Source organism: Leisingera sp. ANG-Vp, from assembly GCF_000813725.1.
Classification (GTDB): domain Bacteria; phylum Pseudomonadota; class Alphaproteobacteria; order Rhodobacterales; family Rhodobacteraceae; genus Leisingera.
This window is the reverse complement of sequence record NZ_JWLD01000086.1, coordinates 1-54809: the sequence shown is the minus strand read 5'-3', so window position 1 is coordinate 54809 and position 54809 is coordinate 1. Positions and strand designations below refer to the sequence as shown.

Below are 54809 nucleotides of genomic sequence, written 5' to 3'. Positions count from 1 at the left end.
CGCCTTGTTCAGCCTTTGCCGGAATTGCTCGGCCCGCACCCGTTTGTCGATATTTTCTATCATGTCGTGATAAATATCACGATTGATGGATTTTGTTAACTGCATTCGGAATTCTGCACGGCTGCTTTGCAAGCTACTCTGGTTTCAAGCACTTATCCAAGAATTTCAGGAGGCAGTATGGAAACGCGCAAGCGCTCCATTGTGAAGGCGGTGATTTGGAACATCATGGGGCTGGTCTCCATGACGCTGGTAGGGCTTGCGGCCACCGGGTCTGTCAAGGCGGGCGGCGTGATGGCGCTGGTCAACACGGGCATCGGGTTCACCATCTACCTGGTCTACGAGCGGGTCTGGGCCCAGATCAACTGGGGGCGGCGTCATGTCTGAGAGCTGCCGTGAATACATGCCCCGCAGCGTTGAATGGGGCACGCTGGCGCTGATCCTGGGCTGCCATGCGGTTTGGCTGGCAGCATTGTGGCTGCTGCCCGGCGTCAGCCTTGTATTGGCGATTGTCGTGATGGGGCTGATGGCGGCGCTGCATTCCTCGCTGACTCATGAGGCGCTGCACGGGCATCCGTTCCGCAGCCGGTTCCTGAATGAAGCGCTGATGTTCTTCCCGCTGACGCTGTTCATTCCTTATGGCCGGTTCCGCGATACCCATCTGGACCATCACCGGGACGAGCTGCTGACCGATCCTTATGACGACCCGGAAGCCAATTTTCAGGACCCGGCGGTCTGGGCGCGGCTGCCTGCCTGGCGCAAGCGGCTCTTGCGGCTCAACAACACCATGCTGGGGCGGGTGCTGATCGGGCCGGTGATGGGGCAGATCTGTTTCATGGCGGGCGATTGGAAGTTGGCCCGTGCCGGCACGCCGGGCATTGTGCGCGACTGGGTGCTGCATGCCATTGGCTTGGTGCCTGTGATCTGGGTGGTGCTGCAATCCCCGGCTCCGCTGTGGGCCGCAGTGCTGGCCGCCTATATCGGGCTGGGGCTGATCAAGGTGCGCACCTTCCTGGAGCACCGCGCGCATGAGGATTGCCGCGGCCGCACTGTGGTGGTCGAGGACAAGGGCTTCTGGGCGCTGCTGTTCCTGAACAATAACTACCATATTGTGCACCATATGCATCCGGGCGTGCCCTGGTACGCGCTGCCGCGGCTCTACCGCGCCCGAAAGCCCGAGTTCGTGGCGGCCAACGACGGCTATGTCTACCGGAACTATCTGCAGATTTTCCGCAACTACCTGTTCCGGGCCAAAGACCCGGTGCCGCATCCGCTCTGGCAGCAGGGGGAATAAAGGCGCATAAGCGGGAGCATGTTAGCCTGGATTCCCGTATCGATTGCCGCTGCCTCCTTCCAGACCGTGCGCTTCATGCTGCAGAAGGTCCTGAGCAGCGTTACCCTGTCGCCGGGCGGAGCCACCTTCGCCCGGTTTGTTTATTCCGCTCCGTTCATTCTGGCCGGGCTGACGGTGTATCTGGCGGTGTCCGGACGTGAGCTGCCCCAGCTGGGTGCGCAGTTCTGGATGTTTGCGGCCATTGGCGGTACGGCGCAGATCCTAGCAACCGTCTGTGTGGTTGCGCTGTTCAAACAGCGCAATTTTGCGGTGGGGATCACCTTCAAGAAGACCGAGGTGATCCAGACCGCGATTGTCGGGCTGACGGTGCTGGGGGATCCTGTCAGTTTTGGCGGCTGGGCGGCGATCCTGATCGGGCTGTCGGCGGTACTGGTCCTGTCCAAGACGCCGGATGCGGACGGGCCCTGGTGGCGGCATCTGACCAACCGGGCCTCGCAGCTGGGGCTGGGCTCAGGCGTGCTTTTTGCCTTTTCGGCCGTGAGCTACCGCGGGGCATCGCTGCAGCTGGGCGATTTGGAGCCGGTGTTCCGTGCAGGCATCACGCTGGCGGCGGTGGTCAGCCTGCAGACACTGTTTATGCTTGTTTGGCTGGGCCTGCGGGACCGGGGCGAGATTGCCCGGGTCTGGGCTGCGCGCCGGGTGGCGGTCTGGGTGGGGCTGACCAGTCTGGGCGGCTCGTTCTGCTGGTTCTGGGCCTTCAGCTTGCAGAATGCGGCCTATGTGAAGGCGGTAGGGCAGGTGGAGCTGCTGCTGTCGCTGCTGGCCTCGGTGCTGTTCTTCAAAGAGAAGGTCACTGCCCGGGAGATTGCAGGCATGGGTTTGCTGGTGGTGTCGATCCTGGCGCTGGTGCTGGCCATTTGAGGCCAGCAGCCAGGCGCGGGGAACACGGCCTCAGCCGTCTGCGGGCATCGGGTAGCCTTTGAGGCGCAGGAACAGGCTGGCCTCGTCATTGTTATGGAAATAGGGCACGCTTTGCGGCGGCTCGGCGTCCTGGACGCGGGCGGTGACTTCGGCCAGAACCACCTCGGTGATGAAGGGCAGATCGAAACTGCGCACTTCGCTGAGCGGAATCCATTGCAGGTGCGAAAGCTCATCCGAGGCTTGCGAGAAATCATCCAGATTGCCGGTCACCTGATCTGCATCCACAAGGAAGAAGCGGGCATCGAACCGGCGCGGACGGCCCGGCGGGGTCAGGGCGCGGAACACAAACTGCATGTCCTTGGCGGACGGCACGTGGCCGGTGGCGGCAAAGCTTTGCCAGTCTTCGGGAACTTCGCCGCTCCAGTTGCCGGGCTCGCCCAGGATCAGGCCGGTTTCTTCCCATAATTCGCGCACGGCAGCGACGCTGAGGGCATGCTGCACGCCGCCGGGCGCCTTGTCGGCAAGCCGCTCCTGGCACAGTTCAGGCAGCGGCGAGGCCAAGGCGATCTGCGCATCCGCCGGGTCAACGGCGCCGCCGGGAAACACAAACTTGTTGGGCATGAAGGCCGCCTTGGCGCCGCGCTGGCCCATCAGCACCTGTGGATCCTCGGACATGCGGCCGCGCATGGCGATGACGGTGGCCGCGTTGCGGATGGCGGTCTTGTCGGTGGTGGTCTCGCCGTGCAGATGCGTCTCGGTCATGTTCTATCCTGCTCGTTGCTTGCTGCCTGAGGGCTTGCCGGGGATGGGGTGTCCTTGCCGAACCCGTGCATCCGCCGCGCCCATTGGTAGGCGATGACGATGCCCTTCATCCGCGGCAGAAGATAGAGGGAAGAGGCCAGGCAGCCAATCGTGAAAACCGTGAACATCACGAGGGGCTCAGGCCGCCAGGAGAAATAGACCACATGCATCAGCGGCGCCATGATGTGGCCGACGATCAGAATCGTGAGATAGGCCGGCCCGTCATCGGCGCGCGCATGGGTCAGGTCGAGGCCGCAACGGCTGCAGCTCTCGTTCACCTTGAGATAGGAATGCAGCAGCTTGCCCTCGCCGCATTGCGGGCATTTGCAGCGCCAGCCCTTGGCCAGGGCAGGCTTGGTCGGACGGTCGGTGTCTGCATCGGGAGCCATCGCGGCGGGGGACTCGGTCATGGGAAATCCTGTGTGCTTGCCGTATCTTTGCGCGCTTCGCGGCAGCGGTGAAAGGGGAAAGCCCGGATTCTGCGCCGGTTTGCCGCAACGTGCCGGCTTCTGAAAAAAAACTTGCGGTTTCTGCGACGGATCTGCCGAGGGGCTGCGTTTTTCCTATGCATCGGGCAGCACAGAGCTGCCGCAGGACAAAGGAAAGATGACATGAAACACGTCAAGTTCATCGCCGTGATTGTTGCCGCAGCCGGCGTAGCCGCAGGCGGAGCGGCACTGGCCAAGGGTTATGGCCATCACGGACCGAAGATGTCCTTTGAGGAAATCGACGCAGACGGCAACGGCGAAGTGACCAAGGCTGAACTGCAGGCGATGAAAGAAGCCCGCTTTGCCAAGGCTGATGCCGATGGCGATGGCAAGCTGACGCTGGAGGAAATGCAGGCGCATGCGCAGGAGCGGGCCAATGAACGGGCCGCGCAGATGCTGGAACGCTTTGACAAAGACGGTGATGGCGCGTTGAGTAAGGATGAGCTGCCGCAACCGCGCCGGGCAGGCAAGATGTTCGACCGGATGGATGCAGACGGCAGCGGCGGGATCTCGAAAGAAGAGTTTGAGGAAGCCCGGATGCATCACCGCGGCAAGCACCGCCACGGAAACGGGCACGGGGATGAAACGGAGCAGAACTGATCGCTGAAGCGTGCTGCATAACGCGGAAATATCGCGGCGCCGGATCCCGGGGCGGGATCCGGCTGCCATGAGCAGGGCGGCGGAGGAAGTCTCCGACGATGCGCTTCTGGTGCTCTATGCCAATGGCGACGGGCGCGCGGCGGCGGACCTGACGGCGCGGCTGAGTCCGCGTGTCTTTGGCGTGGCAATGCGGGTGATGGGAAACCGCGCCGAGGCCGAGGACGTGACACAGGAAGCGATGCTGCGGCTGTGGAAGATGGCGCCGGAGTGGCGGCCGGGGGAGGCGCAGGTCTCTACCTGGCTTTACCGGGTGGCGATGAACCTGTGCATTGACCGCAAGCGGCGGGCCCGCGGCGGCCATGTGGAGCTGGACGCGGTGCCCGAGCCGCCGGATCCGGCACGCTCAGCGGCGGAAGCAATGCAGGAAGGGGCACGGCAGGATGCGCTGCAGTCGGCCCTGATGCAATTGCCGGAGCGGCAGCGGCAGGCAGTGGTGCTGCGCCACTTGGAAGAACTATCGAACCCGGAGATTGCCGGGATCATGGACATTAGCGTCGAGGCGGTGGAAAGTCTGACCGCCCGGGGCAAGCGGGCGCTGGCGGCGGTTTTGGCCGGGCGGCGCGAAGAGTTGGGGTATAGCGATGGCTGAAACGGATAAAGCACTGCAGGAGCTGGAGGATCTCTTTGCCGCTGCGCGCGCTGAGCGCCCGGCGGTGCCGGACCGGCTGACCGCGGCCATCCTGGAAGATGCAGCCCGGGAACGGCTCAGGGCTGAGCCTGTGGCGCCGCGCCGGCCGGCCCGGCGGCCGCTGTGGCGGCAGCTGGCCGAAGCGGTTGGCGGCTGGCCGGCCATGGGCGGTCTGGCAGCGGCCAGCGCCGCAGGGCTGTGGATCGGTCTTGCGCCGCCCTCTTTCGTGCCGGACCCGGTAGCGCTGGCGGGCTATGAGGACAGCAGCACCGCGGTGCCTTATGAGAATTACGATATGGCAGTGATGCTGAGCGAGGACTTGCAATGAGTGCGGAGAGCAAGCCTGGAATGAAGCTGTGGCTGAAACTGCTGCTGGCGGGATCGCTGGCGCTGAACCTGGCAGTGATCGGCCTGGCGGCGGGGGCAGTCTGGCGTTTCTCGGACAAGGACAAGCATTGGAAACGGCCGCCGCCTGTGGGGGCACTGATCTTCAAGGAGCTGGAACCCGGTACCCGCATGGCCCTGCGCCAGGAGGCGGGCGGCACCCACGGCAGCTATGTTAAGCGCCGCCGCGCCGAAAGCGAGGCAGTTCTGAAGACGCTGCGCAGCGAAGAGTTTGATGCCGGTGCGCTGCTGATGCTGCTGCAAGGGCAGTCGGATGCGCGCCATGCCTTCCACACCAAGGTGCAGAAAGCCTGGGTGCAAAAGCTTGAAGGGATGACACCGGCGCAGCGCGCGGAGCTGGCTGACCGCCTGGAGGAGCGGATGCAGCATCGCGGCGGAGGCTGGCGCGGCGGCAAGCACAACTGAGAATAAAGGCTCCCCTGGATGGCAGCCGCGCCCAGCCGCCAAAGGCAGCTGGGAACTGCTGCCTTGTTTCACTGAATCCAGTGCAGGGGAGCCTGTCAGGCGGCCTGAATGCACTCCTGGGCCAGAGTCACCTGATTGCGGCCGGCATCCTTGGCATTGTACAGCGCCTGATCGGCCTTTGCGACCAAAGCGGCAGTGCTGTCCTCATTGCCGCCGCCGCCCATCACGGCGCCGATGCTGATGGTGACTGGAACCGGCTCAGCGGCGGCGGGCACCTGGAACGGAGTGCTGTTGATCGCATCGCATAGGGCAGAAGCGGCAAGGGCGGCTTCTGCCTCGGTGGCGCCGGGCAGCACGGCCATGAATTCTTCGCCGCCGACACGCGCCAGCAGGTCTGCCGGACGCAGCACCGCCTGCATGCGGCGGGCGGCCTCAATCAGCACCGCATCGCCGGCCGGGTGTCCGTAAAGGTCATTGATCCGTTTGAAATGGTCGAGATCGGCCAGCATGACGGCAAACTTCTCGCCGGTCTCGGACGCGGAATGGGCGACCCTGTCCAAGAAGGGCTTGGCATAGCGGCGGTTATAGAGGCCGGTCATCGGATCCAGGTTGGCCGCGCGCAAACCGTTGCGGACACTGTCGCGCATCACGTCCTTGCGGGCCTTTTGCTGCAGCTGGGTGTTCAGGCGCAGGGCCAGTTCCTCGACATCGAAACCGGTTTGCAGCACATCGTGGGCGCCGCGGTCCAGTGCTTCGGCAGCAATGTGCGGATCTGCGGGATTGGGTACCGCAATCACCACAGACCGCCGGGTGGCCGCGCGGGCGCGCAGATCGGCCAGAAGGCGCAGGCCGGGGCCTGCTGAGACCTCGTTAAGTTCTATTATGATGGCGTCCGCCACGGGGGCCTGCATCAGTCCCTGGATGTCGCTGATTGCATGGGTGCGCAGTTCGTAGGGCAGCCGGCCGGCGAGCTCGCTGCGCCAAGCCATGGCGGTGCGGGGGTCCTGGGCCACCAGTGCCACGGACGCGTTGCGCACGTCCTCAGAGCAGCTGCGGTCGCAATGCGGCAGGATGAAACCGTGCGAGGCGTCGCGCTGCAGGTTCAGCTCTTCGGTGGCGCTGCGGGCGCGCAGCAGGCTGCGGATGCGGGCCTGCAGGATTACGTCGTCCACCGGCTGCTGCAGCACATCGTCGATGCCGGCCGCCAGTGCCTCCAGCCGGGCTTTTGCGCCTTCCCAGTCGGAAACCGCAATCACCGGCAGGTCCGCCAGAGCCTCGTCACGGGAGAGTTCGCGTTTCACATCAGCGGCAGAGCCGCCGGGCAGGGACATGGCGGTGAGCACCAGGTCGGGGGAGCATTGGCGTGCCGCTTGCAGCACCTCTTCGACGCCGCTTGCCTGGACCACATCGTAGTAGGCAGCCGCCAACTGCACCTTCAGCATGATGCGGTTGGTGGAGACGCCGTCGATGACCAGGATAGTGCCTTGCACGCGGTATCCTTTCGCCCCTTGCAAATCCTATGCCTTGGAGTTTTGCTGAGACTGGTTAAGAAACCCTTTCGGATTTTTACTAAATTGGCCGCAATGCGGCAGGAAAGTGGGGAACATGCGGATTTCCGCCGATGGCGCCGAGACGCTGGCGCTGAAAGCGCTGGCCTGGCTGGCCGGAAATGATGAGTTATTACCGGTGTTTCTGGGGGCAACCGGCGCCAGCGAGGCAGATTTGCGGGCGCGGGCGGCAGAACCGGAGTTCCTGGGCTCGGTGCTCGATTTCTTAACGATGGACGATGGCTGGGTGATGCAGTTCTGCGATTCCGAGGGGCTGGCCTATGAAATGCCGCTGCAGGCGCGGATGTCGCTTCCAGGCGGTGGACAGGTGCATTGGACCTGATAGGGTCCGCTCGAATCCCGCGTTAGAAGGACCCGCCATGCCCGTTGATGCTTTCCTGTTCGACAAGGACGGTACCCTGTTCGATTTTGCCGCCACCTGGAACGGCTGGGCCGCCAGGATCCTTGAGACACTGTCCCAGGGGGACGAGGCGGCCAAACAGGCGATGGCCGAGGTGATCAGCTATGATCTGGAGCGCGAGGCGTTCAACCCGGACAGTCTGGTGATTGCCGGCTCCAACGACGAAGTGGCAGAAGTGCTGGCGCCTTTTGTGGCGGACATGGGCGTCTCTGAACTGGCCGCCTTTCTGGCGCAAAGCGCCGCTGAAGCCGAGCTGGCGCCGGCAGTGCCGCTGGCGGACTTCCTTGACGGACTGCTGGCACGCGGCAAGGTGCTGGGGGTGATGACCAATGATGCCGAGGTGTCGGCCAAAAGCCAGCTGCAGCGTGCAGGGGTGCTGGACCGGTTTGCTTTTGTAGCAGGCTGCGACAGCGGCCACGGGGCCAAGCCTGATCCGGATCCGCTGCTGGCGTTCTGCAAGACGGCCGGGGTTGCCCCGGGCCGGACCGCGATGGTGGGCGACAGCCTGCATGACCTGGAAGCGGGCGCTGCGGCGGGCATGCAGCGAATCGGGGTGCTGACCGGTATGGCCCTGCGCGAGGAGCTGGCACCGCACGCTGACGTGGTGCTGCCCGACATCGGCCATATCCCAGCCTGGATCGACAGCTGAAACGCCTCTGGTCCGCATATTTTCCAGCCTGAATTTCAGGCAAAGCCGGCGTGCCCTCTTGCACGCCGGTTTTTTGTGCTGCTAACTGGGCATAAGTGTCTAGTGCTACAGCCTTCCGGCGTTTTTTGTTGAGAATGCGACAAAACGGGTCGGGAACGGACATTTAGCGCGGTCCAGGATTGGGCCAACTGGGTGCTCACAGCGGGAATCTTTTTACGGACCCAGGGGAGGTCAAAATGGCGGAAACAGGTGCGCGCAAGCGGCGCGGCGGAGGCAGGGCAGGCGCGGCAGCCCGGCGCGGAAGCGCGGCGCTGGAGCAAATGCCCTGGCAGATCCCGGTCAACATCGACCGGCCGGTGGAGCCCTTGAGCGAAGAGGGCGTGCAGGCGATCCACGAGGGTGCCATGCGTATCCTTGAAGAGATCGGCGTGGTCTTCCTGAACCCGGAAGCGCTCGATATCTTCAAGCAGGCCGGCGTCAAGGTCGAGGGCGAGCTGGTCAAGATGGACCGGGACTTTGTGATGGAGATGGTGGGCAAGGCGCCCCGCGAATTTTCGATCACGCCGCGCAACAAGGACCGGACAATCCCGCTGGGCGGCAACAACATCCTATTCGGCAACGTTTCCTCGCCGCCGAACTACTGGGACATGGAGCTGAACAAGAAGGTGGCAGGCAATCGCGAACAGTGCCGCAACCTGTTGAAGCTGACCCAGTACTTCAACTGCATCCACTTTGCCGGCGGCTATCCGGTGGAACCGGTGGACATCCACGCCTCGGTCCGGCACTTGGACGTGCTCTATGACAAGCTGACCCTGACCGACAAGGCGATGCACGCCTATTCGCTCGGCAAGGAGCGGGTCGAGGACGTGATGGAGATGGTTCGGATCGCAGGCGGGCTCAGCCACGAAGAGTTTGAGTCGCAGCCGCATATGTACACCAACATCAACTCCACCTCGCCGCTGAAGCACGACTTCCCGATGATCGACGGCTGCCTGCGGCTGGCGCGGCGCGGCCAGGCGATTGTGGTGTCGCCGTTCACGCTGGCAGGTGCAATGGCGCCGGTGACCATGGCCGGGGCGGTGGCGCAGTCGATTGCAGAGAGCCTCTGTGCAATTGCGCTGTTCCAGTATGTGCGCCCGGGCACGCCCTGTGTGATCGGCACCTTCACTTCAAACGTGGACATGAAGTCCGGCGCGCCGGCATTCGGTACTCCGGAATACATGCGCTCGACCCAGATGACCGGGCAGATGGCGCGGTTCTACGGGCTGCCGATGCGGTCCTCGGGCGTCTGCGCGGCCAACGTGCCGGACGGGCAGGCGATTTGGGAAACCTCCAACTCGCTGTGGGCCGCGGTGCAGTCAGGCACCAACATGGTCTACCACGCGGCGGGCTGGCTGGAGGGCGGGCTGATCGCCTCTCCTGAGAAGTTCATCATGGATTGTGAAATCCTGCAGCAGATCGAACGCTACATGCAGCCTCAGATCTCGGCCACCGGCCCCGAGGAAATTGCCCTGGATGCGATCAAGGAGGTCGGCAACGACGGCCACTTCTTTGGCATCCAGCACACCCAGGACCGCTATGCCACTGCCTTCTATCAGCCGTTCCTGAGCGATTGGCGCAACTACGAGGCCTGGGAGCAGGCCGGCGCCACCTGGACCGCAGAGCGGGCGCACAAGATGTTCAAGGAGATCATTGCCGATTTCGAGGAGCCGCCGATGGATGCAGGCATCCGCGACGAACTGGCGGATTTTGTTGCCCGCCGCAAGGCAGAAGGCGGCGCGCCGACTGATTTCTGAGCTGCAGGACGGCAAAAGCAATTCAGAAAAGCGGAGGCAGCCCCTCCGCTTTTTTGCATCCCGGCGGCCCTGTTGCATCAATGCAGGAGGGAAACCGCTGGTTTGCCTCTGCCTGGCGGGCCGGGCTTGCCTCTTGCTTCGGGCAGGTCCAGTAGAAAGCTGATCAGATGCGGCGGGTCCCGGGCTGTGCGGGACGGAAATTGTTAGCTGGAATTTGTTTTTCGGAAGTGAGTGGTCAAAGAGCTGGCAGCGGGACTATGATCGCAGTACGCACATTGCCGGTTTCTGCTGTTAAGGATGCAAGGTTCGTGCAGGAGCTAAAAAAAACAGGAGAAATACAAGCGATTAAGCAGGCAAGTTTACTTTGTTGGGCCTTTCTTAACCTGCAGGCGTCAAGACTGGGGCGAAGGCAAAGAGGGGCCATTGCATGCACGGTCTGATCAACAGAGCGATCCAGGCTTTTGTGACCAGTACCTACGGGGCGGAACGCTGGAACGAAATCATGGAAGATGCAGGACTCGGCTTCACCGAGTTCGAGGCCATGCTGTTTTATACCGATGAGCAATCCGGCCGCATGCTGGCGGCGATGGAAAAGGTTCTGGCGCGCCCAATGCCGGAAATGCTCGAGGACATGGGCACGTTTCTGGTTTCCAACCCGCAGGTGGAGGCGCTGCGGCGCCTGTTGCGCTTTGGCGGGGTGAATTATGTCGAATTTCTTCATTCGCTGGACGACCTGCCGGACAGGGCCCGGCTGGCGGTGTCCGACCTGCAGCTGCCAGGGCTGGAACTGCTCGAGCAGGCGCCGGATCAGTTCGAGCTGATCTGCCAGCCAGGGCTGCCGGGTTATGCACATGTTCTGATGGGGGTGTTGCGGGCCATGGCTGATGACTATGGTGATCTGGTCTTTATGGACTACAGCGGCACTCATGACGGGGCCGAGGTGATTTCGATCACCCTGGTCGAGACCAAGTTCGCAGCCGGGCGCGAATTTGATTTGGGGGCGCATTCCTTATGATGACACTCCAGCAGCTGACGGAAATGGCAGGCGTTGTCTGCCCGATGTACGCGGTGGTCGATTCCAAGGGGCGGATTGTCTCGGCAGGGCCGACCTTGAAAAAGCTGCGGCCGCAGCTGGATTGGGAGGGGCGCCGGTTCTTCCGTGTGTTCGATCTGTCGCGCCCGCGCTCGGTGCGCTCGGTTGAGGATCTGCAGCGCACGTCGGGCAGCAAGCTGCACCTTCAGTTCCGGGATGAGCCGCAGACCGGCCTCAAAGGCGTCTGCACGCCGCTGCCGGACGGGCAGGGCGTGTTCATCAACCTGTCGTTTGGTATTTCGGTTCTGGAGGCGGTCAGAGACTACGACCTGACCAGTGCTGATTTCTCACCCACCGACCTGACCATTGAGATGCTCTATCTGGTGGAGGCGAAATCAGCTGCAATGGAAGCGTCACGCCAGCTGAATACCCGCCTGCAGGGGGCCAAGATTGCCGCTGAAGAGCAAGCCTTTACTGACACGCTGACGGGCCTCAAGAACCGCAGGGCGATGGATCACGTGCTGGGGCGGCTGATCAGCAGCGGCCGCGAGTTTGCTCTGATGCATCTGGATCTGGATTTCTTCAAGCAGGTGAATGACACGCTGGGCCATGCTGCGGGTGATGCGGTGCTGCAGCAGGCGGCGCGGATCATGGTGGAATGCACACGCCAGGCTGACACCGTTGCCCGGGTCGGCGGCGATGAATTTGTGATGATCCTCGAGGGCGCCATGGACACTGTCCGGCTGGCCGCCATTGCCAAACGGCTGATTGAACGGCTGGAGGAGCCGATTCCCTTCGGCGCCGAAACCTGCCGGATCTCTGCCAGCGCAGGTACAACCCTGTCGACCTGGCAAAAGGAGCCCGATGCCCAGCAATTGCTGAACCAGGCGGACCTAGCCCTCTATGCAGCCAAGCGCGCCGGACGGGCGCAGCATTTCTTCTATCGCGAAGGCATGGAGAAAGAAGAGGCAGGGGGCGGCGATGCCGCTGCATTCCAAGCTGTGGTGCGCGGCCCGGCCCGCTGACCATAGGGGCGCTTATGCCATCCCAAGTAAAGGTTCAGGCAGTGCTCGCTTGGGCTATCAAAGGCTGGCTGCAAGCAAAGCCGGACACAGTCGCACAGCCAAACTTGCGATCAGCTACATGAAATTATAAGGGAAAGTGGCAGCCCGTAGGGGAATCGAACCCCTCTTTCCAGGTTGAAAACCTGGCGTCCTAACCGATAGACGAACGGGCCACTCTGTCTGTGAGGCGGTGTTTACTGATTGCTCTGGCCGGGCGCAAGAGGGTTTTTGCAGAAATCCGAAGTTTTTCGAAGCCGCCGGAGCAAAGGGTAGTGTGCTGAAAATAAACGCAAAAACACGATCATCATCGGTTGCGTTAGGGTGCGGCTTGTGATGGAGAAAGTGGCAGCCCGTAGGGGAATCGAACCCCTCTTTCCAGGTTGAAAACCTGGCGTCCTAACCGATAGACGAACGGGCCACTCAGTGCGTGAGCGGGTATTTAGTTGTAAGCGCCGGAACTCGCAAGAGAAAAAATACGGTTTTGTGAAGTTTCTTATCCACAGGTCGTAAGCTCTTGAAAAATCAGGCTTCGGCGGCGTCTTCCAGGCGCAGCTGAGGGCTTTGGCGGCCGCCCCAGGTGTTGACCTCCAGCCGCCCTGCAAAGTGGAAGCGGGCGCCGCCGTGCTCCAGCAGCTTCGGCCCCAGCGCAGTGTCGAACGCACCAAAACAGATCGCATCCACGCCGCCGCCCATGCCGTCGCTGAGCGAGAGTTTCAGGTGGCTTTCACCCACTTTTTTGGCAAAGCGCACCTGCAGGTCGGGCAGGGCATAGCGCGGAGCGGCAGCCCCGGCGCCAAAGGGGCCTGCCTGTTCGATCTGTTCAATCAGATCAACGCTGGCCGCCCCCGGCATCAAGGCGCCGTCCAGCTTCAGGTCGGCGGGACCGCCCTGGCCGGCGCCCTGCTTTGCAAGCAGTTCTGTGAGGCGCTCCATTGCGGGTTCCAGCTTGTCCCGCATCACGGTGAGGCCTGCTGCCATTTTGTGGCCGCCGCCTTTGACCAGAAGGCCCTCGGCCGCCAGCCGCTGGATTGAGGCGCCAAGGTCGACGCCGGAGACGGAACGCCCGGAGCCTTTACCCTCATCGCCATCAAATCCAATGACAATCGCGGGCCGGTTGGCGGCTTCCTTCAGGCGGGAGGCGACGATGCCTACCACGCCGGGGTGCCAGCCTTCGCCCGCAGCCCAGACGAGGGGAGCATCCAGGCCGCGTTCTTCTGCCTGCTCCAAGGCTGCTGCGCGCACGGCGTTTTCGATATCGCGGCGCTCGGTGTTCAGCTCGTCCAGCCGCTCGGCCAGCGCAGCTGCCTCATGCGGGTTGTCCGTGGACAGCAGGCGGGCGCCCAGATCCGCCTTCCCGATCCGCCCGCCCGCATTCACCCGCGGCCCGAGAAGAAAGCCAAGGTGATACGTCGAAGGCGCCGAATCCATGCGGCTGACATCGGATAAGGCCACAAGCCCGGGGCGCTTGCGGGCACCCATCACCTTCAGCCCCTGGCGCACCAGCGCCCGGTTGGCACCGATCAAAGGTGCCACGTCCGCAACGGTGGCCAGCGCCACCAGATCCAGCAGCGCCATCAGGTCGGGCCCTTTGGCTCCCGCTTCCCGCATCTGGCGGCCGGCCTCGACCAGCATCAGGAACACCACGCCTGCGGCACAGAAATAGCCCAGATCGCCGCTCTCGTCCTGCCGGTTGGGGTTCACCACCGCCACGCAATCCGGCAGCGTCTCGCCGCCCAGGTGGTGGTCCAGCACAATCACGTCGGCGCCCTTGGCGGCGGCAATCGGCTCGTGGCTGAGGGTGCCGCAATCAACACAGATGATCAGGTCATGCGCGGCGGCCAGTTCCTGCATCGCGGGCACATTGGGGCCGTAGCCCTCGTCAATACGGTCGGGGATGTAAAGTGTGGCCTCCAACCCCATCTGCCGCAGCCACACAAGCAGAAGCGCTGCAGAGCTGCCGCCGTCCACGTCGTAGTCGGCAAAGACCGCAATCCGTTGGCGCTTCTGCACGGCCTGCAGGAAGCGCGCGGCGGCGGCTTCCATGTCTTTCATTTCACGGGGGTCGGGCAGCAGTTCCTTCAGTTTGGGCTCCAGGAACCCTTTGGCCTCCATCGCAGGGACGCCGCGCCGGGCCAGCACCTGGCAGACTGAGCGGGGCAGGCCGGTCTGCTGCGCCATCATCTCCGAGGCGCGGTCCACCTCAACCCCGGGACCTACCCAGCGGCGCCCGGTCAAGGACTGCTCTACACCCAAAAAGCTCATCTTCTGTCCCCATATGCGAAGGCCGGACCCAAACGGATCCGGCCCTTCTTCTTTGTCCAAATACTCCCGCCCTTCTGCCCGGCAGGCGGCCGTGCCGCCGAGAGGGGAGGCAGCGGCACAAGCCGCTGCTGGGCGCCAGGCTTATTCCTGATGCGGTGCCAGCGGAGTGCGGTAGCTCATGCGGCGCACCGAGCCGGTCTTGGAGCGCATCAGCAGGGTGGTGGTTTCAACCCAGCCCGGCTCGCGCTTGATGCGCGGCAGCAGCGAGCCGCCGGTGACGCCGGTGGCGGCAAAGATCACATCCTGGGTGACCATCTCGTCGCGGGTGTAGATACGGTCGAAATCGGTGATGCCGGCCTTGGCGGCGCGGGCCTTTTCGTCGTCGTTGCGGAACACCAGGCGGCAGAAAATCTGGCCGCCCATGCATTTCAGGGCTGCAGCTGCCAGCACACCTTCCGGCGCGCCGCCCTGGCCCATGTACATGTCGATGCCGGTGGTCTCGGATTCGGCGCAGTGCATGACGCCGGCCACGTCGCCGTCGGTGATCAGGCGGATCGAGGCGCCGGTTTCGCGCACTTCAGCGATCATCGCTTCATGGCGCGGGCGCTCCAGGATGCAGACGGTGATGTCGGAGGGCGCGCAGCCTTTGGCGGCGGCCAGCGCCTCGACGCGCTCGCGCGGGGACATGTCCAGCGACACGACGCCATCCTCATAGCCCGGGCCGATCGCCAGCTTGTCCATGTAGGTGTCCGGTGCGTGCAGCATCGAGCCGCGCGGGCCCATGGCGATCACGGTCAGCGCGTTCGGCATGTCCTTGGCGGTGAGGGTGGTGCCTTCCAGCGGATCCAGAGCGATGTCGACGCCGGGGCCGTTGCCGGTGCCGACTTCCTCGCCGATGTAGAGCATCGGGGCCTCGTCGCGCTCGCCTTCGCCGATCACCACCACGCCGGCGATGTCCAGCAGGTTCAGCTGCTCGCGCATGGCGTTCACGGCGGCTTGGTCGGCGGCCTTCTCGTCGCCGCGGCCGATCAGCGAAGCAGAGGCCAGTGCCGCCTGCTCAGCAACACGGGCCAGGCCCAGTGACAGCATACGGTCGTGAAAGGGCGCGTCAGAGGTGTTCGAAGTCATACCGGAAATCCTGTCTCAACGGGAAAGATGTGAATGGGCGTTTCACGCCGAATAGCGCGGGGCGGGGCAGGCTCGCAAGGGCCGATAGCGGTCACCGCGGCAGGAAAGCCCCGCCGCAGTGCATAAAACCGCCGTTTTTAGCCGGTTCTGGCGGCTCAGACCTCTTCGATGCGCAGTGCGACGGGGGCGCCGTCGACCACATCGGTGGCGGCGAGGCCTTCGAGGGCTGCGTCCAATGTGGCGCGTGTGCATTTATGGGTAACGATCAGAACCGGCGCGGTCGGCTCGGAATGACCGTACTGGCGCATGCGGTCGATGGAAACACCGGCATCGCCCAGAACCGCGGCCACTTTGGCCAGCGCGCCCGGCTTGTCCAGCAGACCCATGCGCAGGTAGAAGGGGGCGGGCAGGCCGGTTTGTGCGGCAGGGACTTCCTGCAGGGTTTCCGCAGGCTGGCCGAAGGTGGAGATCCGCAGGCCGCGGGCCAGGTCGAGCACATCGCCCATCACCGCGCTGGCGGTCGGGCCTTCACCGGCGCCAGGGCCGCGCAGCACCACCTGCTCGATCGAGTCGCCCTCGATCACCACCATGTTGGTGCCGCCTTCCAGCTGGCCGAGCGGCGAGTTCGCCGGCACCAGGCAGGGCGACATGCGCTGTTCCAGCCCGCGGGCGGAGCGCTGCGCCACTCCCAAGAGCTTGATGCGGTAGCCCATGTCGGCCGCGGCGTGAATGTCTTCCAGCTGGATACGCTGGATGCCTTCCAGTTCCACATTGTCAAACGCCGGTTTCGTGCCGAAAGCGATGGAGGCCAGCAGCGCCAGCTTGTGGCCCGCGTCGATGCCGCCCACGTCCAGGTTCGGGTCGGCTTCCAAGTAGCCCAGGCGGCCGCATTCCTCGAACAGTGCGTTATAGCCCTGCTCGGTGGCCTGCATCTGGGTCAGGATATAGTTGCAGGTGCCGTTCATCACACCCATGACGCGGGTGATCTCATTGCCGGCCAGTCCTTCGGTCAGCGATTTGATCACCGGGATGCCGCCGGCCACCGCGGCTTCAAACCGGATCACCCGGCCTGCGGCCTCGGCCTGTTCGGCCAGCGCCTGGCCGTGGATGGCCAGCAGCGCCTTGTTGGCGGTGACCACGTCCTTGCCCGCGGCCAACGCGGCTTCGGTTGCGGCCTTGGCGGCGCCTTCATGGCCGCCCATCAGCTCGACAAACACATCCACGTCATCGCGCACGGCCAGCGCTACCGGGTCGGTTTCCCAGGCGTAGTCTTTCAGCGAGACGCCGCGGTCCTTGTTGGCATCGCGGGCCGAAACCGCCGAGATCACAACAGGGCGCCCGGTCCGTGCCTCCAGCAGCGCAGCATGGCGGCGGATAATTTTCACCACGCCGATGCCAACTGTGCCCAAACCTGCAATCCCAAGACGAAGCGGTTCTGTCATAGCTGGAGGTCCTTTGTTCCAAAATTATCAGCCCCGCCTTAGCCGGTTCGGCGCGGGCGTGCAACGCTGCTGCAGGGCAAGGAATGGTGATGCTGGCAGGAAAGCCGGGAACAGATCAGAAATCGGCGTTTTTCACAGCTTCAGCACGGCGTTTCAGCCTGGCGCTGCGCGCATCGAGTTCGTCCTGCAGCTGCTCGCCGGCCTGCTGCGGCGGATCAAGCGGTTCCAGCGCGTCATCCAAAGGCAGAAGCTTCGGATAGTCCGCGCCGCGCAGGTCCGGGGTCAGCCGGTCCTCCAGTTCGGGCACGCGGGTGCAGGCGGCGGCTGCCGTCATGGCCAGAAGAAGTGCGAACCGTGTCCAAACCTGCATCAAAGTTATCCCGTTGCTTACCCCGCCGGTTTTAGGAGGTCCGGCGCCGCGGCACAATTGATTTCACGGGCCGCGCAGGGGATTGGCTTGGCCGTGCCTTGCCGGTAAAGGGCTGGCTGGCCTTCGGGCATTCTTCCTCTTTTTTCTGAACAATTGTTCAGTTACGGTCAGCTCATGGCACGCACCCAAGGTTCCCATTCCGGTATCACCGGCCCCAAGATCCGCGAAGCCGCATTGCGGCTGTTTGCGCAGCAGGGCTATGCCGCAGTTTCCATGCGCCAGATCGCCAAGGAGGTGGGGGTGCAGGCGGGGGCGCTCTACAACTACACGCCCGACAAGCAGAGCCTGCTGTTCAACCTGATGGAAACCCACATGGTGGAGCTGCAGGCCGCCTGGGATGCAGTGCCGCGGGCGGACAGCGCGCTGGATCGGCTGCGCGCCTTCACCGGCTTCCACATCCGCTTTCACCTGGAGCGCCCGGATGCCGTTTTCATCGCCTACATGGAGCTGCGCAATCTGACGGAGGAGAATTTCACCGTCATCGAATCCCTGCGCCGGGACTATGAGAACGGGGTCGAGGGCATCCTGAAAGAAGGCGTGGAGCAAGGGGTGTTCGCGATTCCCGACACCAAAATTGCCACTTTGGCGGTGATTGCGATGCTGAACGGGGTCAATACCTGGTACCGCTCCGAAGGGCGCCTGTCGCTGGATGAGGTGGAAACCGTTTACTGGGGCATGGTGCAAAAAGCGGTCAGCGCATGAGCCTGCTGGATCTGCAAACCAGCCGTTTGCGGGCAGCGCCTTGGCAGGACCTGGCGGACGCGGAGCTTGCAGATCTCTTTGCGCCGAAAGTGGTGCAATGGCTGCCCGCAGGATTTCAGTCACCAGCAGATGAAGCTGCGCGCCGGGTATTTCTGCAGGCAGTGTCGCAGCAGGCCGAAGTGATTGCCCTGCGCAGCCTGGCCGGTCAGGGCATCGGGCTGGTCATCCTGTCCTCTCCGGAGGATGGCGGAGCCACCCGGAACCTGGGCTACCTGTTCGCAGAATCAGCCTGGGGCCAGGGCCTGGCCGGCGAGCTTATTGCCGGTCTGCAGGCCTGTTTCAGCGGCAGCGGCGTAACCCTCAGCGGCGGTGTGATGCAAGAGAACGCAGCCTCTGCCCGGGTGCTGGAAAAAGCCGGTTTCACTCCACAGCCTGCGGGTGCGGAAACCGTCTACAGCTGGCATGCCGGCAGCTAACGCCGGGGTCAGCTCAGCAGCCCGATCATGTCGTAATGGTCGATCTGACGGCTCAGCACCATCGGATCTTCTTCGGGCAGCACATGCGGCTGCTCCCAGTCCTCGCCGGCAAAAGCCTGCAGCGCTTCGACGCTTTCCCAGACCATGACAACACAGAACGTGGCGGGCGAATCCGGCCGCGGCAGCCCGGCGGTCACCGAGATCAGCCCAGGCTGGCGGCGCACATGCGGCACCGCGCTGTCGGTCAGAAAGGTCTTGAAATCCTGGATCTTGTCCTCGCGGACGGTGGCACGGAACACCCGGATAATCATCACTCCCCCCATCTGATCATTGGACGGGGGGAGTATAGCACATTGGCGCCGGGTTGGGTTCAATGCGCGGGCTTGATGCGCCGCGCACAGGGAAAAGTGGAAACCGGTTTCCCCGGTCAGTGCGCGGGCTTGGTGCGCCGCGCACAGGGAAAAGTGGAAACCGGTTTTCCCGATCAGTGCGCGGGCTTGATGAATGTCCCGTTGCGCAGGTCGCGGAAGGCCTGATGCAGCTCGGCCTGGGTGTTCATCACAATCGGCCCGTGCCAGGCGACCGGCTCATTGATCGGCGCGCCGGAGATCAGCAGGAAGCGCACGCCCTCGGGGCCCGCCTGAACGGTGATTTCATCGCCCGTGCCGAAGCGGATCAGGGTGCGGTCGCCGGACAGGTCGCGGATGTTGACCTCCTCGCCAGAAACTTCCTTCTCCAGCAGCACGCCCTGAGGCGCTGAGGCATCGGCAAAAGCTGCTTCGCCTTCAAACACATAGGCAAATGCCCTGCGGTACGTGTCGATGGGCAGGGTCTTTTTCACGCCAGCAGGCACAAAGACATCCAGATACTGCGGATCGGCTGCAATGCCGTCTACCGGTCCGCGCTTGCCCCAGAACTCGCCGGTAATCACCTTCACCCTTGTGCCGTCATCGTCGATCACTTCGGGGATATCTGCACTGCGCATGTCCTGGTACCGCGGTGCGGTCATTTTCTGGCTGGAGGGCAGGTTGCCCCAAAGCTGAAACCCGTGCATTTGGCCCTTGGCGTTGCCCGCGGGCATCTCCTGATGCAGGATGCCTGATCCTGCGGTCATCCACTGCACGTCGCCTGCGCCCAGGGTGCCCGCATTGCCCAGCGAGTCGCTGTGCTCGACCGAGCCCGCCAGCACATAGGTGATTGTCTCGATGCCCCGGTGCGGGTGCCAGGGGAAGCCGCGCAGGAAGTCCTCGGGATTGTCGTTGCGGAAGTCGTCGAACAGCAGGAACGGGTCCAGCTCCGAGGGGTCCTGAAAGCCGAAGGCGCGGTGCAGCTTGACCCCGGCACCTTCGGTATGGGGCTGGGCGTGGCGGGTTTCGATAATCGGTCTGAGGGACATTGGCCTGTCTCCTGGTTTCCATTGCTTGCGGGTAAAATAGGATGTGCGGCTGCGCCGGAAAACCGGCCGCAGGCCACGTGCGCTGTGCGCTGATGAACAGAGCGCCCCGCAGCCCGCAGGGCTGCCCGGCCCAACGGAACGCGGCGCCGCAGGCGCCAAGGACGGGCGGGAGCTCCGCCGTTGCCGGGCAAAGGCCTGGCAGGTTAGCCTGACCGCATGACATATGTACCCGATCCCATGCAGCAATTGCCGCCGCAGCGTCTGCAGGGCGCTTTGCAGCTGATCTCCTACATGCTGGGCGAAGCCCGCGCAGCCAGCGACGCCGACGATGTGCTCAGCCGGATGGCGGAATTGATCCATGCAGGCGGCGTGCCCTTGGACCGGGCCACCTCCATCGTGCCGCTGCTGCATGCCGAGGCCGTGGCCAGCGCCCGTTTCTGGGAGCGCGGCAAAGGCGCGCGCAGCTACCTGTTCCCGTTCAGCGAGGAAAGCGGCCAGGGCTATGCCCATTCCCCGGCAGCCGATGTGCACCGGACCGGCGAGTGGGTGATCCTGTGGCTGCCGGACACGCCCGACGAGCGCTACGGCATCGTGCCGGAGCTGAAGGCGGACGGCTACACCCACTACATCATGGCGCCGGTCTTTATGCGCAGCGGCATGGCCAGCACGTTCAGCTTTGCCACTCAGGCGCCTGAAGGGTTTTCTGAGGAAGACATCACCTTCTTGCGCGCGGTCTTCCCGGCGCTCTCGGCCTGTCAGGAGATCCTGACCACCGCCCGCGCCATGCAGGAAGCGCTGCGGATCTACGTGGGCGAAGAGCCGCAGCGGCGGATAATCTCGGGGGATGTGCATCGCGGCGAGGTGATGCGCATCCGTTCCGCCATCCTGTTTGCCGACATGCGCCGGTTTACCGAACTGACCGCGGGCATGAGCGCGGAACAGGCCACCAGCCTCTTGAATGCCTATTACGATTGCATTGTGCCGCCCATCGAAGACGCGGGCGGCGAAGTCCTGAAGTTCATCGGCGATGGCATCCTGGCGATTTTCCGTGCCGAGGAAGACGGGGTGCAGACCTGCGCCCGGGCGCTGGCGGCCTCGCGCGAGGGGCTGGCGCAGGTTGATGCCTGCTCAGACGCACCGGCCTTCGAGGTCGGCATTGCGCTGCATTTCGGAGAGGTTGCCTTTGGCAATGTCGGCTCCGGCATGCGGCTCGACTACACGGTGATCGGCCGCGACGTGAATCTGGCGGCACGGGTCGCGGGTCTGTGCGGTACTACAGGAGAGCCGCTGCTGGTGTCTTCGGAGTTCCGGAGCAGGGCCGGGCTGGAAGGACGGTCTCTGGGCAGGCAAAGCCTGAAAGGGCTGCATACGCCGGAGGAGGTGTTTGCGGTTCCTGCGGGGTGACGCAGCCCGCGGCTATACTCACTCCGCCGGGGTGTTTGCTGCCTTGTCCCACCACTCGGCGGGCTTGGTGCGCTGCCCGTGTTTTCCAGCGAGCCGCAGCGCCAGCTTGCGCAGGGGGCTTAGCGCCAGTCTCAGCCACAGCCGGTTGCGCCGCTTGGAATAGTCGCGGTTGAATGGGCAGACCCGCATGCAGATGGCGCAGTCCGAGGCCATCTTGGCCCAGAAGGAAAAACACTTTTCTGCGTCAGAAGTCCATTTCTTCACGCCCTTGATGGCCGAGACATTGGCGGTGTCAGTTGAAGGCTCCCCGTAAGGCAGCGCTTTCACCGGACAGGCATCGGCGCATTTGGTGCAGATGCTGCAGAAGTCTTTCACGCCCAGGGGCTGCGGCACATCATGGGCCAGAGGCAGGTTGGTGAAGATCTTGGAGAACCGCAGGCGCGGGCCGAACTCCGGCGTGATCACCATCTGGTTGCGGGCGTATTCGCCAAGACCCGCCTTCACCGCGTAGGGGATCACCAGGCCGGTGTCATTCATCGACGGCACTGCCTCATAGCCCAGGTTGCGGATATAGGCGGCGAGCTGCATGACAATCGAGGCTTCGTGGCTGTATTCGCGGCCTGTTGCGGCACCCGCCAGGGCAGAGGGGTAGGTGGCGACCAGTTCCTTGTCCATCTCATGGCCCAGAACGATCACGCTGTTCAGCCCGTCCGGCAGATCATGCGGCGCCTCGGACATGTCGCGGGCGTCAACGCGGGCGGTGTAAAGCCAGCGTTCGTCCATGTCGGTGATGCCGCAAAGATCGGCGCCGAAGAATTCTGCAATGCGCTTGACCTCGGCGGACATCTTGGCGGGGTCGTCGATTTCCAGCGCGTCCTTGGCCACCGGCGTGTCGGGGCGGATCGCGGCCTGGAAGCCTTCGCGGATGCCGTCCTTGGCGCGGCGGCAGGAGACCACGTCGGAAATCAGCCAGGCGGCATTGCGCAGCGCAAAATCGCGCTGGGTAAAGCCGTCGCCGCGGCGGGGCGCTGCCTCCATCCGGTAGGAGGAGAAGAACTTGGCAGTGTGCTTGGACTTGACCCGCTCGTCCCAGAAGGCGCGGGTGAAGATGTCGTTGCGCTGCGTGAACCGCTCGAAGTCATCGGTGACTTCGATCCCTGCGGCTGCATCGCCGTCGCGCTGAGGCGGGGTGTTCTGTGGCCAGGGCATGGGCGGACGCTATCGGGCAATGGGCGTGCGGGCAAGGGACCGCGCGAGGTTAATTAACAGAACAAGGACACGATCCAGTCCCGCACCATGGCCACTTCGGCGCTGTTCGGGGCTTCTCCGGCAGCGGGCATCAAATAGTGGCCCTGGCCCATGGGGATCACTGCGCCCAGCACTGGTGCCAGCCGCCCCTGCAGCAAGGGCAGCTCGGCATAGCGGCGCATCAGCATGGCCACCCCGGCGCCCGCCGCCGCCATCTCGATTGCAGCAAGCGATGTGTCCACATATAGCGGTGCGCTGCGGTCTTTGAGCGGCACGCCTTCCTGTTCAGACAGGCGCAGCCAGTGATCCTGATAGCCGTGGATATGGATCAGCGTCTGGTCGAACAGCTGGTCCACTGATTGCAAATTCTGCGCCAGCTGCGGCTGCGCCACCGGGATCACGCTCTCGGTGGACAAAAGGTGCGCGCGCCGGTCGAACCAGCCTGAAGGTCCCAGACGGAGGTCGATGTCCACGTCTTCGTCCTGAGTGCTGTCGGCCCAGACGGCTGAGATCAGACGGATGCGGATATGCGGGTGGGCAGCATGAAACGTGCCCAGCCGCGGCGCGATCCACAAAACGGCAGTCGAGACAGGAGCCCGCAGTGTGACCGTGCGGGTCTGCGCATGGCCCAGCAGCCCGCGTGTCGAATAGGCAATGTCGGTGAGGGCCTGCGCAACCGACGGGTAATAGGCGTGGCCCAGTTCTGTCAGCTCCAGATGGCGGGCGCGGCGGGTGAACAGGGTGATGCCAAAGCTTTTCTCCAGGCTGCGCACCTGGTGGCTGACCGCGGCCTGGGTCAGCCCCAATTCCTCGGCTGCAGCAGTAAAGCTTTGCAAACGGGCGGCGGCCTCAAAGGCGCGCAGCCAAACCAGGTTAGGAAGATCGGACATAGTGTTGCAAAAAATTCCGGGGTCATACCGCGTTATTATTCGTTTTTGTTTTGGCTGAGGTCAAGCTAGCCATATCGCAGACGAATTCCCCGGGAGGAGACACTCAAAATGGCAACGGATATGAAAGTCGGCTTCATTGGCCTTGGCAACGTGGGCGGCAAACTGGCGGGCAGCCTGGTGCGCAACGGTCTGGATGTGACCGTGCACGATCTGGACGCAGACCTGGTGCAGTCCTTTGTGGAGCGCGGCGCCAAGGCGGGCGGCAGCCCGGCGCAGATGATGCAGGATTGCGATGCGGTGATCACCTGCCTGCCGAGCCCGGCGGCGTCCGATGCGGTGGTGTCCGAAATGATCCCGCATGTGCAGCCGGGCAAGGTCTGGATGGAAATGTCCACCACCGACGTGGAAGAGGTGAAGCGCCTCGGCGCGCTGGTGGCGGAACGCGGCGGCGAGCCGGTCGACTGCCCGGTATCGGGCGGCTGCCACCGGGCGGGCACCGGCAACATCTCGATCTACGCAGGCTGCGAGCGCGCCACCTTTGAACGCATTCTGCCGATCCTGACCACCATGGGCCGCCGCATTCTGCATGTGGGCGAGATCGGCAACTCCTCGGTCCTGAAGGTGATGACCAACTACCTGGCCAACATGAACCTGCTGGCGGTCATGGAAGCGCTGACAGTGATGAAGGCCTGCGGCATGGATCTGGGCATGACGTTCGAGGCGATCTCGATGTCCTCGGGCACCTCCTTTGCGCATGAGACCGAAAGCCAGCTGATCCTGTCGGGTTCGCGGGATGTGAACTTCACCATGGATCTGGTGATGAAGGACATCGGCCTGTTCCAGACCCTGGCCGACCGCAACAACGTGCCGCTTGAGCTGTCGCCGCTGATGATCGAGATGATGAAGGACGGCCAGCGCCGCTACGGCGAGCGGGCGCAGTCCGACCGCATGATCGAGCGCCTGGAAGAGGCCACCGGCCTGTCGATCACCGCGCCGGGCTTCCCGCAGGAACTGATCGACGATGAGCCGGAAGAGCCCGGCTACGAGGTGGTCGTGCGCCGCGCTGCTGCGGAGTAAGTTTCCCCAAACTGCACGGCTTCAAGCAGCTCCCGCGCAGGCGGGGGCTGTTTTCTTTTGCGCTGCCGGTTTATGCCGGGCAGGCAAGCAAAGGGAGCAGGTGATGAGCAGCGAAGTTCTGGCAACGATTGAAGCTTCGGCGCCGCGCCGGGTCATGGGCACGGCAATGCTAGGGGCCGTTGGCTGCATCCTGGTCTATGTCTCATTCTCGGCACCGCCGTCGCCGGCCTGGCTGGTGTTCCTGCTGGCCGTGGGCGCGGCAGCGCTGTGGCTGGCGGTGCGGATGTGGCAGGCGACGGTGCACCGGATCGAGCTGACGGCAGAGGAACTGCGCTGCTCCGACGGGCAGCTGATCGTGAAGGTGGAGGAGATCGAAGCCATCGACCGCGGCTTCTTTGCCTTTAAACCGTCAAACGGTTTTCTGATCCGTACCCGGGCAAGCAGCGCCCGGGCCTGGATGCCAGGGCTGTGGTGGCGTGCCGGCCGCCGGATCGGCATTGGCGGTGTGACGCCGGGATCGCAGGGCAAGGCAATGTCGGAAATCCTGGCCGCACTGCTCGCGCAGCGCAACCAGGATTTGTAGCGGGCCCCGGCCCGTTAATCGATGCCTTCACCGCCGTCGTTGTGGTCACCGGACCCGGTGGCGGTGCCTTCAAAGGCGACCAGCGGTGCAAAACGCGGGCGGGTGAAGATGAAGTTGTCCAGATCCAGGGTCGGCAGGCCGATGTTGAAGGCCGGTTCCATCTCGTTGAAGGTTTCAACAAGGATGACCCGTTCCTGATCCGGCATATCCGGCAGTTTGCTGGACACGGTGTTGATGGTGCCGTCCGTCCAGATTGTTTCTGATGTGCCGCGGACCGAGGACCAGTCCACATAATATTTGTTGTCGCCGTCATCCCAGCGGATCACTGATACTCGCAGGCCAAGCTGCGAATCCGAGCGGATCAGCAGTTTGGCCATTTCAAACATGCTGTCGAGATAGGCATCGTTGATCGCCGTGGTCTCCCGCGAGATCAAATCTGAAATTGTGTAGGCTGCCTTGAGGTTGACGCTGTCGCGGCGGAACGCGTCGAAGAATGTGTAGATGGAGGCAAACAGGGCCAGCAGAAGCGGTGCATAGAAGGCAAACTCGATGGAGACGTTGCCATCCGTGCGGCGCAGGAAGGCCTGCAGCCGGCCGGGCCGGGTGTTTGCAGAAAGATTGTGTGTCAGGGCTGTCAGCATGGCTTACCTCGGTTCCTGAACAAATGCGGATGATGCAACCAGGCTGATCCGGCCGTCGGCGTCCTTGGAGAGGCTGTCGCCCAGACCCCAAGTGGGGAAGATCGGCTTGAACTTCATGCAGGCGCGGATCAGCATCAGCTCGTTAGACTGGCCGCTGACGAAGTTGCGGACGGGCTGCACGTCCTCAATGCGGTTGACACAGTCCGGGTCGGCGTCAATGGGAGTCCAGTTGAACGGATCGACTTGGACCATTTCCAGCCGCAGCGAGGTGTTGCACTCCTGGATAAATCCGGACCGGTCGCAGACCTCGTCGCGGATGTCATCATGCTGCTGGTCGGCGCCGGTGGTCAGGCGGATGTTGCGCACGGTCTGGTCCAGTGCCCGTTCCAGCTGCGAATGACGCAGGTTGATCAGCCCAAGCTCCACCGTCGACATCAGGATCATGATGAAGGCGGGGACAAGGATGGCGAACTCCACGGTCGAGGTGCCGTCCTCTTGGGCCCGGAAACGGCGCAGGATGCTGGTGTAACGGCGGGTCATTGGGTCAGCCTCAGCTGGCGGATGGACGTTGCGATCGAGGCGAAGGCGTCAGCGATCTCGAGCCCGTTCACGTCGAAGTAATGGGAGTCGGAGCTGGCGCAGTCCTGCAGCACGGCGACGCCGTTGCTGGGGGCCTCAAAGCCGATCGTATAGACGATGATCCCCTGGTCTTTGGCCGCCTGGCAGATATTGCGGGTGCGGGTGTTCTTGGTCGAGTTCCCGTAGTAGTCGTAGACACCGTAGTACCATTCGTCCCGCGCATCGTAGTAGTTCATCCAGTCGTCGTAGATGTATTTGAACAGGTACTTCAGGGGTGTATCGGCAAACAGATCTGCATAGCTGAGCCGGTTGGGCGTGCCGCTTTCGGTAACTGTAGCTGTGCAGGAGCCGTAGTAGTATTTGGTGCAGACGGTGTCGTTGCCTTGCCCGAAGACATGATCCTGCCAGCCGCCGCCATTGTGCCAGTAATAATTGCCGGTTGCAGGGTTTAGCGTTGTGTACACACCTGTCCCATCGTCCGAGACCGTATACCAAACGTTCGAGTCTCCCTCCCGGTGGTCATCCTCGATATAGTATTGCGAGGTGTTCTGGCCGTCCGTCATCAGGACCAAGACCTTGACCGTATCGGAGTCGGTATAGGCCGAAGGCCGGGCGGAAAAATCTGCTGGAACGTCACCGCTGCCGCTTAGCGCGCTGATGGCCGGGCGGGCAGAGGGGTCGAGCAAAGCCGTGCCCCACTTCATGCCAATATCAATGGACGTGTTGCCACCGCCCCAAAGGCTGTCAATGAAGGCCTTGAGCGTGTCAGCATCCTTCTGGAACGGCAGGATTGCGCGGCTGGTGTCGGACGACTCGACGCAGACTGGAGAACTGACCAGCCGTGAGTCATCGCTGCGCCTGTCAACGCTGGACCACGGAGTGAAATGCATGGTGCCTTCAAGCTCTGTGGTCGTAGACAAAGAAGCCGACTGAAAATCCGACGATGCGAAGTTTACACAGCGGGAATAGATCGTACCGCTTGGACCGGTCGGAGTTGAAATATTGTACTGGTCATACAGTGCTTCCGGAATCGACACCTGTGTCGCGTAGGGCACGATTGAGATCGACATTTTCCCGTCGGTGGTATTGGCCACCATCGTGTCGACAAAGTCCTTGGCTGCGATTTGCAGATTGTCCAGGCGGCTGTTCGAATTCATCGAGCCGGACACGTCCAGAACCATCGATATTTCGACCCCGTCAATGCTTTCCTCGGCGCGCGAGGTGGCTGTGATCGGCATGTCGTCGCCGCCGGCGAACTTCAGCAGATGCGCCGGGAAGGTGGCATCAATCGTGGCCTCCACCTTTTTGAAACCAAGGCCGGAGTCCCACCATGGGGTCTGATAATACTCCTGCAGCCCCGATTTTGTGAGGTAATCCAGAACCACTGCGTCGGGGGTGTTTTGCTGGTCAAGGTCGGCCGCAGCCAGGGCGGCGCGGTCCAGCGTGTACTGCAGCATGGTCCGGTCGCGTTCCATCCGCATCAGATCGACCCCGATACCGCCGACAGCCAGCATCGCAAGGAAGGTCGAGATCATCAGCTTGGCCATCATGCCGTCTTCTTCCTGGCGGAAGGCTTTTGCCTTGGACAGGCAGCGCAGCACGAGCGGATTGCTCAGCGCTGTGGAATTCTTGTGGCGTGTACTCATCTAAATACCCCCGCCGGCTGCGGAACGGCTCAGCACGGCTTTTAGCAGCGGAATTTACACTTATTAATGCTTGGTAAAGGTGGCGGAAATGGGGCGCCTTTGCGCCGAAAAAGCTTCAATTATAATGGCTTGAGTCTTCAATCCTCGAAAACCCGCTTGCGTTGTCTCGGGTTTGGCGACAATCGCCTGTGCAGAAGAGGCGAATCGTGAACCTTTGGCTAAAATGCGAATCTTTTCCGCTGAAAATGGTCAAAAAGGTCGCACTCCTTAATCTTCTCTGCATAGAGTGAACCCATCATCGGCAGCGAGTCGATGTTTGAGCACGGAGAGAATTTTATATGACCAGCCGCACAGAGCCGAGCTTCCGCGAGAGCGTGGACCTGATGTTTAACCGGGCCGTTTCCCTGATGGACCTGCCGCCCGGGCTGGAAGAGAAGATCCGCGTCTGCAACGCGACCTACACGGTGCGTTTCGGGGTGCGCCTGCGCGGCGCCATGCATACGTTCACCGGCTACCGCTCGGTTCATTCCGAGCATATGGAGCCTGTGAAGGGCGGCATCCGCTATGCCACCGGTGTGAACCAGGATGAGGTTGAGGCGCTGGCCGCGCTGATGACTTACAAATGTGCGCTGGTGGAGGCGCCGTTCGGCGGCTCCAAGGGCGGTTTGTGCATCGACCCGCGCGAATATGAAGAGCATGAGCTGGAGCTGATCACCCGCCGCTTTGCCTATGAGCTGGCCAAGCGCGACCTGATCAACCCGTCACAGAACGTGCCCGCGCCTGACATGGGCACCGGCGAGCGCGAGATGGCCTGGATTGCCGATCAGTACGCGCGGATGAACACCACTGACATCAACGCCAAGGCCTGCGTTACCGGCAAGCCGCTGAATGCCGGCGGCATCTCGGGCCGGGTCGAGGCGACGGGCCGCGGCGTGCAATACGCCCTGCGTGAGTTCTTCCGCTATGAGGAAGACAAGGCCGCTGCGGGTCTGTCCGGCACTTTGGACGGCAAACGCATCATCGTGCAGGGCCTTGGCAACGTGGGCTACCACGCGGCCAAGTTTCTGGCCGAGGAGGACGGCTCGCGGATCACCGGCATTATCGAACGCGATGGCGGCCTGTATAATGCCGATGGTCTCGACGTTGAGGCGGTGCGCAACTGGATCATCAAGAATGGCGGCGTGACCGGTTATCCGGATGCGCAGTATCTTGAAGACGGCGCCAAGCTGCTGGAAGAGGACTGCGACATCCTGATCCCGGCGGCCCTGGAGGGGGTGATCAACCTCTCCAACGCCGAGCGCGTCAAGGCGCCGCTGATCATCGAGGCTGCAAACGGCCCGGTCACCGCCGGCGCGGATGAGATCCTGCGCGACAAGGGCTGCGTGATCATTCCGGACATGTACGCCAACGCAGGCGGTGTGACAGTGTCTTACTTCGAGTGGGTGAAAAACCTGTCCCATATCCGTTTTGGCCGCATGCAGCGTCGCCAGGAAGAGGCGCGCCACCAGCTGGTGATTGACGAATTGCAGCGCCTGGATGACGTGATGGGCGATACCTGGTCGATGTCGCCGAACTTCAAGGACAAGTATCTGAAGGGCGCGGGCGAACTGGAGCTGGTGCGCTCGGGCCTCGATGACACCATGCGGGTGGCCTATCAGTCGATGCGCGAAGTCTGGCATAGCCGGGACGACGTAACCGACTTGCGCACCGCCGCATATCTGGTGTCGATCGACAAGGTCGCCAAGAGCTATCACGCCAAGGGCCTCTGATCATCAGCAGGTACTGGCAGGCATCCGGGGCAGAGAGGAAACTCTCTGCCCCTTTTTCATGCGCGGCACGCAATACGTCGTCCGGTGTCGTATTTATTACTAGACACAAGTGACCAGTTTGTGTGAATTGCGGCAAAGCCGTGCTGAACTGCCGCAAATTGTACCTTGGGGCTAGGAGCGGCAGGCGAAAGCAGTTAGCAATGCCGCCAAGGCCCGGGCCGCAGATTTTCCGGGCAGCGGAAAGCGATTTGACGGGGAGGGACGACATGCGGTTTTCGGGCTGGCGTGTGCTCAAAGAGGGGCTCACCGGAAACAAGGGGTGGAAGCCCCATTGGCGGGACCCTGAGCCCAAATCCGAATATGATGTTGTGATCATTGGCGGCGGCGGCCACGGGCTGGCGACGGCTTATTACCTGGCCAAGGAGCACGGCATCAACAATGTTGCGGTGCTCGAGAAAGGCTATCTTGGCGGCGGCAACGTGGGGCGCAACACCACCATTGTGCGCGCCAACTACTACCTGCCGGGCAACTCGGAATTCTATTCCCACTCGCTGAAACTGTGGGAGGGGATGGAGCAGGACCTGAACTACAACGCAATGATGTCCCAGCGCGGCATCATCAACCTGTTCCACAATGACGGCCAGCGCGATGCTGCGGTGCGCCGCGGCAACTCGATTGTCAATCAGGGCGACGATGCCGAGATCCTGAGCCGTGAGCAGGTGCGCGAACTGGCGCCGTTCCTGAATTTCGAGAACAACCGCTTCCCGATCATGGGCGGGCTGATGCAGCGCCGGGCGGGGACTGCCCGCCATGATGCGGTGGCCTGGGGCTATGCCCGCGGCGCTGACATGCGCGGGGTGGATCTGATCCAGAACTGCGAAGTGACCGGCATCGACGTCAAAGACGGCAAAGTGGTGGGTGTCCAGACCGCCCGCGGCCCGATCCGTGCCAAGAAAGTGGCGCTGGCCGCAGCTGGCCGCTCGGGCCAGGTTGCGGCGATGGCGGGGCTCACGCTGCCGATTGAAAGCCATGTGCTGCAGGCCTTTGTTTCAGAAGGGCTGAAACCGATCGTGGATCACGTCATCACTTTTGCCGAGGGGCACCTCTACATCAGCCAGTCCGACAAGGGCGGCATGGTGTTCGGCAGCTACCTGGACTTCTACAGCTCTTACGCCGCGCGCGGGAACCTGCCGATGGTGGAGCACACGATGGAGAGTTTTGTGGCGATGGTGCCGGCCCTCAGCAAGGCGCGGCTCTTGCGCAGCTGGGGCGGCATCATGGACATGACGCCGGATGGCTCACCCATTATCGATCATTCGCCCATTGACGGCCTCTACCTGAACTGCGGCTGGTGCTACGGCGGCTTCAAGGCGACGCCAGGGTCAGGCCATGTCTATGCGCATCTGATTGCCACCGACCGGCCGCATGGCGCGGCCACGAAGCTGAAACTGAACCGCTTCCGCAGCGGCGTGGGCCTGATGGATGAGGAGGGGACCGGTGCGCAGCATAATCTGCACTAAGCGTTTTGAGTGCGCCGGGCTTGCCTCCGGCGGGAGTATTTTCTGCAAGATGAAAGGGCGCTGGTCATGAGGATCACTTGTCCGGTCTGCGGCGAAAGGGACCGCCGCGAGTTCTATTACAAAGGTGCTGCGCTGGTGCGCCCGGCCGAGGGCGCCGATCTGGATGCCTGGCATGAGTACGTGCATCTGCGCGAGAACCCGGCAGGGGCACTGGATGAGCTGTGGTATCACGAGATGGGCTGCAATTCCTGGCTGAAGGTCACCCGCAATACCGCGACCCATGAGATCCTGGATGTGCAGCTGGCCTCTGAGGCCGGGCTGGGAGGTGAGAAATGAGACTTCCCGGAAAAGGTTTGAACCAGGGCGCCAAGCCTATCACGTTCGGCTTCAATGGCCGCCACATGATGGGGCTGGAGGGCGACACTCTGGCCTCGGCGCTGCTGGCCAATGATGTGCATCTGATGGGGCGGTCGTTCAAATACCACCGCCCGCGCGGTGTGCTGACCGCAGGCAGCGAGGAACCGAACGCGCTGGTCACCGTTGGCACCGGCGGCGAGCAGGACCCGAACATCCGCGCCACCCAGCAAGAGCTGTTTGAGGGGCTGGAAGCACGCAGCCAGAACTGCTGGCCGTCGGTTGAGCGCGACGTGATGGCGGTGAATGACCTGGCGGCGCCGTTCTTTGGTGCGGGGTTCTACTACAAGACTTTCATGTGGCCTGCGGCTTTCTGGGAGAAAGTATACGAGCCGATGATCCGCAATGCTGCGGGATTGGGCGCGTTGTCGGGCGAGGCGGACCGCGACACCTATGAGAAGGCCTTTGCCTTCTGCGATGTGCTGGTGATCGGTTCCGGCCCTGCGGGCCTGATGGCCGCGCTGACCGCTGGCCGCGCTGGTGCGGATGTGATCCTGGCCGAGGAAGACAGCCGCATGGGCGGCCGCCTGCTGGCGGAGCGCGAGGAGATCGGCGGCAAGCCGGGCCATGAATGGGCCGCTGAAGTGCTGGCCGAACTGGAGGCGATGGACAATGTGCGGCTGATGACCCGCACCGCTATCACCGGCGCTTATGACCAGGGCACCTATGGCGCGCTGGAACGGGTCTCGCACCATCTGCCGCGGCGGCATTCGCTGAAGGGCAGCCATCTGCCGCGTGAATGCTTCTGGCGGATTGCAGCCAAGCACGCAGTGCTGGCAGCCGGCGCAATCGAGCGTCCGGTGGCTTTCCGCAACAACGACCGGCCCGGCATCATGATGGCCGGTGCCGTGCGTGCCTATCTGAACCGCTGGGGCGTGGCGCCGGGCGAACGGGTGACGCTGTTTGCCAACAACGACCAGGCCCACCGCACCGCGCGGGACCTGCATGAGGCGGGCGTGCATATCGCGGCGGTGATCGACAGCCGCCATGATGCTCCGGTCGATGGCCCCTATCAGGTGATCAAGGGCGCACAGGTTTGTGGCAGTGCAGGCCGCCAGCGGATCGAGAGCATCACCGTGCGCTCGGTCAAGGGCGAGGAGAAGATCCAGACCGACTGCCTGGCGATGTCCGGCGGCTGGAACCCGTCTGTGCATCTGACCTGTCATCTAAACAGCCGCCCGCAGTGGAACCGCGAGGCGCTGGCCTTTGTGCCGACCGAGGGCGCAGTACCTGGCATGGTTACAGCAGGCGCCTGCAACGGCACCTTCTCCACTGCTGGTGCTCTGCGCGAGGGCGCTGAGGCTGCTGGCAAGGTACTGGAAGCGCTGGGCCTGAAATCCGCGGCTGCCGATCTGCCGGATGCGGAGGATGATCCCTACCGCATCGCCGCCCTTTGGGCGGTGCCCGGCAAGGGCCGCGCCTGGCTCGACTTCCAGAACGACGTCACTGTCAAGGATGTGAAGCAGGCGGCGGTGGAGAACTTCCGCTCGGTCGAGCATATGAAGCGCTACACCACCCAGGGCATGGCGACCGATCAGGGCAAGAACTCCAACGTGGCGGCGCTGGCTGTGCTGGCGGATGCCACCGGCCGGACGATCCCTGAAACCGGCACCACCACCTTCCGTCCGCCCTTTGTGCCGGTGTCGCTGGGCGCGATGGGGGCAGGGGCCACGGATGAGGGCTTCAAGCCGCAGCGCTTCCTGACCTCGCATGGCGAGAGCGACAACCGCGGGGCGCATCAGCTGGAGGTGGGCCTGTGGTACCGGGCCGCCTATTTCCCCAAGCCGGGCGAGACCAATTGGCGCCAGTCCTGCGACCGCGAGGTGACCCTGGTGCGCAAAGCGGTGGGCATCTGCGATGTCTCCACCCTGGGCAAGATCGACATCCAGGGGGCTGATGCGGGCAAGTTCCTCGACTTCCTCTACACCAACACTTTCAGCACTCTGAAGGTGGGCAAGGTCCGCTATGGGTTGATGCTGCGCGAGGACGGCTTTGTCATGGACGACGGCACCACTGCGCGGCTGGGCGAAAACCACTATGTCATGACCACCACCACCGCTGCTGCGGGGCAGGTGATGGCGCATATGGAGTTTGTTTCCCAGGCGCTTTACCCGGAATGGGATGTGCGTTTTACCTCGGTGACAGAGCAATGGGCGCAGTTTGCCGTGGCCGGGCCGAAGTCGCAGGAGCTGCTGAACGGGCTGCTGGACGAGGAAGTGAACGGCGAGACCTGGCCCTTCATGGGCTGCGGCGAGGCGACCGTGCTGGGCGTCAAAGGCCGCTTGTTCCGGATCTCCTTCTCGGGCGAGCATGCCTATGAGGTTGCGGTGCCCGCGCGTTATGGCGAGGCCCTGTTCCGCGAGCTGCTGAAGCGGGCCGAAGCCATGGGCGGCGGTGCCTATGGCATGGAAGCGCTCAATGTGCTGCGGATCGAAAAGGGACTGATCACCCATGCCGAGATCAACGGCACCGTGACGGCCTTTGACCTGGGCCTGCAGGGGATGATGTCCAAGAAGAAGGCCTTTCTGGGCCAGGCAATGTCCACCCGCGAAGGCCTGATGGCCGAAGACCGGATGCGCATGGTGGGGCTGAAACCCGTGGGGGCTGCCAAGGAGATCACCGCCGGTGCGCATCTGTTCACGCCGGGCGACCCGGTCGAGCGGATCTATGACCAGGGCTATGTGACCTCGGCCGGCTATTCGCCGACACTGGGGCACCCCATCGGGCTGGCTTTCCTCAAGGAAGGCCCGGACCGCATCGGCGAAACCGTGCGTCTGGTCGACCATATGCGCGGTGTCGATACCCTGTGCGAGGTTGTCTCGCCTGTGTTCTTTGACCCTGAGGGAGGGCGTGCCCGTGGCTGAACTGATTGCAAAAAGCCCCTGCGAAGGGCTGGTTCCGGCAACCATCGGCGGCATGAGCCTGACCGAGGAGCATCCAGGTGCGATGTGGGCCGTGGCACCGTTCAAGGGCCAGCAAGACAAGCTGAGCAAGGCGCTGGAAGCAGCCCATGGCATGGCGTTCCCGGCTCCGAACCGGGCGACTGGCAAGGCGGGCAGCCGGGCTGTCTGGTTTGGCCGGGACATGGCGCTGCTGATGGGGCCCGCACCGGACGCCAAGCTGGCCAAACACGCAGCGCTGACTGATCAGAGCGACGCCTGGGCCGTGGTGAAGCTTGAGGGCAAGGGCGCCGAGGAGGTGCTGGCGCGTCTGGTTCCAGTGGATCTGCGGAACCAGACGTTCAAGCGCGGCCATACGGTGCGGGCGGAATTGAAGCACATGATGGCGTCCGTGACCCGCACCGGCCCGCAGGCGTTTCAGATCATGGTGTTCCGCTCGATGGCGAAAACGCTTGTGCATGATTTGAAAACAGCCATGGAAGCCGTGGCGGCGCGGGGGTAACCTTCGGGAATCACCAACTGATTCCCGGAGCGCATCTATGATCCGCATCGCCTTTGCAGCCGCCTTGCTGGCGGCTCCGGCCTATGCTTCTGAAACCAAAGAAGAAAGCTGCAAATACCAAGGTCAAGTCATGGCTGCGGTGCAGCAGGCGCGGCTGGACCGGGTGAAGCAGGAAGAGGTGGAACAGGTCATTCTGGACAGCGAGCCAGAGTGGCCGGAGCGGTTCTCCAATGCCATTCCGCAACTGGCCGCGCATGTTTACACGATGAAGCGGCGTGATCTGCGCGGTGTCGATCTGGGGGGCGTGCTGGAGGAGCAGTGCCTGCAGAACTGGGACCAGATCCAGGCGATGCAGCAGCAGCTGCAGTCGAACTGACATGTCGCTGCCGCCCGGTTTCCTCGACGAATTGCGCACCCGCATCAGTATCTCTGATGTTGTCGGGCGCAAGGTCATGTGGGACCAGCGTAAATCTCAGCCGGGCAAGGGCGACTACTGGAGCCCGTGCCCGTTCCACCACGAAAAGACCGCGTCGTTTCACGTCGAGGACCGCAAGGGGTTTTACTACTGCTTCGGCTGCCACGCCAAAGGCGATGCGCTGAAGTTTGTGCAAGAGACCGAGAATGTCGGTTTCATGGAAGCGGTTGAGATCCTGGCGGGCGAGGCGGGCATGGAGATGCCCAAGCGCGACCCGCGTGCGCAGGAGAAGCAGGACCGCCGGGCGCTGCTGGCCGACGTTATGGAGCAGGCGGTGCAGTTCTTCCGCCTGCAGCTCAAGACCGGCGCGGCACAGGATGCCCGCGCCTATCTGCAGCGGCGCGGGATGACGGCGCAGGCGCTGGACCGCTGGGAGATCGGCTTTGCCCCGGATGGCTGGCAGAACCTGTGGGATGCGCTGCGCGGCAAGAACGTGCCTGAGGACCTGATCATTGGCGCCGGGCTGGCCAAGCCCTCGAACAAGGGCGGCAAGCCTTATGACACGTTCCGCAACCGGATCATGTTCCCGATCCGCGATGCGCGCGGCCGGGCGATCGCCTTTGGCGGCCGGGCGATGGACCCCAACGACAACGCCAAATACCTGAACTCGCCTGAGACCGAATTGTTCGACAAGGGCCGCAGCCTGTATAACCACGGCCCCGCTCGTTCCGCGTCGGGGCGCGGCTCCACGCTGGTGGTGGCCGAAGGCTATATGGATGTGATTGCGCTGGCCGAAGGGGGCTTCCAGTCCTCGGTCGCGCCGCTGGGCACTGCGATCACCGAAAATCAGCTGCAGATGCTGTGGCGGATGTCGGATGAGCCGATCATTGCGCTGGACGGCGACAAGGCAGGCATCCGCGCCGCGATGCGCTTGATCGACCTGGCGCTGCCCCTTTTGGAGGCGGGCAAGTCCCTGCGCTTTGCCATCATGCCAGAGGGCAAGGATCCTGACGACATGATCCGTTCCGAAGGCCCCGAGGCGGTGCAGGCGGTGCTGGATCAGGCAATGCCGATGGTCAAGCTGCTGTGGCAGCGGGAGACGGACGGCAAGGTCTTTGACAGCCCAGAGCGCAAGGCGGCGCTCGACAAGGCCCTGCGCGAAAAGATCAAGCTGATCCGCGACCCGTCGATACGCAAACACTACGGCGAAGACGTCAAGGAGATGCGCTGGCAGCTGTTTCGCGGCGGCCGCGACAGTGGCGGCGGGGGGGGCGGCTACCAGCAGCGGGGCGGCAAGGGCGGCGGCTTCCGCGACGGCGCCCGCGCGTCTTGGAAACCAGGCAAAGGCTTTGGCCCGATCCCGCAGCCGCGGGCAACCACCCGGGCCTCGCTGGTGGCGGGTGCAGATGATGAATCCTTCGCCTCCATGCGCGAGGCGGTGATCCTGGCCACGGCCATCACCACCCCGGACGTGATCCCGGAGTTTGAGACCAGCCTGGAACGCCTGCACTGCGCGGACCCGGATCTGGCGGCATTGCGCGATATGGTGCTGCGCCACGGTATCAGCGCTCCGGACCGGCTGCGCGAGGAAATTGACTGGTCTTTGGGCCCCCATGCCCTTGAAAACCTCTTTGCCCTTCGCCATGTCGCAATCATCCCCTGCCTGCGCAAACCCGGCGATGCCGAACTGGCCAGCATGACCCTGGCCGAGGAACTCGCAAAACTCGAAGCGCGGCGCGGGCTGGACGCGGAGCTGGCGGAAGCCGAAGAGGATTTGGACGGCCTTGCAGACGAGGCGCTGACCTGGCGGCTGCGGCAGGCAGCCGAAGCCAAGAACAAGGCCGTGCGCAGCGAAAATGAGGATAAGGCAACCTATGATGTGGGCAAGAATGGCGCGCGGCTCAACCGGGATGAGCGCGACGCCTTCGGTGCCCTTTTGGACCGGATCGGCTTCTCCGAAAAGTAACACGCAGGGTGATTCTGCGTTTTGCTAAGGAAGAGCACAGGAAAATTGGGTAAACGGGGTGACGAATCAGATGATCGCGCTAATGATTCGCCTCAGCGAATCATCCCCCGCAGCCCCTGATATGGAGCAATGAATGGCCGCCAAAGACACCGACGACCGCAAACCTGACGATCAGGACGCCGAAATCTCCCTCGACATGAGCCAGGCTCAGGTCAAGAAGATGATCGCGGAAGCCCGCGAGAAAGGCTACATCACCTACGATCAGCTCAATCAGGTTCTGCCGCCGGATCAGGTCAGCTCGGAACAGATCGAAGACGTGATGTCGATGCTCAGCGAGATGGGCATTAACATCATCGAGGACGAAGAGGCCGAGGAAGAGGAGAACAAGGGCACCACTGACCTTGTGACCACTGAGGGCCCGCGCGAGGTTGCGCTGGCCGGCGCCCAGACCGAGAAGCTGGACCGCACCGACGACCCGGTACGCATGTACCTGCGCGAGATGGGCTCGGTGGAACTGCTGTCCCGCGAAGGCGAGATCGCGATTGCGAAACGCATCGAGGCGGGCCGCAACACGATGATCCTGGGGCTGTGCGAAAGCCCGCTGACCTTCCAGGCGATAACCATCTGGCACGACGAACTTCTGTCTGAGGACATTCTCCTGCGCGACGTCATCGACCTGGAAGCCACCTTTGGCAACCAGATGGACGAGGACGGCGAGGAAGAAGAGCCCGTTGTCGATACCTCCGCCGTGGCGGCTGCCAAGCCGGCCAAGGACGAAGGCCCGGAGCTGGATGCCGACGGCAACCCGATCTCCAAAGACGATGACGACGACGATGACGACGAGCAGGCCAACATGTCGCTGGCCGCGATGGAAGCTGCGCTCAAAGACCGGGTTCTGGTCACGCTGGAGCGGATCTCCACCGACTTCGCCGAACTCAGCGAAATGCAGGACAGCCGGATTTCGGCAACTCTGAACGAGGACGGTTCCTTCAGCGCCGATGACGAGGCGCGCTACCAGTCGCTGCGTTCGGAAATTGTCGAGCTGGTGAACGGCCTGCACCTGCACAACAACCGTATCGAGGCGCTGATCGACCAGCTGTACGGCATCAACCGCCGCGTCATGCAGATCGACAGCTCGATGGTGAAACTGGCCGACCAGGCCCGCATCAACCGCCGCGAGTTCATTGACGCCTACCGCGGCCGCGAGTTGGATCCGAACTGGCTGGCCGAGATGGGTGAAAAGCCCGGCCGCGGCTGGCAGATGTTCATCGAACGCTCCACCGACAAGGTTGAAGAGCTGCGCGCCGACATGGCCCAGGTGGGCCAGTATGTCGGTCTGGATATCTCGGAATTCCGCCGCATCGTGCAGCAGGTTCAGAAGGGTGAGAAAGAGGCGCGTCAGGCCAAGAAGGAAATGGTCGAGGCCAACCTGCGCCTGGTGATCTCGATCGCTAAGAAATACACCAACCGCGGCCTGCAGTTCCTGGACCTGATCCAGGAGGGCAACATTGGCCTGATGAAGGCGGTGGACAAGTTCGAATACCGCCGCGGCTACAAGTTCTCGACCTATGCGACCTGGTGGATCCGCCAGGCCATCACTCGCTCCATTGCCGACCAGGCCCGCACCATCCGGATCCCGGTCCACATGATCGAGACCATCAACAAGCTGGTCCGCACCGGCCGCCAGATGCTGCACGAGATCGGCCGCGAGCCGACCCCGGAGGAACTGGCCGACAAGCTGCAGATGCCGCTGGAGAAGGTCCGCAAGGTGATGAAGATCGCCAAGGAGCCGATCTCGCTGGAAACCCCGATCGGCGACGAGGAAGATTCGCAGCTGGGCGATTTCATCGAGGACAAGAATGCCGTGCTGCCGCTCGACAGCGCCATTCAGGAAAACCTCAAGGAAACCACCACCCGGGTGCTGGCCTCGCTCACCCCGCGTGAGGAACGGGTTCTGCGGATGCGTTTCGGCATCGGCATGAACACCGACCACACGCTGGAGGAAGTCGGCCAGCAGTTCAGCGTGACCCGCGAACGGATCCGCCAAATCGAGGCGAAAGCCTTGCGGAAACTGAAGCACCCGAGCCGAAGCCGCAAACTGCGCAGCTTCCTGGATCAATAAACAAGAGGGCGCCCCGCGGGGCGCCTTTTCATTTTGAAGAAGCTATTTTGAGGAATTTATGGCGACTAACGAATATTGGGCAAAAAGAATAATCCTTGCATATGCTGAACTGAGGCAGTCCAGTGAACAGGTATTTGTTTCATACGGAGAAATGGCTGAGCTGATTGGGCGTAAGGGCGAGCACAGGCTGCTTGGCGCTCCTTTGGATTTGGTGCGGGCGATCTGTGAGCAGGCAAACTTGCCTGACGTGGCAACTGTTGTGGTGGATCAGAAGAGTTTAAGATCAGGGGAAATGAAACCTTCGCCGAAAGCCATGGACAAACACAGCGGTTGGCCCGGGTTGAGGTCAGAGCAGGGACGTGTTTTAGCGTACAATTGGAGTGCGGTTGAAACCGAAAATGTGATCGCTTGAAAGAGGCATCGAACGGTGGAGAAGTCCCGGCTGACAATTCGTGACCTCATCGTCTTCGACGGCAAGTGCGTGCTGTGCTCGCGCTTTTTCCGCTTCATGCTGCGCCATGACCGGGCCGGGCGGTTCTCCTTTGCCACCGCGCAATCCCCTTTGGGGCAGCGGCTTTACCGGGAGCTTGGCCTGCCCACGGATGACTTCGAGACAAATCTGGTGATCGTTGATGGCTGCACCTATCAGCGGCTGGATGCCTTTGCCGCGGCGATGCGGGCGCTGCCCTGGCCTTGGCGGATGCTATCAGCCTGCCGCTTCCTGCCGGGGTGGCTGAAGGACCCGCTCTATTTCAGTGTCGCCCGCAACCGGTACCGGCTGTTCGGCCGGTTTGACAGCTGCATGATCCCCGGCCCCGAGGTCCGCGCCCGCTTTGCCAAGGGGGGATATGGCGCATGAAGGACGCCTTCGGCGAGATGATCGCGTCGCAAGCCCTCGGCGTGCCGCCGGTGCTGATGCGGTTTCACGCAGAGCCGCCCGCACATTGCGAAGGCAGGGTTACAGTTGAGGGCGGCAGCCGCTGGGCCCGGCTGCTGGCCGGACTGGCCGGCTTCCCGCCGCCGATGGCGCAAACCCGGTTCCGTCTGGAAATCCGCGCGCATGACAAGGGCCACATCTGGCAGCGCAGCTTCGGCAAATACCGGACCCGCTCGCATTTGCGCTTTGATGCGCGCAGAGGCCGGGCGGTGGAACGGTTCGGGCCAATTGAGCTGGAGCTTGCTGTCAGGCTGCAGCAAGGCGCGCTTCTGGTTTCGGTGGAGGAGGCCCGTCTGTTCGGCCTGCCCCTGCCACGGGCGCTTTGCCCGCAAAGTACGTCGGCGGAGTTTGAGACGCCGGAGGGGCACCTGGGCTTTGATATCTCTGCCAGCCTGCCGCGCATCGGTCTTTTGGTGCGTTATCATGGGCATGTTGTGCTGCCGGACCTGGATTTCAGGCGTTAACCATTTGGTAACCCCGTCGTTGCCCGCCGAAGCGGCAGCCCCTAAAATTGGAGACATCGCCGTTTACGACTTCCGGGGGGAAGAAGATGTCTGCACATACCGATCTGAATGAGGCGTTGCTGGCGCTGACGGGCAAGCTCCAGTCGCTGAACGACCTGGTGACCGCCAATCAGTTCATGGTCGAGGCGCTGGCAGAGCAGGGCGAAGCGTTGAAGAAACTGGATGGGACGGCAACCAAGGATTTGCTGCGCCGGCAGGCCCGCGCCAGGTTCCACCCGGAGACCGGCTCCGCTCCCAATGCCGCCGCGCTGGCGGTACTGGAGGAGGTGCTTGGCCGTCAGCCGGAAAGCGCTGAAATCATCCCGTTCCCGGCGCGCGCCTGAGCTTGCGCCTCACACAACTGCGAGAGGCCGGGGCAAAACTGGCGAACACCACTTGGAGCCCTCGCGGGCAATCCCTATGTTGAGGAGAACACAGGGATATTTCCGTATGAAAAACCGCCTTACCGCTTTGAGCCTCGCTTGTATCACGGCCATTTCCGCCACAGCTGCTGACGCCTTTACCACCAGCCGCGGCGTTCGGGTGCTGCCAGTTGACGACGTTGTCTATGAAGTGGTGCCGCGCGGGGCAGGGGGTACCTGGGATTATTGGTGCGCTGCAGCCGAGTATGCCCGCCGTGAGCTGGGGGCGGGCTGGGCCGACCGGTTTTACGTCGTGCGCGGGCGTGACGTCAGCGTGACCACCGGGCGCCGTTCCTCGGTGCAGTTCACCCTTCACCCGGAGCGCGCGGGCGTAACCCCGAAGACCGGCTGGCTGTCACTGGGATTCCGACCGGGCGAGAGCATGTCGGTGCAGCGGGGGTATGGGTACTGCGCGCCGGAAACCGTACTGTAAGCTAAGCCGTTTTTCAGAAGTTCCTGGGGCTGCTGCGGCCGCCGTTAGTGGCGGCTTGAGATTGCGGCGCAAGGATCGCCTGCCGTTGCCGCCGTGCTGCTGCAGCATGGTCTGGCAGGAATTTCCGGTGCAGGGCTTCGGTGGCTCACTAGAAAATGAGGCAAGCAGTCCAGCGCTGCAGTTCTTGCCAAGCCTCTATCAAATAACAATTTTCTTGACCCGTGCAGACAGGGTGGCAGCTTTGTGATGCCTTTGCACAGCAGTGTGACTGGTATGTGTTCCCGGTCTCCTTACCCTTTTGAGTACCTGTCCAATTGGCAGGCAACACTCACAAAGACTGAAAGGGGTCTGACATGAAAGCCTGGATTGCTGCCCTGTCTCTCGCTGCCGCAGTGCCGGCCGTTCTGCCGGAGCAGGCTGCGGCCTGGAACGACCGCCGTGCTGCCCGCATCAACACGGTCTCGCAAGATGTTTTTGAAGTTGTGCCGGGAATCGCGTCCGGCCGGATTTTCTGGTGCGTGGCAGCCGATCACGCACAGCGTACGCTCAAGGCGCCATGGAACGCCGACTTATACATCACCCGCGGATTGGGGCCCAGCGAAACCACTGGCCGGGTTTCGGCTGTGCAGTTTACGTTGAACCCGGATTTGGCTCCGGCGGCAAGCCGTGGCAATATCAACAGCCTGGAAGCCGGCCAAAGGCTAAGCGTGCAGCGGGCTTATGATTACTGCTACAGGCTGCCAGGCAGGCGCTGAATTACCACCCGCCAGGCGCCGGGGCGCGGCGCAGGAAAGGAGAAGAGGGATGAATTTTCGCAGATGCATCTTGGCCGGGGTGACTGGCGCGGTTCTCCTCCTGCCTGCGGCTGCCTCCGCCTGGCGCGCATTGAACCGGCATGAGGTCCTACCGGTGTCGCAAGGCGTGTGGGAAGTGGTGAGCCGGGTCGGCTCCGGTCCGCAGGACTATTGGTGCGGGATCGGAGATTTTGCTGTCAGGCAGCTGCGTGCGCCAGTCAACCAGCGCATATATGTTTGGAAAGGCGTTGGCCCCTCAGTGAACCGCCCTGGCCGCAAGGCCGTGCAGTTTGCGTTTGGCGCACCGCCGGGCGCTGACACCTCGTCGCGGCTGTCGCTGAATATTCGCGAACCGGGCGACAACCTGATGGTCTCCTCGGCGCAGAAATATTGCTATGATTTTCTGCCGGGCAAGGATCCCCTGCGCTGGTAGACCATCCGCGGTGCCGCGGCTATATCTGTGGCTCATTTGCGACTGCCCCGTCTTGCCGGGCAAGTCTCTTTCAGCCACAAAGGCGGCATGCAGCACGAATTCACCATCGCAACGCGCGGACAGGGGCTCTACGAATTCACCCGCGAGGTGCGGGGATGGCTGGCAGAGGCCGGCGGGCAGGATGGTCTTCTGACGCTGTTTGTCCGCCATACCTCCTGTTCGCTGCTGATCCAGGAAAACGCCGATCCCGAGGTGCAGACCGACCTGCAGGCTTACTTCTCCCGCCTGGTGCCGCCCTCCAGCGACCCGTCTATGGCCTACCTGCGCCATACTTACGAGGGTCCAGACGACATGCCGGCACATATCAAGGCCGCGATGATGCCTGTAAGCCTGTCCATTCCGGTCAGCGGCGGGGTGCCTGTGCTAGGCACCTGGCAGGGGGTCTATCTTTTTGAGCACCGTGACGCTCCGCACCAGCGGCGGGTGGCCGCGCATCTGGGCTGAACCTCTTTATCTAGCGGCAAAAATTCCCCTCTACCCAAATTCTGGAGGGTGGCCTATAGTTGTGGATAACCGGGCAGGCCCGGGTACTAAGAATAGGCTGACAGGATTGAGGGAGCAGGCGGATGCGCTGCCCATTTTGCGGAAATATCGACACTCAGGTCAAGGATTCACGTCCCGCCGAAGATCATGTTTCGATCCGGCGGCGCCGGTTCTGCCCGGCCTGCGGCGGCCGTTTCACGACCTATGAACGGGTGCAGCTGCGGGATCTGGTGGTGATTAAATCCAATGGCAAACGTGAGGATTTCGACCGCGACAAGCTGGAGCGCTCAATCCGAATCTCGATGCAGAAGCGCCCGATCGAGCCGGAACGCATCGATCAGATGATTTCCGGCATCGTGCGGCGGCTGGAAAGCATGGGGGAGACCGACATCCCGTCCAAGCGCATCGGCGAGATCGTGATGGAGGCGCTGGCCCGGATCGACACCGTGGCTTACGTGCGTTTTGCTAGCGTTTACAAGAATTTCCAGGCAGCGGATGACTTTGAGGACTTTGTCCACGAACTCCGCCCGAATGTGACGCCGGAAGACTGATGGACGCTGATCACCGTTTTATGGCGCTGGCGCTGTCACTGGGGCGGCGCGGGCAGGGCACCTGCTGGCCGAACCCGGCAGTGGGCTGTGTCATCGTGCAAGGCACGCGTGTGGTCGGGCGCGGCTGGACCAAGCCGGGCGGCAGGCCGCATGCCGAAACCGAGGCGCTGGCGCAGGCAGGCAGTGCGGCACGCGGCGCTACCGCTTATGTGACATTGGAACCCTGTTCGCATCACGGGAAGACACCGCCTTGTTCCCAGGCGCTGATCGATGCGGGTGTGGCACGGGTTGTGGCGGCAATCGAAGACAGCGATCCGCGGGTGTCCGGCCAGGGGTTCCAGGTGCTGCGGGATGCGGGCATCGAAGTGGCGACCGGTGTCTGGGCTGCGCAGGCCGCGCGCGACCATGCGGGGTTCTTTCTGAAGACCGAGCAGGGCCGGCCGCTGGTGACGCTGAAACTCGCCAGCAGTTTTGACGGCCGCATTGCCACCGGCTCAGGGCAAAGCAAGTGGATCACCGGACCTGAGGCCCGCCGCGCCGTGCATGCGATGCGGGCGCGCCACGACGCTGTGATGGTAGGCGGCGGGACCGCGCGGGCCGATGACCCATCGCTGACCGTGCGCGATCTGGGTGTAGAACGGCAGCCGGTGCGGGTGGTAATCTCGCGCCATCTGGACCTGCCGCTGATGGGCCAGCTGGCCCGCACTGCCAAGGAAGTACCAGTCTGGCTCTGCCACGGCCATGGTGCCGACGCTGAGCGGATCCAGGCCTGGGAAGGGCTGGGCGCTAAGCTGATCCCCTGCGCTTCGCACGGGGTGCAGCTGGATCCGGCCGATATTCTGCAGCAGCTGGGGCAGGCAGGCCTGACCCGGGTGTTCTGCGAGGGCGGCAGTGCGCTGGCGGCTTCGCTGCTGGCATTTGACCTGGTGGATGAATTGATCGGCTTCACGGCGGGCATCGGGATCGGTGCCGAAGGGCTGCCCTCGATCGGCGCGCTCGGCATCGGGCGGCTGGAGGAAGCGCCCCGCTTCGAATTGGTCGAAACCCGTGCTCTTGGCAAAGACATCCTGCACCGCTGGACTCGGGCGCTGCGCTGACTGCTTTGTAGTCCTGCCTGACGCCGGATCATTGGACATGCTCCGCTCTCGGTGGGCGCGCTGGTGAAGCCAGGGTGTCTGGGTGAGCCTTCCGGGCCCTGCTCAGCGCCAGAGGTGGGCGTAGGTGGCAAACAGGCCCTGCAGCTTGGCGAGCAGCCGGTTGCCAAGTCCTGGATGCGGCAGGTTGCCGCTGCGCAGCCGCAACACCGCAACTTCTGCCGGGCAGGGCTGGCCGGTGACCGGGTCGAAATAGCGCGGGTAGTCGATCAGCGCCGCATGGGCGAGCCCCAGCAGAGGCACAGGTGCATGCCGCCAGGCTGGCGATGGAGCCAGGTCCTGTGTGAGGCCCCATCCGGCATAAAAGGGGGTGCCTGCCGTGGTTACCTTCACCCCGCGCAGCAGCGCCTCGAACCCCAAGAGCGAGGTCATGGTCCAGACTTCCTGCACCGCGCCAAGCAGGGCCATCGGATCCGCATGCGCGGCTACCGCATCGGCCAGCCCGTCAGCTTCAATCTGGCCGCTGCGCAGCCCAGCCTCCACATCCGGGTGCGGCTTGTAAATAATAACTGCGTCCGGATTGGCGGCACGCGCCGCGCGCAGCAATTCCAGGTTGGTGCGGATTTTTCCGGTTCCGCAGAGAATTGAGGCATCATCCTCAACCTGGCCCGGCACCAGGATGCGGCGGCCTTCAGGCAGGGCAGGGGCCGCGCCGCCCAGATTGTATTTCGACACACCCGCCTGCACCAGGGACCGTACCAGGCGTTCGGCCCGCAATTCCTGAGCCTGGGTCATCACCGCGCGGGAGGCAATCATACGGTCCAGGTCCGAGGGCTGGCGCGGGTCGTAGTAGATCCCCTGGCTGTCGCACACCAGAGACAGCGGCGGCACAAGTTCCGCCCCCAGCCCGCGCGAACGCAGAAAGCCGTCCTCCACCCGAACCGCACCGGCATGCGCTGAAGTGGCCTTGCCGGCCCAGACCATCTTGCGGCGGCCGCTGCTCTGCGCCTTGGCCGTGTCTTCGGTGAACAGGATCCGCCGCTCCGCGCCAAAGAATTTTTGAAGCGGTTCGCGCTTCCACAGCCGCATGCCCGAGGCGGCCCAGCCATGGCGGTCCTGCCGCCAGGCCCATGCCTGCGCCTCCAGATTGTCCAGCACAGTTTCCAGCCCGCACAGCTGGTCCTGGAAGGGATCATACCACTTGGGATAGAGGATCATCGCCGCCGCAAACAGCTGCGCCCGGGTCAGCCGCCGCTGCCGCCGTGCAGGCGCCGCCTCGTCAATGCTGAGGCCCCAGCCGGCATAAAACGGCTGGCCGAAAATCCGCGGCTTATGGCCGGCGAGGATCGCCTCGAAGCCCAGTTGAGAGGAAACGGTATAAACTCCAACAGCGCCGTCCAGCAGGGCCCAGGGAGACACGCTGCCGCTGAACAGCTCAACCCGGCCCTGAGCATCCTGGGCGTCGTAGTACCCTGCCCGGAACCCCCGCAGTGTCTCCGGGTGGGTTTTGATCAGCACCCGGGCGCCTGGGTGTTCTTCCTGCGCAAAGGCCAGCATCTCCAGAAATCGTGCCCGGTCCGCGCCTGATGCGGTCACCGAAGCATCGTTCTGCGCCTGGTCGGCAACCAGCACATATCCGGGTTCCGGAACCGGATCTTCGGGGTCAAAGGCGTTGTACTTGCTGAGATGCGCCTCCTTCAGCCGGACAATGGCATCGCGGGCCCGCTGCATCAAATGAGAGTCGTCCAGCGGATGGGTGGCCAGAAGCTGCTCCAGATCCGACGGTGTCCGCCCGTCGAAATGCACGCCGGTGCGGTCCAGCAGCAGACCAGCCGGAGGCTCGCCTGCGCGTCCCGGGTGCAGCGAGCGCAGAAACGCATCTTCGACCCGCAGCAGGCCGCAGCCGCGCCGTTCGGCCACAGCCAGGCCCCGGTGTGCTGTCGGCGAGGCGCCCCAGACACCGACCAGATCCTGCTGCTGAGGCAGGCCCAGCCGGATGCCGTACCCGGACAGCTGCAGTATCCTTCGGATCCGGCGCTGGGTCAGAAAGCCGCCGTTGTAAACAAAAAGCCGGGATGCTGTGCCCCCGGCTTCTGTCTGGTCTGCGCTCAGGCGCATGGCGGTTTAACCATCGATGGCGGTGGAGACGCTCGACAGCGAGCCCACCGGGGTCACGAGCAGCGAGATGGTCTTGGTCCACTGGGTATAAGGCGCTTCGGTCACGTAAAGCGTGTCGTCATCGCGGATCACAAAATCCCTGGCGACAAACAGGCCGTTGGGCTGCGTGAGGTTCAGCACGTAGACCAGACGCTGTGCACCGATCAGATCGTCGCGGCCAAGCACCTGGTTGGCAATTTCGGCCGGCTCGTTGCGCAGCACAAACACGCCGGTCGGGTCCGATGCGGTAGAGATCAGGCCGCCGACCTGGGCAATGGCTTCCAGCGCCGACAGGTCCTGGCTTTCAAACGGCACACGTGCCTGGGCCGATGTCGCGCCCAAGGCGGTAAAGGAACGGGTATCCTCCTCAACCAGAATACGGTCGCCGCCGCGCAGCGCCACGTCCAGTTTGGGATCGTCGAATAGGTCCTGGAACCAGATCTTGCCCTTCTCGGTGCCGCGGATCACCGTGACCTGGGCAATCTCAGGTTGGATCGTCACCCCGCCGGCCTGGGCCAGCATCGCGGCAAGCGTGCGGGTGGGGCGCTCGATCGGGTAGACCCCCTGGGCGCCGACAGCGCCGGTCAGGCTGACGGTGGCCCCGTCTCCGGCCAGCCGGCGCACCTGCACCTGCGGATCCGGTGTCTGGTCTTCCAGCTTTTTGGTGATGGTTTCGCGCAGCTGCTCAGGCGTGTTTCCGGAGGCGCGCAGACGGCCTGCATAGGGCACAAAGATGTAGCCGGCGCTGTCGACCTGCACTTCTTCCAGCACGGTGGAGTTGGTCGTCTCGGCGGCCAGCAGCCCGTCATCGACGTTTTCCCAGACCGTCAGCCCCAGCACGTCGCCCGGGCGGATGGTGTCGGAGGTCAGCCGGCCAGCGGTTGTGAAGCCGGAAGAGAAGCCCAAAGCAGGCACTACGGCAGTGGCGCGGGCAACCCGGTCATTGACAGAGACGATGAAGGCGTCGCCTTCCCGCTGCACGGAACCGGCGAAAATCTGGCGTTTGTTGGGGCCGACCTTGGGCAGCCCGCAGGACGCCGCAAGGGTCAATGCCGCCAGCATTGCCACGGGACGCGCCCAGCGAAGGGGAACGGATTTCACTGCTCGGTCTCCTCGACCAATTATTGTTTGCCTCAAGTTTTAGGGGCAACCTAACCGGCTGGCAGGAAAAAATCCAGTCTTTGGGCAATTCTGTGTCAGGTCACCAGGCGCAACTGTTGCCGCGGTGCCGCTGTGCCCAGGCGCAGCGCGTCATAAGGGTCTTCGGGGGCCAGCATCATGTCGGCCACCTGCCGCAGCAGCTGGCGGCGTCCCTCGCGGGAGTAATAGCCGCCCGGCACCTGCGAGGTTTCCAGCAGGAACCGGCGGTAATCCTTGTAGGCGCGGCTGTCAGGGCGGCTGGCGGCAGCAAAGAACTCTGCCAGCGGCTGCTCGGAAACAAACTCCGGCTTGCCGTAAACTGCGCGTCCGAACACCCGCAGCGGAATGCCGCGCCACAGCACCTGCTGGCCGGCGGTGGAATTGACGGTCACCGCGGTGCGCGCCTCGTTCAAAAGCTGCGCCAGCTTGCCGCCGCGCACGTAATGCACGCGGTCCTCAATGCCGTGCTCGCGGGCCAGCTTGCGGAGCGTGCGCCGGACCCGCGCCCGCCCGTCCTCCAGCGGATGCGCCTTGATCACCAGATGGTGGTGGCGCGGCGCGCCCCCGGCGAAACCGCGGATCACCTCCTCCAGAAAGTCGCGCATGCTGTCAAAAGGCGAATGCATCTGGAAGGAGCTGTCATGTTCCAGCTGCAAGAGTGCCAGATGATAGGGAAAGCCGCCGTGGCGGATGCTCCGCTCCGCCAGCCGACGCTCCACCGCCTGGGCCGGCATCAGCATCAGCCGCTTGAGATACAGCCGGAATTCCTTGGTCACTGTCAGCGCCCGGTGCGGCCGGAAATTGCGGTACCTGCGGTTCCGGAACATGACAAACCAGTGATAGAGCGCGCCGTAAAAAACGTGCTGGCGCATGTCGCCCCAATGCGCAGGCGGCAGCGGCGCCTCCATATCGGAGAGCGCCAGCGCGTCCTGCATGTCGGAAACGCTCATCTCCATCAGCCGCGAATGGCCGTTTGAGCCGCCGCGTTCATAAGTTACCCAAAAGGGCCGGAGATAGCCTTCCTCAAAGACATGCACCGTGATGCCAAGGTTTTCTGCGGCTTGGATAGCGGTAGCGTGAATGGGGCGGGTGTCGCCGTAAAGCACGATATCGGTAATGCCGCGGCTCTCCAGCAGCCCGGCCAGAACCCCGGGCCAGTCCTGCTGGCAGCCGGTAAAGGGGATATAGCTGTCCTTGCGCCGCCAGAAGGCCTGGTCACCGGCGTTGAACCCCACCCGCGCGACGTCGCAGCCTGCCGCTTGCAGCATCCGGCCAAGCGCAGCAAAGAACGGCCCGTGCGGGCCTTGCAAAAACAGGAAGCTGCGGTGTTTTACAGGGTGTTCGGGCATCTCGGGCGGCAGAATATCGTTGGTGGTCTCAACGATTGATTAACATTTGACTGGGGCAAAACTATGGCCGCTTTGCCCTTGATGGCAAGCGGGAGCCGGTGAGGGGTCCGTCAAGGGGCTTGTGAAGGGCGCGCAGCTTGGCTACCTCTGCCGCAGGAGAGAATTTGCACCGTCAGGGAGCGCAGCCATGTTCACAGGCATCATCACCGACGTTGGCACCATTGCCGAGCTGGAGCAGCAGGGCGACCTGCGCGCCCGGATCCGCACGGCTTATGACACTGCCACCATCGACATCGGCGCCTCGATCGCCTCGGATGGTGTCTGCCTGACAGTGATTGCCCTGGGCGAGGACTGGTACGACGTGCAGATCTCGGCCGAAACCGTCTCCAAGACCAACCTGGACAACTGGGCCCTGGGCAAACGGGTGAACCTGGAACGCGCCCTGAAAGTCGGCGACGAACTGGGCGGCCATATCGTCTCGGGCCATGTGGATGGTGTCGCCGAGGTGGTGAAGATGGAGGACGAAGGCGACAGCACCCGCGTCACCCTGCGCGCGCCGGAAACGCTGGCGCGTTTCATCGCGCCCAAGGGCTCGGTGGCGCTGAATGGCACGTCGCTGACAGTCAACGATGTTGACGGCTGCGATTTCGGCATCAACTTCATTCCGCACACCAAGGAAGTCACCACCTGGGGCGATGTGAAGATGGGCGACCGCATCAATCTGGAAATCGACACGCTGGCCCGCTACGTTGCCCGCCTGCATGAGGCAGGTTAAGGTGCCAGCCCTCCCGCTTCTTTCTGGTTGAAAATACCCCGGGGTGAGGCCGCCAGGCCGAGGGGCAGCGCCCCTCTTTCTCGCTAAACAAGATGCTCCCGCCCCTTGAGCCTGCATCAAAGATGCCGCCGCGAGCGTTGGGCCGGGCGCGCCGCTGCCGCGGCGCGCGTCACCACATGTCGCCCACGGTGTAGCCTGCCGGGAAGGGGTCGCTGGGATCCAGCGTGTAATGGCTCAGCCCGTAGATCCAGCCCTGACCGGACAGGGTTGGGACAATAGCCTTGCAGGGGCCAACCTGCGTCTCTTCCAGAATGCGGCCTGTGAAAATTGTGCCCAGCGGGCCCGCATTCACATAATCCTGCCCAATGCCGAGAAGCCCGCGGGCGTGCAGCACTGCCATCTTGGCGCAGGTGCCGGTTCCGCAGGGAGACCGGTCGAGGATGCCGCTGGCGTCCTGCGGGCGCTCTGGATCAAACTGGCCGGTTGAGATTGTGATGGCGCCGCGCCCGTGGGTGCCTTCCGCCACTGGAGCCCCCCACAGGTTGGTGATCGTCGGTCCGGTGATCCCGGGGTTCTCCGGATGAACCACCGGCAACTGCTCTGCAGAAGCGTGGCGGATCGCCTCGGACACCCGCACAATTTCGGCGCCGTTGTCCGCGTCCAGCGAAATGCCGAGCTTCTCCGCCTCGGCCAGCACAAAGAACATGCCGCCCCAGGCCACATCTACCGTGACGGTGCCCAGCCCGGCAACCTCGACCGGTGCGTCCAGATGCACCGCAAAGGCAGGCACGTTTTTGAACTCCACCCGTGTCACCTTGCCGTCCTTGCATTCGGCGCGCACCCGGATCAGCCCGGCGGGCGCTTCCAGTGTCAGCTCGGTCACCGGCTCCATCATCGGCACCATGCCGGTCTCCAAGAGCACCGTCACCACGCAGATGGTGTTGGATCCGGACATCGGCGGATACTCGGATTGTTCGAAGATGATGAACCCGGCATCCGCTTCCGGGTGGCAGGGCGGCACGATGGCATTGCCGCAGAGCCCGGGATTGCCGCGCGGCTCGCGCAGCATTTGCAGGCGGATTTCATCATGGTTCGCCGCCATATCCTGCATCTTCTCAAACACAGAATTGCCTCTTAGCAAGGGCATGCCGCCGGTGATCACCCGGCCCGGTTCCCCCTCGGCGTGAGCCTCGACCGCCTGCAGTATGCGGGATGCGCGCATGTCTGGTCCTCCCAAACCTATTGAATCCGGGATCCGCAAATTGGATCCAATTTCACTTGTGCACAGATGCACAGGGCGCGTCCAGACCCGTTGTTGCCGTTTGCGGGACTGGCATTTGCTGCCTCTGTGAGCTATCTGGCAAGGAAAGAATCCGCAGTGCCTGGCGTACTGCCTCAAGCCCATTGAAAGGCTGCCACATGAGCTTTGAAACCCCGGGGCCGGTTGAAGCGCAATTGCGCGGCGCCATCAGCCCGATTGAAGAGATCATCGAAGAGGCCCGCCAGGGCCGGATGTTCATCCTGGTCGACCACGAGGACCGTGAGAACGAGGGCGATCTGGTAATCCCTGCGCAAGCTGCGGATGCGGCGGCGATCAACTTTATGGCCACCCACGGCCGCGGGCTGATCTGCCTGACCCTGCCGGCCGAGCGGATCGAGGAGCTGGGCCTGCCGATGATGGCGCTGCACAACTCCTCGCGCCATGAAACGGCTTTCACGGTTTCCATCGAGGCACGCGAAGGGGTTTCCACCGGCATCTCCGCCGCAGACCGGGCGCTGACCGTGGCCACAGCTATCGACCCCGAGAAAACCGCAGCCGACATTGCCACCCCAGGCCATGTTTTCCCGCTGCGCGCACGCCGGGGCGGGGTGCTGGTCCGTGCGGGCCACACCGAGGCTGGCTGCGACGTCGCCCGCCTGGCAGGCCACTACCCGTCGTCGGTGATCTGCGAGATTATGAAGGAAGACGGCACCATGGCGCGTCTGCCTGATCTGGTGGATTACGCACAGACGCATAACCTGAAGATCGGCACCATTGCCGACCTGATTGCCTACCGCTCGCGCAATGACAACCTGGTGGTCGAGACCGCTTGCAGCCAGGTCACCTCGGAATTCGGCGGCGACTGGGAGATGCGGATCTTCACTGACCAGACCCATGGTGTTGAGCATGTGGTACTGATCAAAGGCGATATCTCCTCCTCCGGCCCGGTGCTGTGCCGCACCCATGCGCTGCACGAAGCCTCCGACCTCTTGGGCCTTGGCCCGAAACCGGCGGGCGAGCTGCCCAAGGCGATGGAGTTGATCGCAGCCGAGGGCAGGGGCGTGGTCTGCCTGTTCCGCGAGCCGCGCCATTCGCTTTATGCGCCCGAGGATGAAGGCCCGCGCACCATCAAGCAGACCGGGCTTGGCGCGCAGATCCTGTCCAAGCTGGGCCTGCATGAGCTGGAGCTGCTGACCGACTCGCCTGAAACCACCTACCTGGGCCTCGACGCCTATGGCCTTACCATCGTAGGCACCCGCCCGATTTTGAAGGACGCTTGATATGGCTGGACATGAAACCCACTACACCCTGCCGCGTGCGGAATTCGACAAACCGGTGAAGCTGCTGATTGTGGTGGCCCCTTACTACAAGGACATCGCTGACAATCTGGTGGCGGGCGCCGCGGCCGAGATCGAGGCGGCAGGCGGCACGTTTGAAGTTGTGGAAGTCCCCGGCGCGCTGGAAGTGCCGACAGCAATTGCGATTGCTGACCGGACCTCGAATTTCGACGGCTATGTGGCGCTGGGCTGCGTGATCCGCGGCGAGACCACCCATTACGACACCGTCTGCAACGACAGCTCCCGCGCGATCCAGCTGATGGGCCTGCAAGGCCTCTGCATCGGTAACGGCATCCTGACCGTGGAGAACCGCAAGCAGGCGGAAGTGCGCGCCGATACCGCCGATCAGAACAAAGGCGGCGGTGCTGCAGCTGCGGCCTTGCATCTGATCGCACTCACGCGTAAGTGGGGCGACCAGACCAAAGGCATCGGTTTCAAGGCGCCCACCGGGGCGTACCAGGTTGCCGGTACAGACAACGGATCCACCAGCGCATGAGCACCCAGGACAGCCGCCCCAAGGGCAATGGCAAGAATCAAATGAGATCGGCAGCGCGGCTTTATGCGCTGCAGGCCCTGTTCCAGATGGAGCAGAGCAGCCAGACCTTTGACCAGGTGATCGTCGAGTTCGAGGATCACCGGTTCGGCGCTGTCTATGAAGGTGACGAGATGGCGGAAGGCGATAACAAGATCTTCCGCAAGCTGGTGCGCGATGCGGTGAACTACCAGGCGCCGATCGACCAGATGACCGACCGGGCGCTGGTCGCCAAATGGCCGATTGCCCGCATCGATCCGACCCTGCGGGCGCTGTTCCGCGCCGCCGGCGCCGAGCTGCTGCAATCCGACACCCCGCCGAAGGTGGTGATCAACGAGTTCGTCGACGTCGCCCGCGCTTTCTTCCCGGAAGGCAAGGAACCGAAATTTGTCAACGCCGTGCTCGACCATATGGCGCGCGAGGCCAAGCCGGAAGCGTTCTGAGGCTGCCGGGACAGAATTCGAGAGACGAAAGGCGCGCCCCCGGGCGCGTTTTTTCTTGTACAGCAAAGGCTTCACAAAGGCTGCGGAAAATTCCGCCGATGCGGTAAACTAGCGCTGGACGGCGCTGCAGAGGCTGCTAACCTCCCCTTGAAATTCTGGAGGACATGAGATGCCTGAACTGGTGAAGATGTACATCCGCAATGTTGTGATCGGCTTTGGGATCGCAGGTGCTTTTGTCGCTATGCTGCTGTGGTTCAACGTGATGAACCTTTGGTCGCTGGTCTCCACCTCGGATGCAGGTCTGCTGGCGGTGTTCCTTTTGTGGTTCATGCATGGCATCGTTTTTGCCGGCGTGCAGTTTGCCTGGGCGGTGATGGCGATGGCCGAAAAGGATGGCGGCCCCCGCGGCGGCACGCCGGTGGCGCATCAGTTCCAGCCGGTACGGCTCCGCGCCGAGGCACCCTCCCGGCAGCAGCGCCAGCTG

General features: G+C 63.2%; 59 protein-coding genes and 2 tRNA genes (1 of these 61 running past the window's edge). 40 read left to right on the top strand and 21 right to left on the bottom strand.

Translation table 11 applies throughout. The annotated features are described in order from the left end of the window. Positions 1–63: the start of a helix-turn-helix domain-containing protein gene (locus RA20_RS22510; RefSeq protein WP_039134280.1), read on the bottom strand. It extends 801 nt beyond the left edge of the window; 63 of the gene's 864 nt are visible here — the first part of the coding sequence; its start codon is at positions 61–63; its stop codon lies beyond the left edge, outside the window. 114 nt (positions 64–177) lie between these two features. Between RA20_RS22510 and RA20_RS22505 the strand changes: the two genes are divergently transcribed. From RA20_RS22505 to RA20_RS22495, 3 genes are read left to right on the top strand one after another with little or no spacing between them, the layout of a single operon-like run. Beyond that, positions 178–384, top strand: a complete 207-nt coding sequence (locus RA20_RS22505) for a DUF2061 domain-containing protein (RefSeq protein ID WP_039134240.1) — start codon at positions 178–180, stop codon at positions 382–384. Next, the gene (locus tag RA20_RS22500) at positions 377–1291 is read left to right on the top strand and encodes a fatty acid desaturase (RefSeq protein ID WP_039134237.1); all 915 of its coding nucleotides are present in this window, start codon (positions 377–379) and stop codon (positions 1289–1291) included. The genes RA20_RS22505 and RA20_RS22500 overlap by 8 nt, the downstream gene beginning before the upstream one ends. Positions 1292–1309: 18 nt before the next feature. Next, positions 1310–2212: an EamA family transporter gene (locus RA20_RS22495; RefSeq protein ID WP_039134234.1), complete on the top strand. Its 903-nt coding sequence runs from the start codon at positions 1310–1312 to the stop codon at positions 2210–2212. A 30-nt stretch (positions 2213–2242) separates the two neighbouring features. Here the strand turns inward: RA20_RS22495 and RA20_RS22490 are convergent, their stop codons facing one another. Together RA20_RS22490 and RA20_RS22485 are read right to left on the bottom strand one after the other, a co-directional pair. Beyond that, entirely contained in the window at positions 2243–2974 is a 732-nt protein-coding gene (locus tag RA20_RS22490; RefSeq protein WP_039134231.1) for an NUDIX hydrolase, read from the bottom strand. Then, positions 2971–3423: a DUF983 domain-containing protein gene (locus RA20_RS22485; protein WP_039134228.1), complete on the bottom strand. Its 453-nt coding sequence runs from the start codon at positions 3421–3423 to the stop codon at positions 2971–2973. Before RA20_RS22485 ends, RA20_RS22490 begins: the two co-directional genes overlap by 4 nt. A 201-nt stretch (positions 3424–3624) precedes the next feature. Here RA20_RS22485 and RA20_RS22480 point away from each other — a divergent pair, with 201 nt between their 5' ends. The 4 genes from RA20_RS22480 (at position 3625) to RA20_RS22465 (ending at position 5599) form a co-directional block, all read left to right on the top strand. Beyond that, complete coding sequence (locus RA20_RS22480; RefSeq protein ID WP_039134224.1) at positions 3625–4101, top strand: EF-hand domain-containing protein; 477 nt, start codon at positions 3625–3627, stop codon at positions 4099–4101. Between the two features lie 67 nt (positions 4102–4168). Further along, on the top strand, positions 4169–4750 hold the full coding sequence (locus tag RA20_RS22475; protein ID WP_039134278.1) for an RNA polymerase sigma factor: 582 nt from the start codon (positions 4169–4171) through the stop codon (positions 4748–4750). Further along, positions 4743–5117 (top strand): hypothetical protein, encoded by a 375-nt coding sequence (locus RA20_RS22470; protein WP_039134221.1) that lies wholly within the window; start codon positions 4743–4745, stop codon positions 5115–5117. The genes RA20_RS22475 and RA20_RS22470 overlap by 8 nt, the downstream gene beginning before the upstream one ends. Further along, positions 5114–5599, top strand: coding sequence for a periplasmic heavy metal sensor (locus RA20_RS22465; RefSeq protein WP_039134218.1), 486 nt, complete (start codon positions 5114–5116; stop codon positions 5597–5599). The genes RA20_RS22470 and RA20_RS22465 overlap by 4 nt, the downstream gene beginning before the upstream one ends. 95 nt (positions 5600–5694) lie before the next feature. Here the strand turns inward: RA20_RS22465 and RA20_RS22460 are convergent, their stop codons facing one another. Beyond that, the gene (locus RA20_RS22460) at positions 5695–7089 is read right to left on the bottom strand and encodes a diguanylate cyclase domain-containing protein (protein WP_039134275.1); all 1395 of its coding nucleotides are present in this window, start codon (positions 7087–7089) and stop codon (positions 5695–5697) included. A gap of 115 nt (positions 7090–7204) precedes the next feature. Here RA20_RS22460 and RA20_RS22455 point away from each other — a divergent pair, with 115 nt between their 5' ends. The 5 genes from RA20_RS22455 (at position 7205) to RA20_RS22435 (ending at position 12070) form a co-directional block, all read left to right on the top strand. After that, the gene (locus tag RA20_RS22455; protein WP_039134215.1) at positions 7205–7489 is read left to right on the top strand and encodes a DUF3572 domain-containing protein; all 285 of its coding nucleotides are present in this window, start codon (positions 7205–7207) and stop codon (positions 7487–7489) included. Between the two features lie 37 nt (positions 7490–7526). Beyond that, the gene (locus tag RA20_RS22450) at positions 7527–8216 is read left to right on the top strand and encodes an HAD family hydrolase (protein WP_039134212.1); all 690 of its coding nucleotides are present in this window, start codon (positions 7527–7529) and stop codon (positions 8214–8216) included. Positions 8217–8452: 236 nt separating this feature from the next. After that, the gene (locus RA20_RS22445) at positions 8453–10012 is read left to right on the top strand and encodes a trimethylamine methyltransferase family protein (protein ID WP_039134209.1); all 1560 of its coding nucleotides are present in this window, start codon (positions 8453–8455) and stop codon (positions 10010–10012) included. A gap of 427 nt (positions 10013–10439) precedes the next feature. Further along, a complete protein-coding gene (locus tag RA20_RS22440) occupies positions 10440–11027 on the top strand; it encodes a heme NO-binding domain-containing protein (protein ID WP_039134206.1) in 588 nt (195 codons plus the stop codon). Continuing rightward, positions 11024–12070 carry a GGDEF domain-containing protein gene (locus RA20_RS22435; RefSeq protein WP_039134203.1) on the top strand — a complete coding sequence of 349 codons (1047 nt, stop codon included), beginning with the start codon at positions 11024–11026 and terminating at the stop codon, positions 12068–12070. The genes RA20_RS22440 and RA20_RS22435 overlap by 4 nt, the downstream gene beginning before the upstream one ends. 137 nt (positions 12071–12207) lie before the next feature. Here RA20_RS22435 and RA20_RS22430 read toward each other — a convergent pair. The 6 genes from RA20_RS22430 to RA20_RS22405 form a co-directional block, all read right to left on the bottom strand. Next, positions 12208–12282: transfer RNA gene (locus tag RA20_RS22430), tRNA-Glu, on the bottom strand. Positions 12283–12452: 170 nt separating this feature from the next. After that, a tRNA-Glu gene (locus RA20_RS22425) sits at positions 12453–12527 on the bottom strand. Positions 12528–12631: 104 nt separating this feature from the next. Next, the gene (gene recJ, locus RA20_RS22420; RefSeq protein WP_039134272.1) at positions 12632–14371 is read right to left on the bottom strand and encodes a single-stranded-DNA-specific exonuclease RecJ; all 1740 of its coding nucleotides are present in this window, start codon (positions 14369–14371) and stop codon (positions 12632–12634) included. A 141-nt stretch (positions 14372–14512) separates the two neighbouring features. Beyond that, positions 14513–15499 carry a class II fructose-bisphosphatase gene (gene glpX / locus RA20_RS22415; protein WP_039134200.1) on the bottom strand — a complete coding sequence of 329 codons (987 nt, stop codon included), beginning with the start codon at positions 15497–15499 and terminating at the stop codon, positions 14513–14515. Positions 15500–15654: 155 nt separating this feature from the next. After that, positions 15655–16941 (bottom strand): homoserine dehydrogenase, encoded by a 1287-nt coding sequence (locus tag RA20_RS22410; RefSeq protein WP_039134197.1) that lies wholly within the window; start codon positions 16939–16941, stop codon positions 15655–15657. 115 nt (positions 16942–17056) lie between these two features. Next, a complete protein-coding gene (locus tag RA20_RS22405) occupies positions 17057–17311 on the bottom strand; it encodes a hypothetical protein (protein ID WP_039134194.1) in 255 nt (84 codons plus the stop codon). A 174-nt stretch (positions 17312–17485) separates the two neighbouring features. Between RA20_RS22405 and RA20_RS22400 the strand changes: the two genes are divergently transcribed. Together RA20_RS22400 and RA20_RS22395 are read left to right on the top strand one after the other, a co-directional pair. Continuing rightward, positions 17486–18073 (top strand): TetR/AcrR family transcriptional regulator, encoded by a 588-nt coding sequence (locus RA20_RS22400; protein ID WP_039134191.1) that lies wholly within the window; start codon positions 17486–17488, stop codon positions 18071–18073. Next, positions 18070–18549: a GNAT family N-acetyltransferase gene (locus tag RA20_RS22395; RefSeq protein WP_039134188.1), complete on the top strand. Its 480-nt coding sequence runs from the start codon at positions 18070–18072 to the stop codon at positions 18547–18549. Before RA20_RS22400 ends, RA20_RS22395 begins: the two co-directional genes overlap by 4 nt. A gap of 8 nt (positions 18550–18557) precedes the next feature. Here RA20_RS22395 and RA20_RS22390 read toward each other — a convergent pair whose 3' ends face one another. Beyond that, positions 18558–18860: an antibiotic biosynthesis monooxygenase family protein gene (locus RA20_RS22390; protein ID WP_039134185.1), complete on the bottom strand. Its 303-nt coding sequence runs from the start codon at positions 18858–18860 to the stop codon at positions 18558–18560. Positions 18861–19033: 173 nt separating this feature from the next. Continuing rightward, positions 19034–19945: a pirin family protein gene (locus RA20_RS22385; RefSeq protein WP_039134182.1), complete on the bottom strand. Its 912-nt coding sequence runs from the start codon at positions 19943–19945 to the stop codon at positions 19034–19036. Between the two features lie 216 nt (positions 19946–20161). Between RA20_RS22385 and RA20_RS22380 the strand changes: the two genes are divergently transcribed. Then, on the top strand, positions 20162–21349 hold the full coding sequence (locus RA20_RS22380; protein WP_039134180.1) for an adenylate/guanylate cyclase domain-containing protein: 1188 nt from the start codon (positions 20162–20164) through the stop codon (positions 21347–21349). An 18-nt stretch (positions 21350–21367) separates the two neighbouring features. On the opposite strand, the gene RA20_RS22375 is transcribed toward RA20_RS22380, so the two are convergent. Beyond that, on the bottom strand, positions 21368–22558 hold the full coding sequence (locus RA20_RS22375; RefSeq protein ID WP_039134178.1) for a reductive dehalogenase: 1191 nt from the start codon (positions 22556–22558) through the stop codon (positions 21368–21370). Between the two features lie 53 nt (positions 22559–22611). Continuing rightward, on the bottom strand, positions 22612–23487 hold the full coding sequence (locus RA20_RS22370) for a LysR substrate-binding domain-containing protein (RefSeq protein WP_039134176.1): 876 nt from the start codon (positions 23485–23487) through the stop codon (positions 22612–22614). 108 nt (positions 23488–23595) lie between these two features. On the opposite strand from RA20_RS22370, the gene RA20_RS22365 reads away from it, so the two are divergent. Both RA20_RS22365 and RA20_RS22360 read left to right on the top strand, forming a co-directional pair. Then, complete coding sequence (locus RA20_RS22365; protein WP_342586158.1) at positions 23596–24564, top strand: NAD(P)-dependent oxidoreductase; 969 nt, start codon at positions 23596–23598, stop codon at positions 24562–24564. Between the two features lie 103 nt (positions 24565–24667). Then, positions 24668–25147, top strand: a complete 480-nt coding sequence (locus RA20_RS22360; RefSeq protein ID WP_039134174.1) for a hypothetical protein — start codon at positions 24668–24670, stop codon at positions 25145–25147. Positions 25148–25161: 14 nt separating this feature from the next. On the opposite strand, the gene RA20_RS22355 is transcribed toward RA20_RS22360, so the two are convergent. The 3 genes from RA20_RS22355 to RA20_RS22345 are packed head-to-tail and all read right to left on the bottom strand — an operon-like array spanning position 25162 to position 28013. Beyond that, on the bottom strand, positions 25162–25788 hold the full coding sequence (locus RA20_RS22355) for a TadE/TadG family type IV pilus assembly protein (protein ID WP_052249130.1): 627 nt from the start codon (positions 25786–25788) through the stop codon (positions 25162–25164). Positions 25789–25791: 3 nt separating this feature from the next. Then, positions 25792–26328, bottom strand: coding sequence for a TadE/TadG family type IV pilus assembly protein (locus RA20_RS22350; RefSeq protein WP_039134172.1), 537 nt, complete (start codon positions 26326–26328; stop codon positions 25792–25794). Further along, positions 26325–28013: a pilus assembly protein TadG-related protein gene (locus RA20_RS22345; protein ID WP_039134169.1), complete on the bottom strand. Its 1689-nt coding sequence runs from the start codon at positions 28011–28013 to the stop codon at positions 26325–26327. Before RA20_RS22345 ends, RA20_RS22350 begins: the two co-directional genes overlap by 4 nt. 338 nt (positions 28014–28351) lie before the next feature. Between RA20_RS22345 and RA20_RS22340 the strand changes: the two genes are divergently transcribed. The 18 genes from RA20_RS22340 (at position 28352) to ribD (ending at position 45334) form a co-directional block, all read left to right on the top strand. Then, the gene (locus RA20_RS22340) at positions 28352–29782 is read left to right on the top strand and encodes a Glu/Leu/Phe/Val family dehydrogenase (RefSeq protein WP_039134166.1); all 1431 of its coding nucleotides are present in this window, start codon (positions 28352–28354) and stop codon (positions 29780–29782) included. Positions 29783–30048: 266 nt separating this feature from the next. Further along, positions 30049–31302 (top strand): sarcosine oxidase subunit beta family protein, encoded by a 1254-nt coding sequence (locus RA20_RS22335; protein ID WP_039134163.1) that lies wholly within the window; start codon positions 30049–30051, stop codon positions 31300–31302. A gap of 66 nt (positions 31303–31368) precedes the next feature. Continuing rightward, positions 31369–31638: a sarcosine oxidase subunit delta gene (locus RA20_RS22330; protein ID WP_039134160.1), complete on the top strand. Its 270-nt coding sequence runs from the start codon at positions 31369–31371 to the stop codon at positions 31636–31638. Next, positions 31635–34580 (top strand): sarcosine oxidase subunit alpha family protein, encoded by a 2946-nt coding sequence (locus tag RA20_RS22325; protein ID WP_039134157.1) that lies wholly within the window; start codon positions 31635–31637, stop codon positions 34578–34580. Before RA20_RS22330 ends, RA20_RS22325 begins: the two co-directional genes overlap by 4 nt. Beyond that, positions 34573–35118: a sarcosine oxidase subunit gamma gene (locus RA20_RS22320; RefSeq protein WP_039134153.1), complete on the top strand. Its 546-nt coding sequence runs from the start codon at positions 34573–34575 to the stop codon at positions 35116–35118. The genes RA20_RS22325 and RA20_RS22320 overlap by 8 nt, the downstream gene beginning before the upstream one ends. Before the next feature lie 37 nt (positions 35119–35155). Then, positions 35156–35494, top strand: a complete 339-nt coding sequence (locus tag RA20_RS22315; RefSeq protein ID WP_039134150.1) for a hypothetical protein — start codon at positions 35156–35158, stop codon at positions 35492–35494. 1 nt (position 35495) lies between these two features. Beyond that, entirely contained in the window at positions 35496–37499 is a 2004-nt protein-coding gene (gene dnaG, locus RA20_RS22310; RefSeq protein WP_039134147.1) for a DNA primase, read from the top strand. A 133-nt stretch (positions 37500–37632) separates the two neighbouring features. Continuing rightward, the gene (gene rpoD / locus RA20_RS22305; RefSeq protein WP_039134144.1) at positions 37633–39621 is read left to right on the top strand and encodes an RNA polymerase sigma factor RpoD; all 1989 of its coding nucleotides are present in this window, start codon (positions 37633–37635) and stop codon (positions 39619–39621) included. A 58-nt stretch (positions 39622–39679) separates the two neighbouring features. Beyond that, entirely contained in the window at positions 39680–40033 is a 354-nt protein-coding gene (locus tag RA20_RS22300) for a hypothetical protein (RefSeq protein ID WP_039134142.1), read from the top strand. Positions 40034–40048: 15 nt separating this feature from the next. After that, positions 40049–40480, top strand: coding sequence for a thiol-disulfide oxidoreductase DCC family protein (locus tag RA20_RS22295; protein ID WP_039134139.1), 432 nt, complete (start codon positions 40049–40051; stop codon positions 40478–40480). Further along, positions 40477–41022 (top strand): DUF4166 domain-containing protein, encoded by a 546-nt coding sequence (locus tag RA20_RS22290; protein ID WP_039134136.1) that lies wholly within the window; start codon positions 40477–40479, stop codon positions 41020–41022. The genes RA20_RS22295 and RA20_RS22290 overlap by 4 nt, the downstream gene beginning before the upstream one ends. Before the next feature lie 86 nt (positions 41023–41108). Beyond that, positions 41109–41405, top strand: coding sequence for a hypothetical protein (locus RA20_RS22285; protein ID WP_039134134.1), 297 nt, complete (start codon positions 41109–41111; stop codon positions 41403–41405). Positions 41406–41511: 106 nt separating this feature from the next. Next, complete coding sequence (locus RA20_RS22280) at positions 41512–41916, top strand: hypothetical protein (protein ID WP_039134130.1); 405 nt, start codon at positions 41512–41514, stop codon at positions 41914–41916. 353 nt (positions 41917–42269) lie between these two features. Next, positions 42270–42671 (top strand): hypothetical protein, encoded by a 402-nt coding sequence (locus tag RA20_RS22275; protein WP_039134127.1) that lies wholly within the window; start codon positions 42270–42272, stop codon positions 42669–42671. A gap of 49 nt (positions 42672–42720) precedes the next feature. After that, on the top strand, positions 42721–43143 hold the full coding sequence (locus tag RA20_RS22270; RefSeq protein ID WP_039134124.1) for a hypothetical protein: 423 nt from the start codon (positions 42721–42723) through the stop codon (positions 43141–43143). Between the two features lie 87 nt (positions 43144–43230). Beyond that, positions 43231–43647 (top strand): secondary thiamine-phosphate synthase enzyme YjbQ, encoded by a 417-nt coding sequence (locus RA20_RS22265; protein ID WP_039134121.1) that lies wholly within the window; start codon positions 43231–43233, stop codon positions 43645–43647. Positions 43648–43769: 122 nt separating this feature from the next. Then, positions 43770–44237 carry a transcriptional regulator NrdR gene (gene nrdR / locus RA20_RS22260; protein ID WP_039134118.1) on the top strand — a complete coding sequence of 156 codons (468 nt, stop codon included), beginning with the start codon at positions 43770–43772 and terminating at the stop codon, positions 44235–44237. Beyond that, positions 44237–45334: a bifunctional diaminohydroxyphosphoribosylaminopyrimidine deaminase/5-amino-6-(5-phosphoribosylamino)uracil reductase RibD gene (gene ribD, locus RA20_RS22255; RefSeq protein WP_082018099.1), complete on the top strand. Its 1098-nt coding sequence runs from the start codon at positions 44237–44239 to the stop codon at positions 45332–45334. The genes nrdR and ribD overlap by 1 nt, the downstream gene beginning before the upstream one ends. A 102-nt stretch (positions 45335–45436) precedes the next feature. On the opposite strand, the gene RA20_RS22250 is transcribed toward ribD, so the two are convergent. From RA20_RS22250 to RA20_RS22240, 3 genes are all read right to left on the bottom strand, one after another. After that, positions 45437–47449, bottom strand: coding sequence for a capsular polysaccharide biosynthesis protein (locus RA20_RS22250; RefSeq protein ID WP_039134116.1), 2013 nt, complete (start codon positions 47447–47449; stop codon positions 45437–45439). A gap of 6 nt (positions 47450–47455) precedes the next feature. After that, a complete protein-coding gene (locus RA20_RS22245; protein ID WP_039134113.1) occupies positions 47456–48589 on the bottom strand; it encodes a polysaccharide biosynthesis/export family protein in 1134 nt (377 codons plus the stop codon). A 95-nt stretch (positions 48590–48684) separates the two neighbouring features. After that, entirely contained in the window at positions 48685–49977 is a 1293-nt protein-coding gene (locus RA20_RS22240) for a capsule biosynthesis protein (protein WP_039134110.1), read from the bottom strand. A 187-nt stretch (positions 49978–50164) separates the two neighbouring features. Here RA20_RS22240 and RA20_RS22235 point away from each other — a divergent pair, with 187 nt between their 5' ends. Then, on the top strand, positions 50165–50752 hold the full coding sequence (locus RA20_RS22235) for a riboflavin synthase (RefSeq protein WP_039134107.1): 588 nt from the start codon (positions 50165–50167) through the stop codon (positions 50750–50752). Between the two features lie 169 nt (positions 50753–50921). On the opposite strand, the gene RA20_RS22230 is transcribed toward RA20_RS22235, so the two are convergent. Further along, a complete protein-coding gene (locus RA20_RS22230; RefSeq protein WP_039134104.1) occupies positions 50922–51974 on the bottom strand; it encodes a proline racemase family protein in 1053 nt (350 codons plus the stop codon). Positions 51975–52171: 197 nt separating this feature from the next. Here RA20_RS22230 and ribB point away from each other — a divergent pair, with 197 nt between their 5' ends. The 4 genes from ribB to RA20_RS22210 all read left to right on the top strand — a co-directional run. Beyond that, complete coding sequence (gene ribB, locus RA20_RS22225) at positions 52172–53293, top strand: 3,4-dihydroxy-2-butanone-4-phosphate synthase (RefSeq protein WP_039134101.1); 1122 nt, start codon at positions 52172–52174, stop codon at positions 53291–53293. Between the two features lies 1 nt (position 53294). Further along, positions 53295–53846 carry a 6,7-dimethyl-8-ribityllumazine synthase gene (locus tag RA20_RS22220; protein WP_039134098.1) on the top strand — a complete coding sequence of 184 codons (552 nt, stop codon included), beginning with the start codon at positions 53295–53297 and terminating at the stop codon, positions 53844–53846. Beyond that, positions 53843–54325, top strand: coding sequence for a transcription antitermination factor NusB (gene nusB / locus RA20_RS22215; RefSeq protein WP_039134095.1), 483 nt, complete (start codon positions 53843–53845; stop codon positions 54323–54325). Before RA20_RS22220 ends, nusB begins: the two co-directional genes overlap by 4 nt. 169 nt (positions 54326–54494) lie before the next feature. Then, positions 54495–54809: hypothetical protein (locus RA20_RS22210; RefSeq protein ID WP_052249132.1), on the top strand; the 315-nt coding region annotated here is incomplete at its 3' end.

Excerpts from the sequence above, each read along its gene's own strand:
- RA20_RS22410 (WP_039134197.1), bottom strand. The coding sequence starts at position 16,941 with ATGACAGAACCGCTTCGTCTTGGGATTGCAGGTTTGGGCACAGTTGGC.
- RA20_RS22380 (WP_039134180.1), top strand. The coding sequence starts at position 20,162 with ATGACATATGTACCCGATCCCATGCAGCAATTGCCGCCGCAGCGTCTG.
- RA20_RS22345 (WP_039134169.1), bottom strand. The coding sequence starts at position 28,013 with ATGAGTACACGCCACAAGAATTCCACAGCGCTGAGCAATCCGCTCGTG.
- RA20_RS22230 (WP_039134104.1), bottom strand. The coding sequence starts at position 51,974 with ATGCGCGCATCCCGCATACTGCAGGCGGTCGAGGCTCACGCCGAGGGG.
- RA20_RS22275 (WP_039134127.1), top strand. The coding sequence starts at position 42,270 with ATGAAAGCCTGGATTGCTGCCCTGTCTCTCGCTGCCGCAGTGCCGGCC.
- RA20_RS22335 (WP_039134163.1), top strand. The coding sequence starts at position 30,049 with ATGCGGTTTTCGGGCTGGCGTGTGCTCAAAGAGGGGCTCACCGGAAAC.
- RA20_RS22485 (WP_039134228.1), bottom strand. The coding sequence starts at position 3,423 with ATGACCGAGTCCCCCGCCGCGATGGCTCCCGATGCAGACACCGACCGT.
- RA20_RS22250 (WP_039134116.1), bottom strand. The coding sequence starts at position 47,449 with ATGCGCCTGAGCGCAGACCAGACAGAAGCCGGGGGCACAGCATCCCGG.
- RA20_RS22495 (WP_039134234.1), top strand. The coding sequence starts at position 1,310 with ATGTTAGCCTGGATTCCCGTATCGATTGCCGCTGCCTCCTTCCAGACC.
- RA20_RS22270 (WP_039134124.1), top strand. The coding sequence starts at position 42,721 with ATGAATTTTCGCAGATGCATCTTGGCCGGGGTGACTGGCGCGGTTCTC.
- RA20_RS22390 (WP_039134185.1), bottom strand. The coding sequence starts at position 18,860 with ATGATTATCCGGGTGTTCCGTGCCACCGTCCGCGAGGACAAGATCCAG.
- RA20_RS22505 (WP_039134240.1), top strand. The coding sequence starts at position 178 with ATGGAAACGCGCAAGCGCTCCATTGTGAAGGCGGTGATTTGGAACATC.
- RA20_RS22385 (WP_039134182.1), bottom strand. The coding sequence starts at position 19,945 with ATGTCCCTCAGACCGATTATCGAAACCCGCCACGCCCAGCCCCATACC.
- RA20_RS22240 (WP_039134110.1), bottom strand. The coding sequence starts at position 49,977 with ATGCCCGAACACCCTGTAAAACACCGCAGCTTCCTGTTTTTGCAAGGC.
- recJ (WP_039134272.1), bottom strand. The coding sequence starts at position 14,371 with ATGAGCTTTTTGGGTGTAGAGCAGTCCTTGACCGGGCGCCGCTGGGTA.
- RA20_RS22265 (WP_039134121.1), top strand. The coding sequence starts at position 43,231 with ATGCAGCACGAATTCACCATCGCAACGCGCGGACAGGGGCTCTACGAA.
- RA20_RS22280 (WP_039134130.1), top strand. The coding sequence starts at position 41,512 with ATGAAAAACCGCCTTACCGCTTTGAGCCTCGCTTGTATCACGGCCATT.
- RA20_RS22490 (WP_039134231.1), bottom strand. The coding sequence starts at position 2,974 with ATGACCGAGACGCATCTGCACGGCGAGACCACCACCGACAAGACCGCC.
- RA20_RS22325 (WP_039134157.1), top strand. The coding sequence starts at position 31,635 with ATGAGACTTCCCGGAAAAGGTTTGAACCAGGGCGCCAAGCCTATCACG.
- nrdR (WP_039134118.1), top strand. The coding sequence starts at position 43,770 with ATGCGCTGCCCATTTTGCGGAAATATCGACACTCAGGTCAAGGATTCA.
- RA20_RS22400 (WP_039134191.1), top strand. The coding sequence starts at position 17,486 with ATGGCACGCACCCAAGGTTCCCATTCCGGTATCACCGGCCCCAAGATC.
- RA20_RS22370 (WP_039134176.1), bottom strand. The coding sequence starts at position 23,487 with ATGTCCGATCTTCCTAACCTGGTTTGGCTGCGCGCCTTTGAGGCCGCC.
- RA20_RS22405 (WP_039134194.1), bottom strand. The coding sequence starts at position 17,311 with ATGCAGGTTTGGACACGGTTCGCACTTCTTCTGGCCATGACGGCAGCC.
- RA20_RS22475 (WP_039134278.1), top strand. The coding sequence starts at position 4,169 with ATGAGCAGGGCGGCGGAGGAAGTCTCCGACGATGCGCTTCTGGTGCTC.
- RA20_RS22340 (WP_039134166.1), top strand. The coding sequence starts at position 28,352 with ATGACCAGCCGCACAGAGCCGAGCTTCCGCGAGAGCGTGGACCTGATG.
- RA20_RS22330 (WP_039134160.1), top strand. The coding sequence starts at position 31,369 with ATGAGGATCACTTGTCCGGTCTGCGGCGAAAGGGACCGCCGCGAGTTC.
- RA20_RS22360 (WP_039134174.1), top strand. The coding sequence starts at position 24,668 with ATGAGCAGCGAAGTTCTGGCAACGATTGAAGCTTCGGCGCCGCGCCGG.
- rpoD (WP_039134144.1), top strand. The coding sequence starts at position 37,633 with ATGGCCGCCAAAGACACCGACGACCGCAAACCTGACGATCAGGACGCC.
- RA20_RS22500 (WP_039134237.1), top strand. The coding sequence starts at position 377 with ATGTCTGAGAGCTGCCGTGAATACATGCCCCGCAGCGTTGAATGGGGC.
- RA20_RS22220 (WP_039134098.1), top strand. The coding sequence starts at position 53,295 with ATGGCTGGACATGAAACCCACTACACCCTGCCGCGTGCGGAATTCGAC.
- RA20_RS22480 (WP_039134224.1), top strand. The coding sequence starts at position 3,625 with ATGAAACACGTCAAGTTCATCGCCGTGATTGTTGCCGCAGCCGGCGTA.
- ribD (WP_082018099.1), top strand. The coding sequence starts at position 44,237 with ATGGACGCTGATCACCGTTTTATGGCGCTGGCGCTGTCACTGGGGCGG.
- RA20_RS22450 (WP_039134212.1), top strand. The coding sequence starts at position 7,527 with ATGCCCGTTGATGCTTTCCTGTTCGACAAGGACGGTACCCTGTTCGAT.
- RA20_RS22300 (WP_039134142.1), top strand. The coding sequence starts at position 39,680 with ATGGCGACTAACGAATATTGGGCAAAAAGAATAATCCTTGCATATGCT.
- RA20_RS22350 (WP_039134172.1), bottom strand. The coding sequence starts at position 26,328 with ATGACCCGCCGTTACACCAGCATCCTGCGCCGTTTCCGGGCCCAAGAG.
- RA20_RS22235 (WP_039134107.1), top strand. The coding sequence starts at position 50,165 with ATGTTCACAGGCATCATCACCGACGTTGGCACCATTGCCGAGCTGGAG.
- nusB (WP_039134095.1), top strand. The coding sequence starts at position 53,843 with ATGAGCACCCAGGACAGCCGCCCCAAGGGCAATGGCAAGAATCAAATG.
- RA20_RS22285 (WP_039134134.1), top strand. The coding sequence starts at position 41,109 with ATGTCTGCACATACCGATCTGAATGAGGCGTTGCTGGCGCTGACGGGC.
- RA20_RS22470 (WP_039134221.1), top strand. The coding sequence starts at position 4,743 with ATGGCTGAAACGGATAAAGCACTGCAGGAGCTGGAGGATCTCTTTGCC.
- RA20_RS22440 (WP_039134206.1), top strand. The coding sequence starts at position 10,440 with ATGCACGGTCTGATCAACAGAGCGATCCAGGCTTTTGTGACCAGTACC.
- ribB (WP_039134101.1), top strand. The coding sequence starts at position 52,172 with ATGAGCTTTGAAACCCCGGGGCCGGTTGAAGCGCAATTGCGCGGCGCC.
- RA20_RS22375 (WP_039134178.1), bottom strand. The coding sequence starts at position 22,558 with ATGCCCTGGCCACAGAACACCCCGCCTCAGCGCGACGGCGATGCAGCC.
- RA20_RS22435 (WP_039134203.1), top strand. The coding sequence starts at position 11,024 with ATGATGACACTCCAGCAGCTGACGGAAATGGCAGGCGTTGTCTGCCCG.
- RA20_RS22355 (WP_052249130.1), bottom strand. The coding sequence starts at position 25,788 with ATGCTGACAGCCCTGACACACAATCTTTCTGCAAACACCCGGCCCGGC.
- glpX (WP_039134200.1), bottom strand. The coding sequence starts at position 15,499 with ATGACTTCGAACACCTCTGACGCGCCCTTTCACGACCGTATGCTGTCA.
- RA20_RS22315 (WP_039134150.1), top strand. The coding sequence starts at position 35,156 with ATGATCCGCATCGCCTTTGCAGCCGCCTTGCTGGCGGCTCCGGCCTAT.
- RA20_RS22365 (WP_342586158.1), top strand. The coding sequence starts at position 23,596 with ATGGCAACGGATATGAAAGTCGGCTTCATTGGCCTTGGCAACGTGGGC.
- RA20_RS22290 (WP_039134136.1), top strand. The coding sequence starts at position 40,477 with ATGAAGGACGCCTTCGGCGAGATGATCGCGTCGCAAGCCCTCGGCGTG.
- RA20_RS22465 (WP_039134218.1), top strand. The coding sequence starts at position 5,114 with ATGAGTGCGGAGAGCAAGCCTGGAATGAAGCTGTGGCTGAAACTGCTG.
- RA20_RS22395 (WP_039134188.1), top strand. The coding sequence starts at position 18,070 with ATGAGCCTGCTGGATCTGCAAACCAGCCGTTTGCGGGCAGCGCCTTGG.
- RA20_RS22445 (WP_039134209.1), top strand. The coding sequence starts at position 8,453 with ATGGCGGAAACAGGTGCGCGCAAGCGGCGCGGCGGAGGCAGGGCAGGC.
- RA20_RS22455 (WP_039134215.1), top strand. The coding sequence starts at position 7,205 with ATGCGGATTTCCGCCGATGGCGCCGAGACGCTGGCGCTGAAAGCGCTG.
- dnaG (WP_039134147.1), top strand. The coding sequence starts at position 35,496 with ATGTCGCTGCCGCCCGGTTTCCTCGACGAATTGCGCACCCGCATCAGT.